Origin of the sequence: Pedobacter sp. FW305-3-2-15-E-R2A2 (assembly GCF_038446955.1) — a bacterium.
In the GTDB taxonomy this organism is placed as follows: Bacteria; Bacteroidota; Bacteroidia; order Sphingobacteriales; family Sphingobacteriaceae; genus Pedobacter.
In genome coordinates this window covers 5535690-5593360 of sequence record NZ_CP151803.1, presented here as the reverse complement: position 1 = coordinate 5593360, position 57671 = coordinate 5535690, and the positions used below count along the sequence as shown (strand labels likewise).

The following is a 57671-nucleotide window of genomic DNA, read 5'->3' as shown; positions in this document are numbered from 1 at the left end:
AGCCGGCAACCAGAAATTTAAAAGCTTTAGGAGCTGATGGAAGCTGGAAGGACATCGATTATAAAGACACCGCCATTACGAATTGGATCCCTGGCGATCACTTGTTGAAATTGCAAACGCTCATTCAGGCTTACATCACTAAAGGGAGCCGCTATTATCAGGATGATCAAATGTTTCAGGGGATTTCCAATGCTTTCAGTTATTGGTATGCTACCGATCCTAAAAGCAGCAACTGGTGGCACAATGAGATTGCGACTCCCCAGGCTTTGGGGGAGCTGCTGATTCAGATGCGTGTTGGAAAGAAACAACTGGCAAAAGCTTTGGAAGGATCGTTAATAGCGCGCATGAAACGTGGTAATCCGGAGAAAAAGACCGGAGCAAATAAAACAGACATCGCCCTGCATTATTTTTACCGTGGGTTATTAACGCGGGATCAGTCGCTGATGACATTGTCTACCAGGGAATTGTTTGAGCCAATTAGGTTTGTTCATTATAAAGAGGGGCTCCAATATGATTATTCTTACCTCCAGCATGGGCCACAGCTCCAGATTTCCAGTTATGGTGCCGTATTTATTGCCGGTGTTTTAAAACTCGCAGGATATGTAAGAAATACCCCTTATGCACTTAGCGAAGATAAACTTCAGCTGTTCTCTAAATACTATAGAGATAGCTATTTGAAAACGATTCGCGGAAGCTATATTGATTTTAATGTGGAAGGGCGTGGCGTAAGCAGGCCCGGTATTTTAAATAAAAAAGGAGAGGCTAGCCGGCTAAAAGTAGCGAAGCTGATTGATCCTAAACATCAGCAGGAATGGGAAAGTGCCATTGCGAGAACGGAGGGTACTGTTGGGCCGGAAGTTCAGATTGAACCTTTACACCAGCAGTTCTGGAATGGAGATTATACCCTTCATTTGCGTCCCGGTTATTCTTTTAATGTGCGTATGGTGAGCAACAGGACGAAGCGAAGTGAGAGTGGAAACGGAGAAAACCTGTTGGGCAGAACCCTGGCAGATGGGGCAACAAACATCCAGGTCCGAGGGCCGGAATATGACAACATCATGCCAGTTTGGGAATGGGATAAAATCCCGGGAGTGACGGCCAGAGATTATCCTGCAGATCGTCAGATGACTAAATTCTGGGGACAAGAAGGAAGTAATGCCTTTGCAGGCGGGGTTTCCGATAAAACCTATGGCGCAAGTGCCTATGCTTTGGATTACGATAACTTATCGGCAAAAAAATCATGGTTCTTTTTTGATGAGGAAGTGGTATGCCTCGGTGCGGGAATCAATAGTCCTGCTGCGGAGCCGGTAACAACCACTTTAAATCAAAGCTGGTTAAATGGCGCGGTAAAAACTTCTTCAGACCGGCTTCCACTGGGAGCAGGAAAGACCTTGAATTTAAAAGGCAAAGCTCAGGATTGGATCTGGCATGATGGCATTGCCTATGTTTTTCCTGAGGGCGGGGATTTCAGCCTGAGTACTGATCTGCAAAAGGGCAATTGGTTTCAGATCAACAACTCACATCCTAAGAAAGAATTATCTGGAAATGTATTTAAGCTGTGGATCAATCATGGAGCGAAACCTGTAAATGGTAAATATGCTTATATCGTGTTGCCTGGTGTAAAAGCGGCAGAAGATATGAAACAATACGACCCGGGCCGTGTGCAGGTGATTGCCAATACCGAACTGCTTCAGGGCGTGTATCATCAACAGCTGGACATTGCTCAGGCGGTGTTTTATGAGGCAGGAAGTATCAACTTTCCATCCTTCTCCATAAAAACAGATAAAGCATGTATCCTCATGGTTAGAAATGTAGCCGGGAAAAGGTTAGTTTATGTAACCGATCCTCTGCAGAAAGAGAAAACCATCTCGTTGAGCCTGACCGACTCAAAAACGGGAAAGGTTGTCCGTGCTGAAGTTGCTGTTCCGCAGGCTGAAATGGCTGGATCTACGGTAATGGCTGTTTTTTAACTGATTGTTACCCTTATAAAAATTAATTAGGCCCCCCTGGTTCGGATTATTGATATGCAAATTTGATATCAATAATCCATGGGAGGGTTATTAAAAACCAAATCTAAACTTACTGAGTATGAAAAAAATGTACTTTTTTATGATGTGCATGATGTGTGCCTGTGCAGGCTTTGCCCAGGACATGCGGAGGGTAGAAGGCATCGTCACTGACCGTACAGACGGACTTCCTTTAATAGGCGTAAGCGTGTTAGTGAAAGGAAATAAGGGAGGTGCCACAACGAATAAAGATGGAAAGTATGCGATCCAGGTTCCTGTAAAAGGAAGCACCACCCTGGTCTTTACATATATCGGATATTTGCAGAGAGAAATTGCGGTGGGCGATAAAGGTGTGATTAACCTGACCCTGGCCGAGGACAGCAAAGTGCTGAATGATGTCGTGGTGATTGGCTATGGTTCCGTCAGGAAAAGGGACCTGACCGGAGCAGTAGGCAGTGTGAATATGGCCGACCTTCAAAAAGCACCCGTGAAATCTTTTGACGAAGCTTTGGCAGGTCGGGTTGCAGGGGTACAGGTTGCTTCCAATGACGGGCAGCCAGGTTCTTCCTTTAACATTGTCATACGTGGCCAGAATTCCATTACCCAGGACAATTCTCCTTTATATGTGATCGATGGTTTTCCCATTGAAACGGCCAATAATAACGCCATCAATCCGGCGGATATTGAATCTATTGAAGTCTTAAAAGATGCTTCTGCAACGGCGATATATGGTGCCAGAGGCGCAAACGGAGTGATCCTGATTACCACCAAAAGCGGTAAGATCGGGGCAGCTGTGATTTCCTATACCGGGACGGTGGGTTTTCAGCAAAACATCAAAAAGCTGGAGCTGATGAATCCTTATGAGTTTGTGCGACTTCAGCAGGAGGTAGATCCGGTAAATACGCCGCTTTTGTATTTTACAGATGGCAAAACCCTTGATTCTTATAGGGGGATGACAGGAACGGACTGGCAAAGTCAGATTTATAGAACGGCACCTACACAGGAACACAACATTTCCCTGACCGGTGGAACTGATAAAACGAAATACGTGATCTCCGGATCGATCAATGATCAGGATGGCATCATCATCAATTCAGGCTTCTCCCGCTATCAGGGAAGAATGTCTTTGACACAGGAAGTCAGCCCTAAACTAAAGGTGTTTGGAAGTTTCGATTACAGCAATATCAAGACCAGCGGAACGATTCCCAGTTCAGGAACCAACTCGGCAACGAACAACCTGCTGTATAGCGTATGGGGATACCGGCCTGCTTCGGGAACCGGCGGTGGTGATTTAATCGACCAGCTTTTTGATCCGGGAGTGGATGGTTCCAATGATTACCGCGTGAATCCGGTGATCTCCACAAAAAATGAATTGAGGAATGCCACCACCAATAACTTACGTGCCAATGCTTATGCACAGTATGCGTTTACTCCGAGCCTGACTTTAAAAGTTTCCGGAGGGATTACCAATAACCTGCGCCGAAATGACGTGTTCTATAACAGCCAGACTTATTACGGCGGACCGAGAAGTTTAACCGGGGTAAATGGCTCCATGATTTATAACCAAAACAGCAGCTGGTTAAATGAGAACATTTTAACCTTTGCAAAGCGCATCAATAAGCTGCATAACCTGAACGTTTTAGGAGGCATTACTTTTCAGGGAGACCGCTTCTCCAGGTACGGATTGTCTGCTACGCAGGTGCCAAACGAAACGCTGGGACTCGATGGATTGGATGAAGGGATTCCACAGCCGGTAACGGCAGTAAGTTCCAACAGTAAACTGCTTTCCTTTTTGGGCAGGGTGACCTACGATTACCAATCAAAATACTTCCTGAGTGCCTCTTTCCGCGCCGATGGTTCTTCTAAATTTATGGCGGGCAACAGGTGGAGCTATTTTCCTTCCGGCTCTTTGGCCTGGAGAATGAGCAATGAAGATTTTCTGAAAAAGCTGACTTTTATAAATGATGCAAAGCTGAGGGTTGGCTATGGAGTGACCGGAAACAACAGGGTTGGAGATTTCTCTTACCTCTCTGTATTGGGCTTACCGATCGGCGCTTCTTACGGTTTTAACAATACCATCAATCCCGGAGCAGTACCATTGGCTTTTGGAAATCCGGACCTGAAATGGGAGAGTACTTCCCAGGCAGATATCGGTTACGACCTGAGCATGTTTAAAGACCGGATCGGACTAACGGTAGATGTTTACCGCAAAACCACTTACGACCTGTTGCTGGATGCCGATCTTCCTTATACCACAGGATACGTCAGCGCCTTTAAAAACATCGGAAAGGTGAGGAACCAGGGATTGGAGTTTACCTTGAATACCAGGAATATAGACCATAAAGATTTTAAATGGTCAACGAGTTTTAACATCAGCTTTAACCGTTCTAAGGTCCTGGCCCTGAATCAGGGACAAGATTTCAGAACCACTTCCCTGGCTTGGGAGAATTCGTACAATGGCATTCCATTGTACATCGCCAGGGTAAACCAACCTATCGGACAGTTCTATGGTTACCAGTTTGATGGTATCTATCAGTTTAGCGATTTTAACGAAGGCAGTCCGGGGGTGTATACCTTGAAAGACAATGTGCCGAATAATGGAAATGTTAGAAGTACCATCAAACCCGGTGACGTAAAGTACAAAGATCTGGATGGGAATAATGTTGTGGATACCAAAGACCAGACGGTGATTGGCAGAGGTCAGCCCTTACATGTAGGCGGTTTAACCAATAATTTCAATTATAAAAACTTTGACCTGAGTATTTTTCTGCAATGGTCTTATGGAAACGACATCTATAATGCCAACAGAATGTTGTTTGAGGGAAATATGCTCGACAAAACCAACCTGAATCAATACGCGAATTATGCGGACCGATGGACACCTGAAAATCCAAGCAATACATTGAACAGGGTAAAAGGGCAGGGGCCAAGGGTTTACTCTTCCCGTGTGGTGGAGGATGGCTCTTTTCTAAGGATAAAGACCGTTTCATTGGGCTATAATTTTGGAGCGGATGTGTTGAAAAGGCTGAATCTAAAAAGCCTGAGGGCTTCCGTTTCAGGGCAGAACCTCTATACCTTCAGCAATTATTCCGGAATGGATCCGGAGGTTTCCGTAAGGAACTCTGCACTGACACCAGGTTTCGATTATTCGGCCTATCCACGGGCAAGGGCAATTGTGTTCAGTATCAATACTTCATTTTAATTTTAAAATCTGATCAAATGAAAGCGTTAAGATATTTATTACTTCTCATTATAGTTACCGGAAGTGTTTCCTGTAAAAAGTTCCTGGATACCAAACCAACAGACACCTTATCTCCGGATTATTACTATGCAACTGAGGCGCAGATGAACAACTCGCTGACCGGCGTCTATGACATTATGGGGAGTGAGAATGTGTACGGAAATTCCATCTTTACCAGACTCACTGCGGCTACCGATGAAAGTTATTACCAAAGGAGTGCTCAGGCGACGGGTACACAGGTATTGAACTTTGATTCCTCTGATCCCGATATCCGCTTGCTTTGGCAATCGCTTTATCAGGGAATCGAGCGGGCAAACCTGGTATTGGCCAATATTAAAAAGCCGTTGATGGACGAGACAAAGCGGGGGGTGATTGAGGGGGAAGCCTTATTTTTAAGGGCATATTATCACTTTTTGCTCGTTAGCAATTGGGGAGATGTACCGTTGATCCTGAAACCTACCGTTTCTATTGTTGCGACTGATGTGGCCAGAACTCCTGCAAGGGAAGTCTACAACCAGGTTCTTACGGATATGACGAAGGCCGAAGGTCTGGTGAAATCCATTAACGAAATTGGATTTGGAGGTCGTGTGAGCAAAAGTGCCGTGCAGGGAATCCTGGCCAGGGTGAACCTGTATATGGCAGGATATCCTTTGAAAGATGTTTCCAGATATGCGGAAGCGTTGTCCTGGGCTAAAAAAGTCGTTTCAGGTCCTGCTGGTCATGCTTTGAATAACGATTACAAACAGATTTTTATCAACTATGCGCAGGATAAGTACGACACTAAGGAGAGCATCTGGGAAGTGGAGTTCTGGGGAAACCGTATCGGGAATGCCTATACCGAAGCTGGAAGAGTTGGGAACAACAATGGTATTTTATGCAGCAATGAAAAAGAAGGATACAGCTATGGATTTATAGGGGCAACGCCAGGATTGTTCAAGCTATATGAGAACGGAGACCTGCGCAGGGACTGGGCCATTGCACCATTTAAATATAGCGGCGCAACGACCACCCGGATCAACTGGACTGCTGCAGAAATCTATCAGCGAAACTCAGGTAAATTCAGAAGAGAATACGAGTTGCTGGAGAAACAGAAGAATTATACCCCTCAAAATTTCCCATTGTTAAGGTATGCAGATGTCCTGCTGATGCTTGCTGAGGCGGATAATGAAGTAAACGGGCCCGGTGCTGAAGGTATCAATGCCGTAAACTTGCTAAGGAAACGGGCTTTCGGCAAGAATCTGTCGGGCGAACAATTGAGAACCATTAACGTAACTGATGGCGGGACCGGATATCTTGCAACCAACCCTCCGGTAGTCACGATTACAGGTGGGGGGGCAAGCCGAAATGCTACTGCTACGGTGACCATTGCTGCTGGTAAAATTACAGCGGTCAACATTACCGATTTTGGTGCTTTTTACACTTCCATCCCTACAGTGACCATTTCCGGTGGCGTAGGAACAGGAGCGGCAGCCAGTGCAACAATTTCGACTCCGGGAGATGAGGCTTTAACAGCGACACAAACGGCTTCAAAAGATGCCTTTCGCATCGTAATTAAGAATGAAAGAGAGAAAGAGCTTTGCTTTGAGGCTTTGCGCAGGGCAGATCTGATCCGCTGGGAAGAGTACCTGGGTAACCTGCAGAAGACAGCTGCGGACGTCACTGCAGGAGCTCCGGCAAGTTTCAAATACATTGCGATGGGAGGAAATAATGTGGATGTCAGACATCTCCTGTTCCCGATTCCATTGTACGAAACTTCGGTGAACAAACTCTTGCTTCCAAACAATAAAGGCTGGTAACACACCATAATAACCTTATAAAACAATCAAATGAGACTAAGTAACTTAATTAAGAAAAAACAGCCGTTGTTGCTGGCTTCGGCATTGGCACTTTCTGTGTGCGCTTCTTCCTTTTTATGGTTCTCCCCTAAAACAGAACTGATTGGGAAAGACTTTGCCGTAGCAGAAAAGCAATACACGCAAATGCTGACAACGGCTAAGGATCTGAAACTTTTTCCGCGTACGACCAATCCGGACGGATCTGTGAAATATACAGATGTGCACGACTGGACCGGAGGTTTTTTTCCGGGAGGGCTATGGTATTTATATGAATATACCGGTGATGCGAAATGGAAAGCTGCGGCAGAGCAATGGACTGCGGCATTGGAAGAAGGAAAATACAATACGGTACATCATGATGTAGGTTTTGTGATGTATTGCAGTTATGGAAATGGCTTGCGTTTAACAAATAATCCTGCTTACAAGGACATCCTGATCCAGTCGGCGGAGTCGTTATGCAGCAGATATGATGCAAAAGTCGGTTCTATCAAGTCCTGGAATCCAAAGCTGTCATGGGATAAGAAAACGATGTGGAAGTATCCGGTGATCATTGACAATATGATGAACCTGGAATTGCTGTTCTATGCTTCGAAAGTAACCGGCAATCCTAAGTATAAAGACATTGCGGTTAGTCACGCTTTAAATGCGATGAGAGACCATGTGAGAAAAGATTACAGTTCTTATCATGTGATCAATTATGATGCGCAGACGGGTAAGGTTCTGAACAGCCAGACCAATCAGGGCTATTCTGATAATTCGACCTGGGCAAGGGGACAGGCCTGGGGAATTTATGGATTTACGATGGTTTACCGGGAAACCAAAGACAAGCGTTTTTTGGAGACTGCCAGGAAAATGGCTGATTTCTATTTGAAAAACAGCAACCTTCCAAAAGACAAGATTCCTTACTGGGACTTTAATGTGAACCAAAAGGGGTATCAGCCGGACTGGAACTATGATGCCACTAAGTTTGCTGTTGTTCCCCGTGATGTTTCTGCAGCATCGGTAGTGACCTCTGCGCTTTTTGAACTGAGTACCTATTTGGGGAAAGGTGGAAAACTGTACTATCAGCAGGCAGAGCAAATGATCAATTCTTTATCAAAGGCACCTTATCTCGCTGAGCCGGGTACGAATGCAGGATTTATTCTGAAGCATTCTGTGGGGAGTATTCCTCATACTTCGGAGATCGATGTTCCTTTGATCTATGCAGATTACTATTTCCTGGAGGCCTTGTTAAGGTATAAAAAACTTAAAGGTTAGACCTTAAAACAGATCAACCTCCAGATAAATGAGGTTGATCTCTCTATACATCAGCAGCTTTTCAGCAGGGAATTTTATAGATTTACCTGAAAATGCCATTAAGGATCAATTTGAGCTCAACCTATAAATTAATCGCTAACATATCGAAGCAGGTCAAACTTAGCGAAGAGGAGGTCCTGCTTTTAAATTCATTCTGGACGAAAAAGGTGCTGAATAAAAATGACTATCTGTTGAGAAACGGGGAGGTTTGCCGTACAGATAATTACATCATCTCCGGAACGCTGAAAGCATTCTATATCAACGTGGATACCGGACAAGAGGAGATTCTTTATTTTGCAACAGATGATTGGTGGGCCACAGATATCGAGAGTTTCCGCAAACAGGAACCTTCCATATACAACATTCAGGCATTGGAAAAAACCGAACTCTTGCAGATCAGTTTTGATTCTTTCCAAAGGATGCTAGCGCAAATTCCTGTTCTGGAAAGATATTTCAGAATCATTTTGGAAAGTTATCTGGGTACTTTGCAGCGGAGGATTGTAATGAATAATGTCTACAATGCGGAACACCGGTATTTAGATTTTTTACAGGGTTATCCAAAACTTGCGGCCAAAATTCCGCAATACCTCATCGCTTCCTACCTGGGAATCTCTGCTGAATTTTTAAGCAGGATCAGGCGAAGAAAGAAAAAGACATTGAACTAGGTCAATATTTTTGAGGTTCGTTATGCTGAATTTTGCTTTCCTAAAATTTAAAGCAGATGAAAAAAATACTCATTATTAATGCAAGTGTCAGAAAGGAACGATCATATAGCAGAATGTTGACGCAGTTATTTATGGACAACTGGACAAGCAGGTATCCGGAAGATCGTTTTACGCTTCGGGAGATCGGACTTGAAGTTGTACCAGCCATTGACGAAAAATGGATTGCAGGTGCCTTTTTAAAATCAGAGGACAAGAATGCTGAAAATCAGGCCGCATTGCAATTCAGCAACGAGTTGGTTCTGGAATTGAAAGCGCATGATATCTATGTCATTGGAACTCCTATGTATAACTGGTCTATCCCCAGTGGATTGAAATCCTATATTGATCAGGTGATGCGGATCAATGAAACCTGGAAGTTCCGGTCCGGTAAACCGGACGGGGATTATGTTGGCTTGCTTGAAAACAAAAAGATGTACATCCTTTCCAGCAGAGGTGATACAGGCTATGGGGAGGATGAAAAAAATGAGCATATGAATTTTCAAACCAGGTATTTGCAGTTCGTGTTCGGAATGATGGGTATAAAAGACGTCAGCACCATTTCACTGGATAATGAAGAGTTTGGAGGGGAGATATTTGAAAAATCAAAGCAGGAAATTTTTCAGGTTATAAATTCGATCGGGGGAACGGGGAGGAAATAAACAAATGGCGCTATTATTGTACCTTTAAATCTGCACACAAAGAAAACAACAGATATATCATGAAAAAGATCATTTTCCTTTGCCTGACGGCAATTATTATTCAGAGTTGTGGTATTGGCAATCAAGCCAGCCAAATAAAAGCGCTGGAAAAATGTACTTACAAAATACATTCAGCTGATCAGATTTCTCTGGCAGGTACCGATGTTAAAAAGCTGCTAAACAACCAGGACCTCAATTTAGGAAGTCTTCCGGGGTTGGCGTTGGGGTTGTTAAGGAAAGACATCCCATTAAAGGCAAGGTTAAACCTGGAAATTACCAATCCGACTTCAAATGCAGCAGCGATCAATGAGTTTGAATATAAAATCCTGATCAACAGACAGGAGCTTGTAAATGGATTCGTGAATCAGGAAGTAAACATTCAACCCGGGCAATCGACTACAGTTCCATTGGACATGATTGCGAACATTTATCCTTTTGTAACCAATAGTAAAGTGATGAGTGAAATCACTGAATTTCTACAAGGCAATAAGAATGGTGGAGAGAAAAAAGGAATTCTGACTTTAAAAATCAGACCAAGTTTCAAAGTTGGTGGAACATTGGTGAAATATCCCGGATTTATTACCATTGATAAAGAAGTAAGCAGCAAGATTCTCCTATAAGACGAGTCGTCTTTTTCAGGATTGTTACGGATATTGACGGAATTAAGTTTCAGATTGGGGATGTTTTATTTACATTCGAGCATTAAGATCTGTTTATGAAATTTCGTCAATACCTGTTTTTATTGCTCGCTGTGTTTCCTCTGTTGATCAAGGCACAGTACAGTCCAACACTCAACGCTGCGGAGATAAAGCAAGGCTTAGAAAGTTTAAATGTGAGCGGGAGCGTATTGTATATCGCTGCGCATCCCGATGATGAAAATACCCGGTTACTGGCCTACCTTGCTAAAGAAAAAAAGGTAAAGGCAGGTTATCTTTCCCTAACCAGGGGAGATGGAGGACAGAACCTGATCGGTACAGAACAGGCTGAACTCTTAGGCCTGATCCGGACACAGGAATTGCTTGCTGCCCGGAGAATGGATGGTGCGGCACAATTCTTTACCAGGGCCAACGACTTTGGTTTCTCAAAAAATCCGGAAGAAAGTTTTAAGATCTGGAATAAAACAAAAATCCTTTCCGATGTGGTTTGGGTGATCCGTAAGTTTCAACCCGATGTGATCATTACCCGTTTTCCTGAAGATGCCCGTGCCGGACATGGCCATCATTCTGGTTCTGCCATACTCGCGCGGGAAGCTTTTGCTGCCGCTGCAGACCCTAAACAATTTCCGGAGCAACTTGCTTTTGTGAAACCATGGCAGGCAAAACGCATCGTTTGGAATACCTTTAATTTTGGAGGAAACAATACTACTTCAGAAGATCAGCTGAAGATTGATGTAGGTTCGTATAATGCGCTGCTTGGCAAAGGTTATGGAGAGATCGCCGCAGAAAGCAGGTCTAACCATAAGAGCCAGGGATTTGGATCTTCCAGACAGCGGGGGTCCGCAATCGAATATTTTAGCCCTGTGGCTGGTGAAAAAGCGAAATCAGACCTCTTTGAGGGAATCGATTTTACTTTAAACAGAAACTCCGGCATGTCTGAAGTTCAGAAATTGTTAAACGATATCAATGCGACTTATCAGGTTTCAAACCCTTCCGCTTCGGTAACCAAACTTTTAAAGTTACGTGAGCTGGTTAAAGGAAAACCTTTCAAACAGGAGTTGTTGGATGATCTCATTTTGGCTTGTTCAGGAATCTGGATAGAAGTAGCGGCTTCAAATCCTGCTTATGCAGTTAATGATTCCATCACGGTGAAAATTCAGGCCATTGCAAGGGTAAAAGAAGATTTTCCATATTCCATCAATATTCAGGAAATGCAAAGTAAGGTGAAGGCCGATCTTTCTCCGAACAGGATGATGGCGATGGACCGTAAAATATTTGGCAGTACTGATCAGCTTAGTCAGCCTTACTGGTTGGCAAAAAAGCATGAACAAGGCAGTTATGAAGTGGATGAATTGTCCCTGATTGGCCTTCCTGAAAACCATGCGCTGGTCAATGGAATCTTCAAAATCAAGATCGGTGATCAGACCATAGAAAAGAAATACCCGGTGATCTATAAATTTACCGACCCGGTAAAAGGAGAAGTATACCAGCCATTGGTGATTGCTCCTCCGGTGACAGCCACCATTGGGGAGAAAGCATTTCTGTTTAATGGAAATGAAAGTAAAACCATTTCTATTGAGCTGCAAAGCTTTCGCGATCAGGTTGCCGGAACATTGATTCCTCAACTCCCTTCAGGATGGAGCATCAGTCCGGAGAAGATTGATTTTAAGCTGGGTAAAAAAGGAGAACAACAAAGCCTGTCCTTTAAGCTGAGTCCTTCTGCTAAATCAATTGGTGGAGATTTTGCCTTAAATGTAATGGTGGATGGCAAAAGCTTTCATCAGGGCTTGCGTGTATTGAGCTATGATCACATTCCGGTGCAGACCTTATTCCCTTTTTCGGAGGCAAGAATAGACCATACTGATTTGAAAATTGCAGGTAAAAGGATCGGATTTATTGCAGGAGCAGGGGATCTCGTTCCGGAGTCTTTAAAACAGATTGGTTTTGAGGTGCAGCTGCTTTCCGAGCAACAGGTGATTCATGGAGATCTTTCTGCTTTTGATGCCATCGTTACCGGGGTTCGTTTATACAACATCAATGAACAGCTCAATGCGATGCAGCCTAAGCTGATGAAATATGTGGAGAATGGCGGTGTGTTGCTCGTTCAGTACAATGTGAACTCACCATTGAAAAGGAATGATATCGGACCTTATCCTTTTAGTTTGTCCAGAGACCGGGTAACGGAGGAAGATGCGGCAGTAACTTTGCTGGCACCAAATCATCCGGTGTTGAACTATCCGAATAAAATCAGTCTTAAAGATTTTGAGGGCTGGGTGCAGGAGCGAGGCTTGTACTTTGCTGGGGATATTGATCCAAAATACACTTCGATTCTGGAGATGCACGATACCGGGGAATCAGCGAAGAACGGATCTCTGATTGTTGCTGATTATGGCAAAGGAAGGTTTGTTTATACCTCTCTTGCTTTCTTCAGACAATTGCCTGCCGGTGTGCCGGGGGCTTTCCGCCTGTTTGTTAATTTAATCTCGAACAAAAAATAATGGAGAATTACAGGGTCTTTTATCGTTTCCTGATTGGCTGGCTGATCTTCCTGATCCTGATTTTTTATGCATTTACTAAATATTTTCAATGAGTAGTGTAGATTGGGGGGTATTGATCCTCACCTTGGTCGTGATTGTCGTTTACGGAGTTTATAAGAGTCGCGGGGCTCATAATATTCAGGGATACCTGTTGGGCAATCAAAGTTTACCCTGGTACCATGTTTGCCTGTCGGTGATGGCTACGCAGGCCAGTGCCATTACTTTTCTGTCTGCACCGGGTCTTGCTTATTCCTCGGGAATGAGCTTCGTGCAGTTTTATTTCGGCTTGCCTTTAGCCATGATTGTATTGTGTATCACTTTTGTGCCGATCTATCACCGCCTGAAAGTATACACTGCCTATGAATTTCTGGAACAAAGGTTCGATTTAAATACCCGGGCATTAACGGCCTTTCTGTTTTTGATCTCCAGAGGGCTTTCTACCGGGATTACCATTTATGCCCCCTCGATTATTCTTTCTACGATTTTAGACATCAACACCACTTATACCACATTATTTATTGGAAGTTTAGTGGTCTTTTATACGGTATATGGCGGTACGAAGGCCGTATCCTATACTCAGATGCTGCAAATGAGCATCATTTTCTGCGGACTTTTTGCTGCGGGCATTATGGTGGTTCATTTATTGCCGGGAGATATCGGTTTTGGTAAAGCACTCAGTATTGCCGGAAAGATGGGGAGAACGAATGCCATTGATTTTAAGTTTGATTTCCAAAACCCTTATACGATCTGGTCTGGATTGATTGGCGGTTTCTTCTTGCAGCTTTCTTATTTTGGAACCGATCAAAGTCAGGTGGGACGTTACCTGTCTGGCGCTTCCGTCAATCAAAGCAGGTTGGGCTTGTTGATGAATGGACTCGTAAAGATCCCGATGCAGTTTCTTATTTTGTTGATTGGCGTGCTGGTTTTTACGTTTTATCAATACAACCGTCCACCTATTTTCTTCAACAGCTTTGAACTGAATAAGCTCGAGAAAAGTGAATATAATCCGGAGCTGAATAAGTTAAAAGCCGATTATGACCTGGCCTTTAAAGAAAAACAGCTGGTGGTTAATAAGATGAACCAAGCCCTGGATCAGGACAATAAAACCGAGATAGACCTTCAGCGGAAGGCTTTACAAACTGCGGATGAAAAAGGTAAAGGCATCCGGAAAGAGGTGACAGATCTGATGACCAAAAATGATAAAACCGCAGACATCAATGATAACAATTATATCTTTCTCAGTTTTGTGACGCAATACCTCCCAAAGGGATTGATCGGTTTACTCATCGCCATTATCTTTCTGGCATCCATGGGTTCTACCGCCAGCGCACTGAACTCTTTGGCTTCGACTACGGTAATCGATATTTATAAACGGCTAATCCGGAAAAAGGGGTCTGATCAGGAGTACTTGCAGGCCTCCAGATGGGCAACCGTATTCTGGGGTGTGGTCTGTATCATTATGGCATTGTATGCCAGTAAGATCGGGAACCTGCTGGAAGCAGTGAATATTCTGGGCTCCTATATTTACGGGACTATCCTGGGGGTATTCCTGGTTGCTTTCTATCTGAAGCAGGTGAATGGAAGGGCCGTATTCCTGGCTGCCATCGTAGCAGAAACAGCGGTGATCCTGATTGGCCAGCAGAAATGGGTGGCCTATTTATGGCTCAACGTGATTGGCTGTTTGCTGGTGGTGTTGGTTGCGGTTATCCTACAGCAAATCATAGGAAAAGATAAACCAAAGGTGGTCAAATAAAAAAACTGTTGTGGGTGCCAGGGCACTAAAAATACCTTCCTTTGTAATAAACACATATTTTAGGTATTTTTGAATTGCATTTTGTTGTACCGTGTTTTATGAACCCAATAGATCGTATTTCCAGAAGAATAAATACATTAATTCAGTTGCCGGAAAAGAAAGATGTAATTCTTATTACTGATCTTAGGAAGGAGTATCGTCAGGACCTGAGGAATTTTATTGTTGGGGAGACTTTAGGTGTCAGGGATGGTAAAATGGTAATTGGGAAAAATCTTTACAGAAGATGGCTTCACAAAATTAAAACCAGAGGCTTTGATTATGATGTAAAGTTTATTTAAATGGGAATAGAAGATCAATTTAAAACCATAAACAGACTTCAAAAACAAATTCTTAAGCTGGAACCTCATCCCGAGCCTTGGGATGAAGAATATTTGGATAAGGTAAAGGTTCATTTGTTTCCTTTATCAGCGAAGCCATAGCAGATGATACCTCATCCGGCTCTGCATACAAATGTTCCTTGCCATCTGATCTATACGTACGGTTTTCGAATATTTTATATTTCCCCGGATCATAATGTACATCATCTCCCCATTGGGCAACGTTTTCATTAACTCCTTATGTAGCTTTTTGATATTACCTTCAGTGATTTGCTCTGATGCATAGTTTTCGAAGACAATATCCAGAACCTTTTTATGGTTTAAAATATCTAGATAATCGGAAACTGCAGCATCCTTTGGGCTAACGAAGTCTTTTAAAATTTGTACTGTTTGTCCGTGGGATATTTTATTACCCTCAAGATTATTCGAAGCATAGGTAAAATCAAGCTTTAAAAAATGCAAATTCCAGGAGTATTGAAAGCCACCCACTGACTATAGCAACGCGGTTTCATTTTGTGTTTTTAAATCAAATACATCCTTTTGGGGATGGTAATGGCAGGATTGCGCGGATTTTTATGAATCTGATTTTGTTGCAAAATGGCTTTCCCCTATTTTTATTAACCAGGTAGATAAAAAGCAGTATTTGGAATGTTTTACACAGGAGGAGAAAAAAGAAGGTGCTATGCTTGAATTTATGGCCATTAGACTAATAGAAAGTTTAAAGTCAAAAAGAAAATATCTACTTGCAAAAAGAATATAAATATAAAAATCCCTGTCGTAAGTACAACAGGGATTCATTAAATAGCCACTTCGCTATAAAATACGGTTAAGCTTATTTCTTAGCTTCTGCCAATAATGCGCTGTTTAACCTTACATATTCTTCAATTTTAGCTTCTGTAGCCAATTTGATTCCAGCTTCTGCGGTTGCAATAGCACCAGCTTTATCACCTTTTTTCAATTGAATACGGCCTTTCCATAATTTTACCCATGGTGCTTTTCCATCTGCTGCTTCAGCTGCATTGGCCCATTCTAAGGCTTTATCCAGATCTTTACCATTTTCATAGTAATATTGTGCTGCCGCGAAATAAGGTTTTTTCTCGCCTTTCATTGCTTCATCAATACTTGCCATTACCTGTGCATCAATTTCTGTAGACAGGTCGATGTTTAACCCAGTGTTTTCCCAGGCCAGTTGTATCTGAGCAGTGGTCGGAAGAACGTTGGCAAACTGAATGGTAAAGGTTTCCACTTTTTCTTTAAGTTTCACTGGTTTAACCTTAATGCGCAATACATCTTCCGCTTCTTTGTATTCATAAGCACCCCATTGTTTGGAGTCCTTGTTGAATATTACCGTCCATTCATCTTTACCAGGAATGGTAAATAAGCCATAAGTTCCGGCAGCTAATTCCTGACCACCTACTTTTACTGCATCGCTGAAAGTGATGGAGGTTGCTCCGTTTGCTCCGGTACGCCAAACCTTATCAAAAGGTTCCATTGCTCCGAAAATTTTGCGGCCTTTTGTATTTGGACGTGAGTAAGAGAGCGTCACTTTTCCTAATCCAAAGCCTTGTGTGATGGTTTGAGCAGAACTCGCCTGTGGCAATTTAACGCCCTGGGCCTGAAGCTCCGTGTTTAATGATACTGCTAATGCAAGAATCAGTACCGTTTTTAATGATGTTTTCATCTGATTTAAGTTTTGTTGCTACTAAATTACATTAAAGAATGCTTATTTCAGTGATATCTATCCTTTGTTCTTAAACTTGACAGATAAATTAGAAAATCATTCCCTATTTTAGCCAAATGCTTAATGTACGTCATATTCTTCCGGTATTTGCTGCCGTTCTGGTTTCCTGTTCAGGAATAAAGTCTGCCTCGGTTGTCTATCCGGAAAAGGGAGTTTCCCAACAACTTGCCAACCATAGAAAGGAAGCCATCAGTAAAGTTCATTACCAGCTGGAACTGGATATTCCTGCTCAAAAGGATCAGAAAATCGGCGCTGTGGAGAAGGTTTCTTTTCAATTGAAATCAAAAAAATATTCGATAAGTCTTGATTTTAAAGAAGATCCGGCGAAGCTTAAAAGCATTGCGGTGAACGGTGTCCCGATTCAACTTTTGCATGTGAATGAGCACATCATAATCGCGGCTAAATACTTAAAGGTTGGAGAAAATGTAGTTGATTTGGAATTTACTGCAGGAGATGGTGCATTGAACCGGAATTCGGATTATTTGTATACTTTATTTGTCCCAGACCGGGCGAGAACCGTATTTCCTTGTTTTGATCAGCCGGATTTGAAAGCCGTTTATACGTTAACCTTGAAAGTTCCCGCCGACTGGAAAGCGATTGCCAATGGCGGACTAAAAGACTCAACTTTAGCAGGATCACGTAAAACATATCATTTTAAAACCTCTGATACGATCAGTACTTATCTCTTTGCTTTTGCTGCCGGTAAATTCAAATCTGCGAAAGGGGAGATGGATCACCTGAAAGCGAACTTTTTGTACCGGGAAACAGATACCGCCAAGATCAACCATAGCCTGAAGGAAGTGTTCAGTATTCATGGAAGTTCGCTGAAATTCCTGGAAGAATGGACGGGAATTCCTTATCCATTTCAAAAGTTTGACTTTGTATCTATTCCTGATTTTCAGTTTGGAGGAATGGAGCATGTAGGTGCAATTCAATATAAAGAATCTGCTTTATTTCTTGATGCAGGAGCAACAAAAGACCAATGGAATTCCAGAAATAACCTCATCGCCCATGAAACGGCGCATATGTGGTTTGGCGATCTGGTAACGATGAATTGGTTCACAGATGTTTGGATGAAGGAAGTTTTCGCCAATTTTATGGCAGATAAGAGTACGGAAGCCATCACTGGAAAGGAAGTGTTTGACCTTAAATTTTTAGTAGACCATTTCCCTGCTGCTTATGGAGTGGACCGCAGTATTGGTGCGAATCCCATCAGACAGGATTTAGATAATTTAAAAGATGCCGGAACGCTTTATGGCAATATCATTTACCATAAAGCGCCGATCATGATGCGGCAATTGGAGCGCCTGATGGGAAAAGAGAAGTTCCGGCAGGGGGTAAGGGAGTACCTGAAGAAATTTTCCAATGGCAATGCTTCCTGGCCTGACCTGATTGCCATTCTGGATAAATATGCAGATGCGGATTTACAGGAATGGAACAAGGTTTGGGTAAATGATACCGGCAGACCTATTGTAGATTATGTTCTGGAACAGAAAGACCATAAAATCAGCAGGTTTAGCATTCAGCAAAAACCGGAATACGGAAAAGATAAAATCTGGCCGCAGCTTTTTGAAGTCAGCTTGCATTATCCAGGCGCGGTGAAAGAATTTACGGTAAATCTGAATGCCGCAGAGGTGGAACTGAAAGCTGCTATCGGGATGGATGTTCCTTTATTTGTGCAGTTCAATTCTTCTGGTCAGGGCTATGGTTTATGGCCTGTGGATCCGGGAATGTTTAAACATCTTTATGCCATTAATAAACCTTTAGACCGTGCTTCAGCTTATATCTCTTTATATGAGAACATGTTGAACGGCAGGTCTGTAAAGCCTGCTGAGCTTTTGAGCCTTTTCATTGCCGGACTCGACAAAGAAAAAGAAGAGTTGAACCTCAAGCTGATCAGCGGTTATATTTCCACGATTTTCTGGGAATTTACCGATGCCGATGGAAGGTTGCAACGGGCTGCGTCGCTGGAAAAGGCGCTTTGGAAAGCAATGGGCAATCAGTCTTCAGCCAACCATAAAAAGCTGCTTTTTAAAACCTATCAGGATATCTTTTTATCTAAAGAAGCGGGGCGTCAATTGTATCAGATCTGGAAGGATCGGAAGGCGCCTGAGGGCCTGAAACTCTCCGAAGATGATTATACGGCTCTGGCATTTTCATTGGCACTCCGGGAAGAAGACAATTCAGCTATTTTGAAAGCACAATTGGGCAGGATTAGCAATGAAGACAGGAGGAGACGTTTCGAATTTATCATGCCGGCAGTGTCTTCTGTTCCTGCAGAGCGGGACGCTTTTTTTAAAAGTCTGGAGTTAAAATCAAATCGGGCAAAGGAATCTAATGTTGGCGTTGCCTTGTATTATTTACATCATCCGCTCCGACAAGCTACTTCAGTGAAGTACTTGCCTAAGAGCCTGGAGATGCTGTCAGAGATTCAAACTACCGGAGATATCTTCTTTCCGCAGAACTGGTTGTCCGCTACTTTTGGCAATTATCAGACTGAGGAGGCCGTTCAGGTGGTGACCAATTTCCTGAAGGCACATCCTGATTACAGCCCTAAACTAAAGGCCAAAATCCTGCAGTCGGTGGATTACCTGTTCAGGGCAGAACGCCTGTTGAAGAAGTAATACCCGGTTTGATTATTTTGTAAGTGATTTTCATGGTTTCTGTGCTGTTGCCCTTCTTTATGGCGATTTCTGAAGGATAGGCATTGCTGTTATAAGTATAGCTGAACGTTTTGTTTTCTGATGGGCTTTTGAGGGAAGAAGTACTTAAAGGATTGCCTTTTCCCATGCTGAGTTCAGCATATGCTTCTTCCAGAAAGAACAAATCAGCATAAGGGAGATTACTGAATATTCCGCTTTTATCGTCGTAAGTCCAGCTCCGGGATTCGCTGATGTTCTTTTTAATATTGGTCGTGGTTTCCAGGTTTCCTGCTGTCGCATAAGCCCGGGTTTCTTCTTCCAGGAGGTTCGACAGCGGATCATATTTTTTAGTACTGATGATGGACTGTTTATCGTATCCGAGGACATATTGATGCGCCAGACTTAAATTTCCATTGTCGTTATTCCACCTTTGTATTTTGCTGATCCGGAATTCGGCGTCCAATGCATAGCTGAAATACTGGAGTTGTTTATTGTTCTTATACCGTTCCAATCTCTGAGGATAACCTGTTTTCGTATAAATGATTTTCCATACCTCTCCATTAGGGTAGCTGATCTCATTCAATAAGGATTTACCTTCCTGGTACTTCAGTTCGGTGACCAGTTTTCCCGTTTCAATTTTTACGGGAACCAGAATTTCCTTCAAAGGTTCTTTCTTTTCTTCTTCTGGCAAAGAATCACCCCATGGTTTTTGTTTTTTGCAGCCATGGGCAAAAAATAGGAGAAGGAATGCCAACCCGTAAACCGGGATTTTTAAGTTGTTGCGGTTGAAATCAATTTTTAGAATCATAATTAAATGAGATTGATGAGTGGTGAATCTATGTAATGTTATTTCTAAATGGTGATGATTGTAACTAATGATTAATTTTTGTCACTTAAAGTTGACTATTCCGTCCTGGCAGACTGGAGAATATTTTTGATAAAGTCAACGTACAATTCGTATATTTACGATAATATCGTATTTATGGAAAAGTTAACTATACAGGAAGAAGAGGCCATGCAGGCCGTTTGGCAATTTGGTGCAGGCTTTATAAAGGATTTTATGGAGCTGCTGCAGGAGCCTAAACCTCCTTACACGACATTGGCTTCCACCGTTAAAAACCTGGAACGGAAAGGTTTTTTGAAGAGTGAGAAATTTGCAAATGCTTACCGTTATAGTGCTAAGGTGAAAGAAACGGAATATAAAAAGCGCTTTATGAGTGGTTTTGTGAATGATTACTTTCAGAATTCTTACAAGGAGCTCGTTGCTTTTTTTGCAAAAGACAATAAGATTAGCGCCGATGAGCTAAAGGAAATTATCAACCTCATAGAAAACCCTAAAAACTGATGTGATGCCTGAATTCTTTGTTTTTCTGTTGAAAGTAAATGCTGGATTGATCCTCTTTTGTCTGGCTTACTACCTGATTCTCCGGAAGCTTACTTTTTATACGCTTAATCGTTTCTTCCTACTGGCAGGAATCGTGTTTTCTTCTTTGTATCCATTCGTTGATCCTACGGTCTTTTTTGGTGGACAGGAGGAAGCACTGAAACCAATCGCAGCAGTTTTACCTACTTTATATATTGCGGCGGCCGACGTGGCCAGTTTTGATTATTGGTTAATTGCCAGAATCATTTTCTGGGCAGGTGTGCTGATCATGTCTGGCCGGATGCTGATCAGGTTTTACTCTCTTTATCGGGTGCATCAAAACTCTGTTCCGGGAAAGATCAGCGCATATGATGTTCGTCTTCTGGACGGAAACATCAGTACCTTTTCCTTTTGGCGGAACATCTACCTGAACCCCGAACTTCATCAGCCGACGGAACTGGATGCCGTACTGGAGCATGAACAGGTACACGTAAAAGAATGGCATACTGTAGATATTCTTCTGGCGGAGCTGACCACTGTTTTTTATTGGTTTAATCCCGGGGTATGGTACATGAGAAAAGCAATTAAGGAAAACGTAGAATTTATCACAGATCAGCAGATTTTGAAGAAAGGAATTGACCGTAAAGCGTATCAATACAGCATGATCCACACGGTGTCTGTGGGAACACCATCGGTCCTGATGAATAATTTCAATATCACAGGAATAAAAAGACGGATTATCATGATGAATTCCAAAAGATCTTCAGGCGTTCAATTGATCAGATATGTATTTTTGTTACCGGTATTGTTGGTCCTGACGACCGCATTTACCTTATTTAAAACAGAGATAAAAGCAAACCTTGGTTTTCAGGATACCCTTAAAACCAGTGCAAAATTGTCAGCTGCTCCGAAGGTTGAAAAATCAGCTGCAATACTTAACAAGCGCGTTGTTAAAGGGAAAGAGAAAAATAAAAATGCAAACTCAAAAGTTGTCCCGGAACCGCAAAAAATCAGCAATGCAGCCGAAATAGAAACGCCTGTAAGCATCGTACAAACAGATACAGGAAAACGGTTAACTACTATAAAAATCAGCCGGATTAATGCCGGAGAAACCAATGCTGATGGTACTCCGGTAATCACAAGGATGGCGGTTTTCAAAACCAGGGGGGCTGGATCGATGCATTTAACCAGTAGAGATTCGGTGAAAGTGCTCGTGCTTAAAGGAAACAGGAGCGACATAAAGCCTGCTCAGGCAACCTTTATTGGGGAAGACCCGGACATTAAAATTTATATTGACGATGTAGAGGTTTCGGCAGAAAAGATGAGGGAATTGAACCCCATTGATATTGAAAGTGTAAATGTCCAAAAGGTGGATGAATACCCAAAAACCAAAGGGGTTCGTATTTATACAAAAGTCTTTAAAAAGTTAAAGTAGCTTTAAGCATCGCTATTCTACCGGGTATTTCATAAGTACCGGAAGTAAAAGCATTGCTGGACAGGTACACTGCACGATAGGTTTTGATGTTTCCAAGGTTACTGATCCCAAACTCAAAATCGGTATTGATCTTGTTCACTTTATACCTGGCACTGAGGTCTGAGAAAAGATAACTCAGTCGGCCTTGTCCGGATTGTTTGGTATAGAGTTGCTCAGCCGATAAGTTAAGGAAAAGATCATTGAAGGGCATAAAGGACAATTCTGCCTGTTGCCTGATTTGCTGATATCTTATAGGTTCCTCTTTATTTGCTGTGCTTTTACTCTCCATCTGGTTGTAATTTATAGCATAGTTTAAATTGGTATTGTTGCTGATCTTACTTTGAAATCCTGCTTTTATGCCATTGTTGATCGCTTTGTAGGGGAGAAGTGTGTTGTTCTGAAACTGGTTATTCCTGCTTTGCGACCAGCTAAGCCCCATGCTGAAGGTCGTTCTTAGTTCAAACCAATACTTACTGACATTTCCGGCCAGATTATAGGCACTGATGTTGTTGTCGTAAGGCAATACGATTCGTTCCTGCAGGTTGTTGGTCAGGATGCTGGAAGATATGGTATTCAGGTTGATCCTGCTATAGCCTGCCTGCAGATTGAAGAAGAACATCGTAATGGCTTTTCTGTAATTGAAACTCAGTGCTGCCGAATGGTTCTTTTGTGCAGACAAAGGGGCGTTGTTGGCATACAAGCTACGGTAATTTTTCAATATCGCCCCCCGGTAGACATCATCCATGGTCCCCAGTTCATTTTTTAAAGCATAAGAAAACTGCAAATAGTTTTCTACTCCCGTCTGATATTTGAGCCTTAAGCCTGGACTTATAAAGAACTTATTCATTTTTTGATCCAGTGCATAGCCCGGATCCCGATACTGAATGTACTGATAGTTCAATGGCACATTAAGGCTGGCCTTTAGTTTTTCATCTTCTGTTTCATATTCATATAATCCTTCCGTATACAGGTTTGATCGTTTCCATTTCAGGTTGTTGAAGGCATCGATCGCGGCCGGTTGTATTTGTGAATCCTGTTGGATGGTGTTTAGTGCAGAGTTTAATTGCTGCGCCTGGAAACTAAAACCCGTTTTATAAGTCTGGATAATTCCGGAGGATACTTTTTTGAAGGAGAGGTAGGTATTGGTAAAAAAGGCAGGGGTATTGCTGGTTTGTATGATCGCTGAATAGGGAATTCCCTGGTTCAGCTGGGCCTCATTTAAGCCCGAATTAACCTGTAGTTTCTCCGGCTGGCTGCTATAACTGAGGTAGGAGTACAGGTTATAGATATGTCCATTTTTCAGTGTGTTGAGGTAACTGAATTCGTTAGAAACGTCAAAAGCCTTTTGCTGGAGTTGTTGTCCGAATGGAATACCATTGGTGTTTAAGCCCACCTGATACTTCATCGGGCTGTAATTGCTGATGAAGGTGTTGTTGAGGTAAGATTTCTCTCTGTTGATGTTGAGGCTTGCCTGTGCCCGGAACTGATTTGGTTTTGAAGTATTGGATTGTTTTTCTGTAAAACTCACGTTTCCCGAAGGCAGGTAATACTCCGTAAATTTATCATAATCTCTTTGTTGCCGGTCTAAAAGGTAGTATAGATTTGTTTTTAACTGAATGTCCTTTTTCAGGTTAAACAGGTTATTTACGTTGAGCAGGGCAGCGCGGTTAAAAAGATACCTGTTCTGGGGCAGGTCGGGTACACCGGCAGCTCCGGTAGATAGGAGTGCGCCTGGTTTATTGTTGTTCAGGCGGTCTTTGAGTTCTGAAAAGTTATGAGAAGTGAGCTCTCTGGCCGGATCATTCCCAACGTTGTTTCCTTTCAGGTAATTGATGCCTTTGTATTTCTTATTGAACATCATGCCATTGATATTTTCATCGAAACGATTGGGAAGGCCCGCCCCCAGACTGGCCTGTCCTATAAGTTTGATTTTCGCCTCGTCTTTTATAGTAATGTTTAAGGCAACATCATCGCTGTTCATCTTATTCCTGAGCATCTTGATCGGTTGATCATTTTGAATCACCTGAACCTTATCTACCGCTTCTTTGGGGATGCTTTTAGTGGCAATGTTATATTTATCATCCAGCAGGTTGTCTCCATCAATGTAAAAGTTTGAAATGTTCTTGCCATTATAAGAGATTTTACCATCTGTAGCCACCTCGATGCCAGGCATTTTTTTTAGGACATCACCCAATACCCGGTCTTGCTTATTGCTAAAATCCGATAGCTTATAATTCAGGGTATCGCCATCTACTTTTAGTCTGGGCCTGTTGTTAACGACTACCGTTGGCAGGTCGATGGCCGATTCCTTGAGCACAAAATCATAACTTTTATTCCGTTCTGCGAGGAGGAGAACTTCGCGTTTATAGCCCAGGCTACTCACTTCAAGAGAAAAACCAGCTGTCAGCACTGCTGGTGCCTTAAGCTGATACGCCCCCTGTTCATCGCTGCGGGTATAGGCAATGATCTTTCCATCCCCGCTTTTCAAGGTTACGGTGGCTGAGTTTACGGCTTTGCCTTTAGGGTCTTTAATGCGACCCTGGATCTGACTTTGCGCGATGCCCTGCTTCATCAAAAACAAAGAAAGGATCAGGAGAATGCTTAATTTCATTTTACCTCAGGTAGTTCTATAGGATTGTTAACCGTCTCTGTGATGAATTTACTTTTAGTCATTGTTCTTTGTCCGGTTACTACGCGTCCTTCCCCTGCCATTGAAGAATTGATGAAACCATCGGGATCCTTTTTCATGGCCTCGCTCAGCTTATCAAATTCTTTTTGTGTGGTTTTTATGCTGCCTTTTGGCAAATAAAACGTTGGAGAGCTCAACAGTTCGGCACTGCTCAATCCGGAGATGTTTACCTTTCCACCAATACTGACCCCGCCAATGGACGACTCCGGTTCTTCTTCTTTTACTGCAGCAGTATTGTGTACCTTCTCAAATCCCTGAAACTTGAAGACCACTTCTTTTTTTGCATCCTGGGCTTCCACTATTAATCCGGGTAAGCCATTGAGTTTCCATGGTCCGCTTTGGAAAGGGAGATCCGGACAAAACCAGGCTGTATAATCTCTGCCTTTAAAACGGGCTGTTGCTTTCTGACATTTCAGGCCGGAAATTGTACTGGTGTCTGAGCTAATGTTCCAGTTGATTTCGGGAAGTGTTTCCTCGACAAGGTAATTATTGACCAGTCTTTTTTTGATGATGATTTTCTTTTCCGCAGGATATTGGTAAAACTCATCATAAGTGAGGCTCTTCGGACTGCCTTTGATGTTAATGCTTAACTTCCCCGGAACAGAATTTTTGATCTGTTCTTCAATGTCTTTTTTACGTTGAATGTCGAACCGGATTTTATCCATGCTCAGGTAGGCGCTGGTTCTTGTGCCGAGAAGAAGGACCATTTCTTCGCTCGATGCCTTATCACGTTGTGTGGTGTCTTTAATATGCGTAAAACCGTAAATCGCTTTTGCGCGGATGCTGTCTGCTTTTTGGGCTTTAAGGGGGCCAAAAAGTAATGCGGTAAGGCCGCCTATTAACAGGATTTGTTTTTTCATGTGGTTGGTTTTTGGTTCAATAATGAGGTTTGTCTACGATAATATTGTAAACATACGAAAGTATCGTAATAATACTAATTAATCGTAGAGTTTTTTTACTTCATTATGTTTAATTAATCCCGAAATAATATGTTCTGCAGTCTTTAAGCATTAACTTTGCCCGCAGAATTTCTTTTAGCCATTACCGTTTATTAAAATCTTAATATGGACGATTTTTTAGCTGCCCGCCTTCAGATGGCCTTTTCCCTTGGCTTTCACATTGTTTTTGCTTGTATCGGAATGGTGATGCCATTTTTCATGTCTCTGGCTCACTTTTACTGGCTTAAAACCAAAAATGTAGTTTACCGGGATGTCACGAAGGCCTGGAGTAAAGGTGTGGCGATTTTCTTTGCCACCGGGGCAGTTTCAGGAACCGTATTGTCTTTTGAACTGGGCCTGCTCTGGCCCAAATTTATGGAACATGCAGGCCCCATATTCGGAATGCCTTTCTCTTTAGAGGGAACGGCATTTTTTATTGAAGCGATTGCCCTTGGCTTTTACCTGTATGGCTGGAACAGGATCAATCCCTGGTTTCATTGGGCAACAGGCGTGGTGGTTGGCATCAGCGGTCTATTGTCAGGAATTCTGGTGGTGGCCGCAAACGCCTGGATGAACAGTCCGGCAGGTTTTGATTATATAGACGGACAATACCTGAATATCGATCCGATCAAGGCCATGTTTAACGACGCCTGGTTCTCTCAGGCATTACACATGACGGTGGCTGCTTTTGTATCTACAGGTTTTGCCGTTGCCGGAGTTCATGCCTTAATGATCCTTCGGGGGAAAAATATAGCTTTCCATAGCAAGGCATTTAAGATTGCCGCGGTATTCGGAACGATTGCAGCTTGTTTACAGCCCATCAGTGGCGATATCTCTGCTAAAGATGTAGCAAAGCGTCAGCCAGCGAAACTTGCCGCCATGGAGGCCCATTTTCATACCGAAAGAAATGCCCCCCTGATTATCGGAGGGATTCCGGATACTGCCGGGAAAAAAGTGGATTATGCCATCAAAATTCCTGGATTACTCAGTTTTATGGCAACGGGTGATTTTAATGGCGAAGTAAAGGGGCTCGACAGTATACCTAAAGAAGACCAGCCGCCAATAGGCGTAACCCATTATGCCTTTCAGATCATGGTTGGACTGGGAATGGCTATGGTTGGCCTTGCAGTGTTGTATTTTATTGCCCTTTGGAAAAAGAAACAATGGCTGAGCAGCAACTGGCTGCTGAAATTATTTGTGATCGCTACTCCGATGGGCTTTATCGCGCTGGAGGCCGGCTGGACCGTTACTGAAGTCGGACGGCAACCCTGGATCATTCATGGGGTCATGAGGACTGCCGATGCCGTAACCCCAATGCCGGGAATTGCCTATTCTTTTTACCTTTTTACAGCAGTATATATTTCGCTTGCGGTAATTGTGAGTTTGTTGTTGTACCGCCAGATTACCATGGTGGGTAAGTTATACGATTCTTCCACTAAAGTTCCTAAAAGCTAATCCTATGATCTACGTTGTTATTATTTTTCTCTGGACCGCCATTTTATTATATATCCTTTTAGGGGGGGCTGATTTTGGGGCAGGAATTATCGAGCTTTTTACCTCCAAAGGAAATAAGGACCGAACCCGGAAAACCATGTATGAGGCAATAGGGCCAATCTGGGAGGCCAATCACATGTGGCTCATCATTGCTATTGTGATTCTTTTTGTAGGTTTTCCTAAAATATATACTACGGTTTCTGTTTACCTGCACATTCCGCTGGTTTGTATGTTGCTCGGCATTATTGCCCGTGGAACCGCTTTTGTTTTTAGAAATTACGATGCCGTAGAAGACGACATGCAGAAGTTGTACACGCCGATATTTGTGTATTCCAGTCTGATTACCCCCTTTTTTCTTGGAATAATCGCGGCAAGTTCAGTTTCGGGCAGGATAGACCTTTTGGCAAATGATTTTTTATCGGCCTATGTTTTTAGCTGGCTCAACTGGTTTTCTATAGCGGTCGGAATTTTTACGGTGAGCATTTGCGGATTTTTAGCCACCATCTTTATCATCGGGCAGACCGATAATGAAAGCGACCGAAAACACTTTACCAGAAAAGCACGGAGAACGATTTTTATTGTAATGGGCTGTGGAGCATTGGTCTTCCTTGCCGCTTACCTGGAACAGATTCCTTTGTTTAACTGGATCTTTGGAGATACTCCCGGTCTGATTGCCATTATCGCTGCCAGTATTTCATTGGTAGTCATGTTCTTTATTTTGGAGCGTGACAAGCCGATCATGTTAAGGCTGCTGGCTGGTTTTCAGGTTTCCATGATTTTGTTTGCTGCAACTTACAGCCATTTTCCGGATATCGTGATGTTGAAGAATGGAGCAAATCTTTCTTTGCTGACCCATCAGGGACAAGCGAAGACTATAGATTCTCTTGCCTATGCGTTGTTGATTGGAAGTATTTTTATTTTACCCGCGTTGTTTTATCTGATTTACGTTTTTACGAAACGGAAAGAGCTGCCTTCGGATCATTAGGGCTGTTTATTCCTAAGTTAGGCCTGTCCCTCTATTGAGTCACAATAATAAAAGGAACTGAATAGGACAGTTCCGATTTCTGACTGGAAACTCTCTTAATGATGTCTGCAATGGGCAGCTCAAATACTAACTTAACTTCTGGGTTGAAAAATGAAGGCCCTGATCACCAGGAAAAGTATAATTAAGCCCATCATCATGATCATTATTTCTGAAAATCCAACTTTTACTCCGTATATCATCATTTTGGCTCTTTTTTTCAAGGTATACAATAAAAACGCAAAAAAGCAGACTTTCGTTTAAAAAGTATCATAATACTTGTTCCGGACTGAGCCTTATGCGGAAAATCTATGGCTGATTGTAACAAACTAAAATACAGAAGAAAAAAATTAATTATAGCGATTAAACCTAAATCATTTTACCATGTCTTAACCACATCAACCATACAAAATACTGCCATTAATTTGACCCCGTTATGAAAGCTAAACTCTTCAAATTCACCTTCCACACCATTTTACTTGCCGGTTTCAGTTTATCAGGATATGCACAGAAATTACCAGATGTACAGACAAACGGGTTAATTGCGCCTGCCGGAATCAGGGCGGATGGTAAAAACAAAGAATGGAATGACAGTTTTCAGGCCTTGAATAAGCGGACAAATATTTATTATACCATCGCCAATGATGATGCTAATCTTTATGTAGCGATTAAATCGACAGATGGGGCAAATAACATGAAGATCATGGCCGGGGGGATTACATTTTCTGTAAACCCTGATGGCAAAAAGAAGGAAAAAGAAAGCATCACGCTAACTTATCCGTTAATAAACCGTGGCAATACGAATCGTGGAGGTGGACAGGGTGGAGGCCGCAGGATGATGATGGGAACGGTAATGGCTGGTGGTGGTGGCCAGCAGCAGAGCAAACAACAACGGGACTCTATGATGGCTGCAATGCAGAGAACACAACTTGCCCAGGTCAAAGAAATCAAAATCAGCGGATTTAAGAATACTACAGATACCTTGATATCTATATATAATGAACATGGAATTAAAGCAGTTGCATCAGTTGGTGCTGACAATGCTTTTTTCTATGAGATAGCGATTCCATTGGCCGCTTTTGGTCTTTCAAAAGACAGCAATACGGAATTTGCTTATAACATCAAATTAAACGGATTACAAATACCAGGATTAGATGGTGGTGGTTTTGGCGGTGGCGGCGGAAGAGGTGGATTTGGCGGTGGTGGATTCGGACCAAGAGGAGGAGGGAATTCCGGCTTTGATTTTCAGGCACTGGCCAGCCCTACAGATTTTTGGGGTAAATATACTTTGGCCCGGAAATAAGATAGACACACACACAAATCAACCATATAGACAACATGAACCATTCTTACAAGCTTACAGCTTTCCGGCTGCAGCAAGTCCATCGCGCCCGATACTCTGGAGCTTTGAAGAAAATAACCCTTTTATTCAGCCTTATTTTCAGTTCGGTCTTTCTTTTTGCGCAGGATCAGCCTAAAGGGCAGAATCCTCCACCTCCATTGCCAACCCGTGAAATCAGTGGGATTGTAAAAGATTCAACAGACCTGGGTGTGATTGGTGCGACGGTAAGTCTGACCTCAGATAAGGATACCCTGAAAACGAGTACAAATGCAGACGGGGTCTTTGTTTTTAAAAACGTTAAATCGGCTACTTACACTCTTTTAGTGCAGAGTATCGGCTATAAAGCATCAAAGCCAGTACGCTATAAACAAAATGATGCGGTTCCAAGGATTGTCATGGATCCCATCACCCTGAAAGAGGAAAAGAACCAACTGAATGAAGTGGTGATCAACGGAACCCCTTCGATTACTTATAAAACGGATACGGTAGAATACAAAGCAAGTGATTATATCGTCAGAAAGAATGCTACGGTTGATGAATTGCTGAAGAAGATGGAAGGGATGGAAGTCGGCACGGACGGTACCGTTACCCATCAGGGGCAAGCCTTAACAAAAGCCAAATTGAACGGAAAATTATACCTGGGTGGAGATTTGACTAATGCCATTAAAAACCTGCCTGCTGAGATTGTTGAGAAGATTCAGGTGGTCGATGATTACGGAGATCAGGCCGCAAGAACCGGAGTGAAAGACGGAGATCCGGAAAAGATCTTAAACATTACCACCCGAACGGATAAGTCTGTCGGAAATATGGCCAATGTCAACGTAGGAGCAGGAAGCAACAAGAGGTTTGAATCCGGACTTTTTGCCACAAGGGTAAATGGAAACCAGACCATTGGTGTAAACGGAAGGTTTAACAATACGGTGAACGGAGTAGCACCAACCGGCGATAATGGAGGCAATTCCGGCGGTGGTGGTGGCGGAAGAGGTGGAAGTGGCGGTGGAAATACCAACAGTGGCGCAGCAGGTGGAAGCGGGGGAACGACCCAAAACGGAAATGGTTCCTTTAGTTACCGTGATAAAGTCAGCAAAAAAGTAGAAGTCAATTTAAACTATGGTTTTAATACGACAGATGTAAACTCCATCAATAACAGTACGGCAACGCGATTTGCCGCGATAGATCCTACCACGCAAACACAACCCATCGACAATGTGACTAAAGAAATAAAACGCAGCATTGCCGATAACCTGACCAATAGCCATAACATCCGGCTGGAGGTTGAGGCTGAGCTGGATAGCAATAACTTCTTAAAGTTCATTCCTACATTCAGATACAATTCTACCCGGAACTCAAGAATCGATACTATTTTTCAGGATGGTTTTAACCACAGGGATGAATTCAGTAATAACCTGAATAAAAATACCAGACCGCAAATTGGTGCCACCCTATTTTATCAGCATTTATTTAAGAAACCAAGAAGAAATATCTCTGCTCAGGTAGAGCTGAACAGCAATAATCAGGATGCGGAACAGATTCAGGATTCCAGGTTTACTTATTACGAGAACGCGGAGGAAACTGACTTTACAAAATCAAGGATCAACAGGATCATTGCACGTAAAAATCTTCAGGACAATTACCGGGGAAGTCTGACCTATGTAGAGCCCTTAACATTGAATACGCAACTGGAATTCAATGCACAGGTGAATTATAATGGTTATGACAATACCTCAACGACCAGAAATATTGAAGCGAACGGCAATTCCGGAATAATTGATTCTTTAAGTAATATTTACGACTATTCTTTTACTCAAGGTCGTATTGCATTGAATTACCGCTATGGAATGGACCGGATGTCTAAAGTCAGGTTCTCATTGGGTTTAACAGCAGTGCCGGCAGTACTTTCGGGAACCAAACAGAGCCTGGGAACAACAACCAACAGAAATAGCTTTAACCTGATCCCGATTGCCCGCTTTGAGTACCTATGGTCCAGACAGCATAAATTACAGGTTAACTATTCCGGAAATGCGGTAGAGCCTACTTTTGATCAGCTTCAGCCGGTAAGGGACGTTTCCAGTCCGCTGAACCCAATCATCGGTAACCCTGACCTTTTGGCGAGTTTTACCCATAGCATCAATGCGAATTATAACAATTATATCGCGAATTCTAAACTGAACTATTCCCTTAACCTGAATGCGACTATGACCGATAATGCGGTGATCAGGAATGTTGTTCAGATTCCGGACCCGGATCAGCCGGCCAATAATATCAACGAAACGAGGTACCTGAATACCAATGGCATTTATAATTTAAATGCAAATTATTCCCTGAATAAACAACTTAACGACAGAAAGTATAACCTTGCTTTAAGTGGTTCCGTAAGCTATAACCATGGCGTTTCTATGACCAATGGGTTAAAAAATAACACCAATGTATTGACCATGGTAGAACGTTTCGGTCCGAGGATCAATCCGACAGAATGGTTTGAAATCAATCCAAACGTTTCTTATACCCACACCAAGTCGGTAAACACGCTGCTTGCAAACGCGAACAGGAATACCAATACGCTCGCTTTGAACCTGGATGGAAGAGTATACCTCTGGGAAACGTACCTGTTTGGCTATAGCGCGAGCAAAAACTATGTGAGGGGAATCAGTGCCAATGTATCCAGCAATCCATTGGTGATCAATATGTATGTAGAGAAAGAATTGTTCGATCGCAGAGGGAAGATTACTTTCCAGGCCTTTGACGTGCTGAATCAGAATAATTTCATTACTCAGGATTATTCCGGTAACGCGGTAGTAGATACCAAATCAAATGCGCTGAGCAGATATTTTATGGTTCGTTTGAGCATGAGGTTGCAAAAATGGACCGGTGCAAAGGGCAAAAATGGCAGAGGAATTATGCGTAGGGGGGATGGTAGTTTCATGTAGGACAAAATAAGTGATCTGCTCGAAGACTGGAATTTTTGCCCTGAAGGGGGCAAACCTTCCGAGGCCTTCTCGCAGACACTGATTTTGTTGGGGAAATTCTGGGTTAAGGTTTTTTAATTTTGATCCGGAATTTCCAATTCAACTCCGGCATTGCCTGGGGAGGGGGCAGGGGTTGAATTTAAGCAGTGTTATCTACCTTAAAATCCGTATTTTGGCTTATTAGTCATTATACGGATTTTTTTTGCGCGATCATTTATGGGAAAACCTCTACTGCTGTTTACACTTTTGTTTTTTTGTTTTATTTGGGTTGGCCGGGCTCAGGATCAGATAGCGAGCCCGCAGATTGTAAATTATAATAACGAACAATATAAGGGCGGGATTCAGAACTGGGACCTTGCTCAGGATAAAAACGGGATTTTGTATTTTGGGAATAATGAAGGTTTACTCAGCTTTAACGGATCATTCTGGAACCTCAGCAGACTTCCTAATTTTACCTCGGTACGTTCCGTAGAGATCGATTCTAAGAACCGGATCTTTGTTGGCGGACAGGATGAATTGGGATATTTTTTTCCTGATGGGCAGGGGGTATTAAAATACCATTCCATTGTTCCGATGATTCCGGAGAAGTACCGCAAATTTGCCGATGTCTGGAACTTAACGATTTTAAATGATGAAGTCGTTTTCAGAACCACGACGGCGATTATCCATTATAAAGATGGAGCGGTAAAGGTTTACAAACCGGAAATTTCCTGGGAGTTTGCCGGTCAGGCAAAAGGGCAGCTGTTTGCACATTCCAAAGGAAAAGGACTCATGGTTTATGAAGATAATGTATGGAAGCCCTATTGCACGGATCCGATACTGAACAATTCTGTGGTAACGGCAATCATGGAATATGCTCAGGACACCTTATTGGTTTCCACCTTAAAGAATGGGTTGTTCCTGATGCATGACCGAAAGCTCATTGCAAAGAAAACAATGCTTGATGGTGTTTTTTATAATGACCGGATTTATTATGCGAAGAGAATTGAGGGGGAAAAGTATCTGATAGGGACCACCTCAGGAGGGGTAATCATCATCAATAAAGCAGGGAAGCTGGTACAAAGATATACTTATAGGGATGGCCTGCAGAATAACAACGTGAGGGGCTGCATTATTGATCGGAATAAAAATCTGTGGCTGGCACTGGATGATGGCATTGATTATATCGCAATCAATAGCGCCGTCAAGAATATTTTTCCTGATAAAAGTAAACAGATCACCAGTTATGCTGTGGCCGGATTTAACAACCGACTCTATATCGGGACTTCAAATGGACTCTATGTAACACCTGTAGAACCCGGTCTTAAAGACCTCAGTCTCTCCAAAGGAAGGTTTACCGAAGTTCAAAATACCAAAGGACAGGTTTGGAGTTTGGCTGAACTGAACAATCACCTGCTGATGGGACATGAGGATGGTTTTTCGGTTATTGAAGGGGAAGTTGCCCGGCAGATTTACGCCGTGCCGGGAACCTGGTTGTTCCAGCCGGTTTCTAATGTTTTTCCATCTGCAGACATTATTGCAGGCTCTTATCTCGGACTTCAAAAAATCAGTTATCAGAACGGAAATTTTATCAATGGAAACAAGGTCGAAGGAATCACAGAATCTTTAAGGTTCATTGCTTTTGATAATGATAACCGCATTTGGGCCTCGCATCCTTATCATGGGGTCTATAAAATTGAGCTTTCTGCTGACTATAAAAAGATCATCAGGCAGGACGTATATAATGATAAACAAGGGCTCCCTTCCTTTATGTACAATTATGTGTTTAAGCTCAAAAACAGGATCGTGATCGCTACCGAAAACGGTGCGTATGAGTATGATGCAGCAAAAAATAAATTTGCACCTTTTCCTTTGCTCAATAGTGCATTTAAAGGAATGCCCATTCAATATTTAAAGGAGGATGCTAAAGGAAATGTCTGGTTTATCTCCAATAAAAAAGTGGGCGTGCTTGACTTTACACAACCTCAGGGACACCAACCCTTTTCTATTCATTATTTTCCTCAGCTAGATGGAAAGGTAGTTGGTGGTTTTGAATCCATTTATGTGATGAATTCTGAGAATGTATTTATAGGTGCAAATAAAGGCGCTTATCATCTGAATTATACCAAATACCTGGACAATATTTCCAGACCTCAGGTGGTGATTGGAAATATCCGGTTAATCGGGAAAACGGATAGTTTGATTTTTGGTGGCTATTTTATGAAGAACGGGATGATCAGCAAGTCACAAGACCTCTCCGGCAGTCTGAGGTTAGCCAATGCTTACAACTCCCTGCATTTCGAATATTCTTCCACCTTGTTTGAACACCGCAAGAACATCGAGTTTAGCTATCAGCTGGTCGGTTTCGATAAGAGCTGGTCGCCATGGATGCAAAAGACGGAAAAAGACTATACCAACCTGCCCGCCGGGAAGTACACTTTTACCGTAAAGGCAAGAAATAGTATTGGCAATGAATCTGAGCCTGTTTCTTATACTTTCGAAGTATTGCCGGCCTGGTATCAGAGTTTATGGATGTATCTTCTTTATGTGTTGATGTTTGGCCTGGTGATGTACCTTTTGTTTAAATGGCAGAAAAAGAAACACCGGATTGCGCAGGCAAAGCTCAGTTACCTGCACATGCTGGAAATGGAACGTTCAGAAAAGGAAATCGTCCGGTTGGAATATGAAAAGCTGGAAGCAGATGTGGATTATAAAAACCGGGAATTATCGACCATGACCATGCACCTTGTGCAAAGGGGAAAGGTATTGGCTAAAATTAAAGATGTGATCTCCAGCGTCATTAAAAACCATGACATCAACGATAGTTCTCCAAGTTTCCGGCACCTGATCCGCCTGATCCGTGATGTAGAAAAGAGCGATCAGGACTGGGATAATTTCTCTATGCATTTCAACTCTGTAAATGCAGACTTTTTTAATAAGCTAAAGGACCGGTATCCGGACCTTACCCCCAATGAACTTAAGCTGAGTGCTTACCTCAAAATGAATCTTTCCACTAAGGAAATTGCCCAACTGATGAACATCACGATCAAGGCAGTAGAGGTTGGCCGGTACCGTTTGAGGAAAAAACTGCGGCTGCAGCCGGAAACCAACCTGTATGATTTTCTCATTACAGTCTCCAGGTCTGATGTGATAGGTTGATTTATTTAAGTTATTGTTATTTAGGTTATTGAGTGTCTTTTGTAGTAGTAATGTAGGGCCTGTAGGAATGCTGTTTTCCTGCTTCTGAGGTCACTGTAGTGGCGGTGTAGGTCTACCCGTTTGTACAAATAATTCCCTCCTGGTATAGATTTGATTCTGCCTGTGTAAAATGCACAGGCCAGCTAACCAAATATTAACTAACCTAAATTAAATCGTATGAAAAGAAGTATTACTCTTATTTTCTTCGTGTGCTGTTTACTTATTTCCCCCTTTGCCTCCATGGCACAAGAAGTAACAGTAACGGGCAAGGTAACCGATAAAGCAGATGGGCAACCGCTGCCTGGAGTTATCGTCACAGTACAAGGGACTTCCAAAGCAACCAGCACAGATGCGGCAGGAAAGTATGCCATCACTGCAGCTTCGGGTGCAAAACTCGAATTTCGTTTGTTGGGAATGAAAACCCAGGTTGTTACCGTATCAGGAACTACCGTCGACGTATCGTTGGCAGGAGATGAAACTTCACTAAATGAAATTGTCGTGATCGGTTACGGTACACAAAAGAAAAGTGTGGTCACAGGAGCCATTTCCAGTGTAAAAGCTTCAGATCTGGAAAATATGCCGGTAACGAGAATAGAGCAGTCGCTACAAGGTAGGACCGCAGGACTCACCATTACCGGTGCCTCAGGACAACCAGGCTCAGGAGCTACCCTGAGGATCAGGGGAACCACCACCATTGGCAATAGCGATGCCCTATTTATCGTAGACGGCGTTCAGGTAGATGGTGGAATTGATTACCTGAGCCAATCAGATATTGAGTCGATAGAAGTACTTAAAGATGCGGCATCTGCCTCCATTTACGGAGCAAGAGGCGGGAACGGAGTGGTACTCGTTACGACTAAAAAAGGAAAAGATACCGATGGGAAAATCCGGGTAAATTACAATGGTTTTGTAGGAAGCCAGGCACCAGACCATAAGCTTAAACTGCTGAATGCTGCCCAGTATGCTACCCTTTATAATGAAGCCGCTGTTGCGGGTTCCAAGGCTGCAAATCCAGCAACGGCAATCAGATTCCCGGATCCTGCTGCGCTGGGCGAGGGTACAGACTGGCAATCGGAAGTCTTTAACAATAGTGCACTTTGGCACAATCAGGAATTGAGTTTTCAGGGCGGATCTGCAAGGTCTACCTATTTCAGCTCCCTGGGGTATTTTGACCAGGAAGGAATTGTAGCGAGTAAAAACTCAAGATACAAACGTTTTACCGCAAGATTTAACTCACAGCATAAAATTACCGATGCCATCACTTTTGGAAACAATATCGGTTATACCAGAATCAACAGTATTGGCGTCGCCACAAATGATGAGTATGGAAGCCCGCTGGTAAGGGCAATTAATATGGATCCGATCACGCCGGCAGTAGAGCGTGATCCGGCGAAGTTTAACGCCCCTCCATATTCTAACTTTCCGGTGGTTAGAAACAGCGAAGGCTTTCCGTATGGCATTTCCCCATATGCACAATCCGAAATTTTAAACCCTTTGGCCGCATTGGCAGTCGCCCAGGGAGACAACTGGTCTGATAAAGTCGTAGCCAATTTATTTTTGGAAGTAGAACCTTTGAAAGGCCTTAAATTGCGCTCTTCAGGTGGGGTAGACCTTGCCTTTTGGGGCGATCAGAGTTTCAGGCCTGTTTTCTACTTATCGCCAACTACAGAATCAAAACTGAATGCCTATACCCGTAACATGAACCGGGGCCTTTTCTGGACCCTGGAGAATACGGCTACCTATTCAAAAACCATCGCAGATCATCATTTCCAGGTTCTTGCCGGGATGTCCGCGCAAAAGAACAAAGGTGAAAATCTGGGCGGCCTGAAAGAAGGGATTCCGGTGAATAACCTGAAAGACGCGTCATTGCAATTTCCGGTTGCCCGTCTGGATAATAACTTTTACGGCGGCGAATACCTGAGTACACTCAGCTCATTGTTTGGTCGTGTTACCTATGATTTTAAAGAGAAGTACTTATTTACCGGAGTCATCCGGAGAGACGGTTCTTCCCGTTTTGGTCCAAACAATAAATATGGCTATTTTCCATCGGTATCCCTTGGTTGGGTAGCTTCGAAAGAAAGCTTTTTTCCTGAGAACAAAGTGATCAGCCTGTTGAAATTCAGAGGTTCTTATGGCGTAACCGGGAACGACAGGATCGGTGATTTCAGGTACTTGTCTACGGTAAGCGGAGGCAGAAATTACAGTGTTGGTACTGGTCTGCTTCCTGTTCTGGTAAATGGAGTGAGTCCTAATGCCTTGTCAAATCCTGACCTTAAATGGGAGGAAACCACCTCTACAAATATTGGATTGGATGCCGTTTTGTTTAATACATTTACTTTCACTGCAGACGTATTTACAAAAAAGACGACAGATATGCTGTTGGACGTAAGGGTACCACTGTATGTGGGGAATAACGGACCAATAGGAAATATCGCAACCCTGACCAATAAAGGGATTGAGTTTGAACTGGGCTATTCCAAAACGATAGGAGAGGTGAGTTTCAAAGCCAATGCCAATGCTACATTTATAAAAAACAGGATTGATTTTCTGGGTGAAGACAAAGAATTTCTTTCCGGTGCAAGGATCACTCCTCAACAATTGGAGCTGACAAGAACCGCAGTTGGACATGCCATCGGATCTTTTTACGGATACCGTTCTGAAGGCTTATTCCAGAATGCCTCAGAGGTGGCAAACTATAAGAATGCAGCAGGAAATCCGATTCAGCCGGATGCAAAACCCGGTGATATCCGTTTTGCAGACCTCAACGGAGATGGAAAAATCAACGATGCGGATAGAGAGTTTATCGGAGATCCAACCCCCGACTTTAGTTATGGTTTAACGCTATCTGCTGCCTGGAGAGGGTTTGACTTTCTGATCTTCGGACAAGGCGTTGCCGGAAATCAGATTTTTAATGGCTTGCGCCGATTTGACCTTCCTTCTTCAAATTATACTACCGAAGCTTTGGGAAGGTGGACCGGTGAAGGATCTACCAATTCTTTTCCCAGGTTAACCACCGATGATGCCAACCAAAATTTCGGCAGGGTGTCTAAAATGTTTATAGAAAATGGCGATTATTTCAGGATCAAAACCGTACAGCTTGGCTATACGCTTTCCAAATCGATCAGTAAAAAAGCTGGCCTGGATAAAGTCAGGATCTATGCGATGGCAAATAACCTGTTAACGTTAACCAGGTACAATGGTTACGATCCGGAGATCGGTGGAGGCAGTTTTGGTATTGATCGCGGTTATTACCCTCAGGCAAGAACTTTTTTCATTGGCTTAAACTTAGGTTTCTAACTTAAAAAGAGAAATTATGACATTCAATAAAATAAAATATGCGATCGCTATTCTAGTGATCATGCAAGCGGGAACGTCCTGCAAGAAAGACTTTTTGGAAGTGGCACCCCGAGGGACCGCTTTGGAAGGGAATTTTTATAAAACCGATGGAGAAGTATATCAGGGATTGATTGCCACTTATGATGTGATGCAATGGGGAAACTCAGGAGGATATACGATGAAAATGCCCCTGCTGAGCGCAGCTTCCGATGATTGCTATGCCGGTGGAAGTAGTCCTTCTGATCAGCCAAACTGGGTCGCTTTTGATAATTTTAAAATGGACTCCAGGGTGGGGCCGCAGGTAGGCTTATGGAGTAAAAACTTTACCGGGGTTTACCGGGCGAATATATTGCTGGCCAAGATGGAGCTGAATACCTCTTTAACTCCTGCTTTCAAAACCCGCGTTGCCGCAGAAGCGAAATTCCTGAGGGCTTATTTTTACTTCGACCTGGTTCGGTTTTTTGGACGGGTTCCACTGATCACCAAGATGTTGGAGACCAGCGAGCTTTACACGCAGAAACAGGTTGATCCCGCATTGGTTTATGCGCAGATCGAAAAAGACCTGAGGGAAGCATTTCCTGGTTTACCAGCTTCTGTAGCGGCCACAGAAAAAGGCAGGATCTCCCAGGGAGCTGCAAAAGCCTTACTGGGAAAAGTTTTATTGTATTCCAATGAAAATGCTAAAATGGCTGAAGCAGCAAGCTTATTGAAAGATGTGAATACCAATTATGGGTACCAGCTGCTTCCAAATTTCGGGGATATATTTGATCCGAAAAATAAGTTCAGCGCAGAGTCTATTCTCGAAATTCCACATTCTAATAATGCAGCATGGGGAGATTGGGGCTTTATAAACGGGGGGGAAGGCAATGTTGCACCTCAGTTTATTGGAGCGGACAGCTATAGCGGGCCATTGTATTCCAATGGCTGGGGCTTTTGTCCGGTGACAGAAAGTCTGGTAGATTTCATGAAGAACGATCCCCGCTTTGCCTTTACCATTATTGATGGGAAGGACTTAAAATCACAGGGAGCAACCTATACGGCAAGGTATCAGAACACCGATTATTTCATCAAAAAATATGCCCCTCTGGCGGCTGTAAGGGCAACCAGTGGTACTGCTGAGCTAAATTGGCCGATCAATGAAATAGAAATCAGACTTGCTGATACCTATCTCATGGAAGCTGAGGCTTTGGTTCGTGCCGGTGGCGATCAGGGAAGGGCACAGACCTTACTTGACCTGGTTAGGGCAAGGGTTGGTCTGGCAAGTATCCCAGCTACAATTGACAATATCTACAACGAGCGAAGACTGGAACTGGCTACTGAGGGACATCGTTTCTTTGACCTGGTGCGCACGAAGAAAGCAGCCGCTGCTTTGACTGGATTTGCAGTTGGAAAAAGCGAACACCTGCCTATTCCCCAAGACGAAATCGACCTTACTAAAGGCGGAATTACACAGAATCCTGGATATAATTAATTAATAAGAAGATGAAAACTCCATATAATTGCCTTAAATCCTGGACTTGCCTGCTGGCGGGACTGATTTTAATGACGGCATCCTGTAAACGGACAGATTTTCCGGTAGATAAGAACTCCGTACCCGGGGCTGCAAAATTCAGTGCAAGCCCGAAGGCTTCCAATGCAAATATCATAGATTTTAAAAATGAATCCGGTGGCTTTAAGGTCATCTGGGACCTTGGAAATGGCACCTCCGGAGAAGGAAATACCATCAGTGGTTCCTATCCTGAAGCGGGAACTTATACCGTAAAACTCACCGTTTTCACGAAAGAAGGATTTGCCTCTGTGACCAAACAGGTGGTGATTGCTCAAACCAATACCGACATGCTCAGGGGACCTGAGTACGATGCCTTGACAGGTACTGCGGCGAATGTAAATGGAAAGACCTGGGTGATAGAAAAGGGAACGGTAGGACATCTTGGATTAGGTCCGATAACCGGTACCACCGATGAATGGTTTAAAGCAGGTCCTGAAGAAAAGAAGGCTTTCGGTATTTACGATGATGAGATGACTTTCAATCTAAACGGCTGGAAGTATAGTTATGTGAATAACGGAACAACTTATGCCAATAAAGACAATGCGAAAGACCTTGGTGCAAGTGGTGCTACGGAAGATGTGATGGTCAACTATACCCCGCCTGGCAATATGACCTGGAAACTCGTTTTCAGTGGGGGTAAAAAGTTTATTAATCTTTCGGATAATGGCTTTATCGCTTATTATACCGGCTCCTCTCAATATGAGATCCTGTCCATTACGGATGATCAGATGTACCTGAGGACCACCAGTAAAGCGGTAGCCGATCAGGCCTGGTACCTGCGCTTGTCGAGAAAGGGTTTTACGCCTAAACCTCCTGTTGTAGTGGAGAAACCTCTCAAAGCAGCAAATCTGAGCGATGATTTTGATGCTGCAGGAAACATCACCTGGCTGGCGGAAAACATCACTTATAAAAAGGCTTATGATAATCCGGCGCCCCTGCCTGTGAATACCTCTGCCAAGGTTGGCTTTTACGCAAAAAAAGATGGTGTTGATGCTCAGTACGGAAATCTGCAGGCTACATTGCCATACAGGTTAGACCTGAGCACTAAAAATAAGGTGAAGATGAAGGTCTTCCTGCCTTCTTATAATGATTTTTCCAAAGTTAATCCGAAGGTGGTGGTTAAACTCCAGAATTCTTTACTCGGAGGCAATGCATGGACCACACAAAGAGAGGTGGCAAAAGTGCTGAATGTCTTTAACAGCTGGATCGAGCTTGAATTTGATTTCTCTACCTTCTCTGCAGATACGGTATACGATAGAATTGTAGTCCAGTTGGGAGGAGAAGGACATCCAAATCCTGGAATTTTCTACATTGACGATTTTGAATTTAAATAAGAAATCCAGTAGGCAAGTCTGAATCGTTCGCATTCAGGCTTGCCTGCTTTTTTCTAAAAACAGCTTTGTATGCTTATAAACAATAGAACAGCGATGATGACCATCTTTACTGCCCCAATTATAGCTTTGTTTTCCCTAATCTCCTGTTCCACGTCCAAGGACGATGGACCTATTATCACCCCTCCGGTTCCAAATGTTCCTGTCGACAAAAACTGGACCTTTGAAGCTACTCCATTCTGGTATGATGAATTTGATTATACCGGGGCTGCCTCTTCTTCAAAATGGGATTATGATCTCGGTGGAAGCGGATGGGGAAATAATGAAAAACAGAATTATACCAATAATCTGGAGAACAGCAGGGTCGGTGATGGCCTGCTTACCATTACCGCAAAAAAAGAAAACAGCGGCGGAATGGCCTATTCTTCAGCAAGGTTGGTGACCCGTAATAAACTCGATGTACTTTACGGGCGGATTGAAGTAAAGGCAAAATTACCATCGGGTAAAGGCACCTGGCCGGCAATATGGATGTTGCCTACAGAACGGGCCTATGGAGACTGGCCGAAATCAGGAGAAATAGACATCATGGAGCATGTTGGATACGATCAGGATAACGTCCATTTCACTACCCATACCGAAGCCTATTATTTCAAAATCAATACGCAGAAATCAAGTACAGTGAAGATTCCGGGAGCAAGTTCTGCTTTCCATTTGTACCGGGTAGACTGGACGCCTTATGCGATCAGAGGGTATTTTGACAACCAGAAAGTTTTTGAGTTTGTGAATGAAGGAACAGGTTATAAAGTATGGCCATTTGATAAGAAATTCCACTTATTGTTAAACATTGCAGTAGGCGGTGATTGGGGTGGTGCACAAGGGATCGATGATGCCGTTTTTCCGCAAAAACTTGAACTGGATTATGTCAGGTACTATAAGATGATTGATAAATAGAAAGCGGAAATGAAGAATATGAAGATAAGACAAACAATTCCGTTAAGCGTACTGTGCGGTGTAATTATGCTTTTTTTCGGTCTGAAAAAGGCAGGCGCCCAAGGCTTTCTAAAGACAGAAGGCAAGGAAATCAGGAATGAAAAAGGAGAGAATGTGCTGTTGAGAGGAATGGGTTTTGGAGGATGGATGGTTCAGGAAGGATACATGTTGGGCCTGAATAATGAAGGGCAGCAGTTTAAAATCCGGGAAAGGATCAAGAACCTGATTGGGGAAGATAAAACCAAAGTGTTTTATCAGGCATGGCGCACCAATCATACACGTAAAGCAGATATTAAAGCGATGAAAGATTGGGGATTTAATTCTGTCCGCCTTCCAATGCATTTTAACTTGTATACTTTGCCTGTAGATCAGGAGCCTGTGCCGGGACAGCATACCTGGCTTGAGCAGGGATTTGCGATGACAGATAGTCTGCTGGCCTGGTGTAAGGAATATCAGCTCTACCTCATTCTGGACCTGCATGCTGCACCCGGCGGACAAGGAAACGATTTGAACATTTCAGACCGTGATCCGACAATGCCCTCTTTATGGGATAGTGAGGCCAACCAGCAAAAGACGGTGGCACTCTGGCGTAAGCTGGCAGAGCGATATGCCAATGAACCCTGGGTTGGCGCCTATGATATTATCAATGAACCCAACTGGGGATTTGAAGACCGCGAAAATGATAAAAACGGATTAAAAGAACAGAAAAATGTGGGGTTGAGAAAGCTGATGGTAGAGATTACTCAAGCCATCAGGGAGGTCGATCAAAAGCACATGCTGATCATCGAAGGGAATGGCTGGGGAAATAACTATAACGGAATTTTCCCCCTTTGGGATCAGAATATGGTCCTCAGCTTTCATAAATACTGGGCTTTTAATGATCAGGCTTCTGTAGGAGGGATGGAAAAGGCAAGGAATGAGCAGAATGTACCGGTCTGGCTGGGAGAAACGGGAGAAAATTCCAACGTTTGGTTCACAGAAGCGATTCGTCTTTTTGAAAAGAACAATATCGGCTGGGCCTGGTGGCCATTGAAAAAATTGGGACACAATAATCCATTGCAGGTAAAAAGCAATCCGGAATACGATGCGGTTTTGAAGTATTGGAATGGACAAGGGCCAAAACCTTCGGCTGCTATTGCGGAAAAAGGTTTGATGCAATTGGCTGAGGATTTGAAAATAGAGCACAATATCTTTCATGCTGATGTGGTAGATGCCATGTTTCGACAGCCCTTCTCTTCCGAAACGAAACCGTTTAAAGCGAATGTGATTAAAGCCGGAGTTAGCCTTGCCGCGGTAGATTATGATTTGGGGATCAACGGGCAAGCTTATTTTGATCAGGATACTGCAGATTATCATGTTTCCACGCAAAAGACGACAATTGGAAACCGGGGCAGGACCTATCGGAATGATGGAGTGGATATCAGAAAACATACCGCTCCCAAAGCAGGATACTTTGTAAGTGATACAGAAGCCGGAGAATGGTTACAGTATACGATCAATGTACAGGATGCAGGAAGTTATCATTTGACACTGAATGTCGCTGCAAAGGATAGCAAGGGGAACATTTCTGTACTCCTGAATGGAAAAACAGTTGTTGCCGATAAAAGCATTCCGCAGACAGGTGGTCGGGAGAGCTTTAAGCCAATGATCCTGAAGGGGATTCGGCTAACGAAAGGAATCCAGAAATTAAAAGTTTATATAAATACCGGAGGCTTCAATTTTAGCAGCATCCGCTTTGAAAAGTAAATGCTCTCGTGTTTAATTGTAAATTGATAAGATGGTCTGGAGAGGCCATCTTTTTTTTGCCTAAGTTTAAATGGTTAGTTTATGGAATCTTCCGGTTATTGGCGTCATTACGACATGAAGCTTAACATTTTATACCTGATCCTGATTACACTTACCTTAAGCTGTAACAGTCGCCACACGGAAGTGCATGCATATACTGCCACTGAAAATACACTTTCGAAGAAGATATTTGAAACTGAAGAACTATTTGGAATTTCAAATGAACCTGAAGATTATGTCTTGATGCCCCATGCAGATAGCGTTGGATTGTGGGTGGGAAACATCATCCATTTTGTTGACAAGGAACACTTCGTGAGTAGTTACGTTGCCTGGTGTGGAAATGACTGCTTTACATCTGCGTTTGGAAGGTATTATTTTGAGGATAGTTCGAAAGTGGTTTTCTTCACCGACAGCATCAAATTTTCAGGGGAATGTCGTGACAGGCCAAAACAAACAAAGACAGGTCCTCCTGTAGTTTTTTATCTGGAAGATGCTTCTTCAGGTCCCTTGAAATTGACCCGAAACAGGAATAAGGCTGAGCCAGGCAGCTAATGAAGCCTTTTTTATGTTGAATTTTTGAGGGATCATTGGAGGTTGTTTTTTACAATGCCAATGGTTTCAAAATAATTATTTAACATTACGGTACGTATTTCAGGTCTTTAAAAAGGCATTTCAGGATATGTAGGGGGAAATTAAGGGTATGACATTAAAACAAATTTTTAATGAACGGCTGTTGTTGAAGCAAATTTCGGAGGGGGATGAACAGGCATTTGGTGTTTTGTTCTATCATTATCTCCCTGTATTACAAGCTTTCGCTTTGCGCTTTACAAAATCGACAGCTGCAACTGAGGAAATTATTCAGGATACTTTTTTGCGGGTTTGGTTAAACAGGGATAAGCTGGACGAGGTAGAGAATGTAAAAGCATGGTTGTACAAGTATGCTTCAAACGAATGTCTTGGTCACCTTAGAAAGGTACTGAAGCAAGCCAGAGCCATTGATAACCTCAGGCAAGAGCAGCCCAATGAAAGCAATACGACGATTGATACGATTCAGCTCAATGAAATCAATCAATTGATTACCGATGCCGTTGACCGGTTACCGGCACAAAGAAAAAAGATTTATCTGATGAGCAGAGGGCAGGGATTAAATATTCCTGAAATTGCAGATTCGCTCCATCTTTCTCCAAATACCGTAAAAAATGCATTGGTGGTCTCTCTGAAGTCCATCCGGGAACATTTACGTCATCATGGTGTGACGCTCAGTATATTGGCTTATCTCGCCTTATTGAAATAATAATATTTTTTTTAATTCCCGATAGTCCTTAATTGCTTTTCCAGCTTCTTAGTATCAGAAGCTATGAAGGAACAGGTAAAACAGCTATTGGGAAAATTTGAAAAAGAAACACTCAGCGCAGCCGAAAGGCGGCAGTTGCTGGAATTGACTGGGATGGAAGCGGAAGCTGTTTTGGAAGGAATTTCGGACATGCTGCTGGAGGAGGAAGAATCTTCCTCGAAAATGACGGAGGATTTGGTTTGGTCCGGGATGCTGACAAAAATTGTTGGAATTGATAAGCCTGCGGTCATCACAAGAAAGCCGATTCTTGTGCGGTTCCGATGGCTTGCTGCTGCGGTGGTATTGTTAACGCTCTCTGTAGGCCTGTATTTTTACAGACAGGTTGTTCCGGAACCGGCAAAGGTTTTTCCCGAACACGTTAGGGCAGACATCGCTCCCGGAGGGAATAAAGCCATCCTGATCCTTGCCGACGGATCAGAGATCTCATTGACCGATGCCGAAAATGGTGCCCTTGCCAGGCAGGGGGGGATGACCATCCGAAAGACTGCCGAGGGGCAGGTGATTTATGATGCCGGCGCTGCCAGCGGATCGGAAAATGAAGTTTCGAACGGGCAGCCAAAATACAATACGATAGCTACCCCACGTGGCGGACAATATCAGGTCAATTTGCCTGATGGAACGAAGGTTTGGCTCAATGCTGCTTCCGCTCTGACCTTTCCGCAGTCTTTCCGTAAACTCAAAGAGCGCCATGTTGTACTCAATGGGGAAGCCTATTTTGAAGTCGCAAAGAACAAGCATCAGCCATTTAAGGTCATGACTAAAGTCCGCCCGGACCAGGAAGGCAGGGAACAAGTCATAGAGGTATTGGGTACACATTTTAACGTCAACGCTTATCAGGATGAAGAAAGCATCGTAACGACTTTACTGGAGGGAAGCATCCGGCTGAACAACAAGCTAACCCTAAAACCGAATCAGCAATCCATCTTTGCCTATGACCATTTTCATGTGATTCCGGCTGATACAGAAGAAGCAGTAGCCTGGAAAAATGGCTATTTCATGTTTGCAAACGAGGATCTCCGCAGCATCATGAGGAAGATTTCCAGGTGGTATAATGTAGAGATCGTTTATCAGGGAAAAACAACAGATAATACTTTTATAGGGACGGTATCACGATTTAAAGAGGTATCTGAAGTATTGAATATTTTAGAATTAACAAAAACGGTACACTTTAAAATCGAAGGGAGGAAAATTACAGTTATGCCATAAATCTACTTACACCTACGGTAAGCTTCATGGTTCGAATAAACATGCCAGACCCGACTGCCATCGTGGTCTGACACTGGCCTGGCTTACCCGATATTTTGCAGAAAACAATCAATCAACAAACCAAACCACCCAAATGTAATGAATATTTACGATCTCCTGAGGTCTAAGCGGCCTGCTTATGCCCAAAATAAAATACTGCGAATCATGAAGTTAACCATCCTTCTAATGACGACCATTTTCTTCCAGATCGCCGCAAAAAGTGTTGCCCAGAACATTACCATCTCTGAGCAAAACGCTTCTCTGGATAAAATTTTTAAAGAACTGCGGATCCAAAGTGGCTACAACTTTGTGTATACCGCTCAAACGCTGGAAGGCGTAAAAAAAGTAAATGTTAAACTCAGGAATGTATCCTTAAAAGAGGCATTGGAGGTCTGTTTTGAGGATCAGCCCATCACTTATGTCATCCAGCAAAATACGGTCGTCGTGCAGCGGAAACCACAGGTTCAAAAGCCATTGTATATCGAAGTAAAGGGAAAGGTGACCGATGAGAATGGCCTTCCTTTACCCGGAATCAGTGTTCGCCTCAAAAACAGTAAGCTAGGGGTAGCCACAGATCAGTCCGGCGCTTTTGCCATCAGTGTTCCAAACGGAGATGCTGTGCTGCTGTTTTCATGTGTCGGTTACATCAGCAAAGAAGAACCTTTGAAAGGCAGAAATCAGCTTCTGATTAAGCTTAAAGCCGATATGTCGGACCTTTCCGAAGTTGTGGTGAGCGGGTATCAGAAAATCGAAAGACGCAGATTGACCTCTTCCATTACGACCGTGGATATGAATGTATTGAAAACCATCAATCAGCCTAATATCGATAAACTGTTACAGGGGCAGGTTCCCGGATTAACGATTGTCAGCACTTCCGGAGCACCGGGAGCCATCCCTCAGATCAGAATTCGGGGGACTTCTACCATCAGTGGGAATGTTCAGCCACTTTGGGTGGTCGATGGAATTATCCTGGACGATCCATTGAATGTATCTGTAGATGACATTATGAACAACAGAAACCTGATTGCTTCAGGAATCGGGGGGATCAATGTGGACGATATCGAGTCGATCAATGTGTTAAAAGATGCCGCAGCAACCGCCATTTACGGAACAAAAGCTGCAAACGGCGTAATTGTCATCACCTCTAAAAAAGGAGTTTCCGGGAAGACCAGGATTAGTTATTCCAGTCATCTTTCTGTGAACATGCGCCCTCAGATGTCTGATGCCTATATGATGAACTCAAAAGAACGGACAAATGTAAACCTGGAAATGATTTCCAGGGGGATCCTGAACACGAGTACGACCAAACCAGGCGAGTATGGAACGGTATCTGATTTTGAACGCTATTTTATAGATGTACATGATAGGAAGCTGACCTGGGCGCAATTTGATGATAAAGTAAAACAGCTGGAAACCGTAAATACAGATTGGTTTAAACATTTATTCAGGAATGCTTTTACCCATAAACACAGTCTGAACTTTTCCGGGGGAACAGAACAAACCACTTTTTATTTGTCGGGCAGCATGATGGATGATCAGGCTACCGCAAAAAAAGTCGGACAGAAAACTTATACCGGATCGGTTAAAGTCTATACGAAACTAAGGGACAACATCCGGATCGGGGGAATGCTGGACATTAATGCAAGAGAAAACAATAGTTTCTTTGCCACCGATTCCCGTGAAAACCCTTACGAATGGGCAATATATAGCACTCCGGCACAAAATGTATTTGATGAAAATGGAGGATATAACCATTTGTACTACAACAGTCTTAAATACAACTTTCTGGAAAACAGGGAGCAAGGCTGGAGAACTTCCAAAAACTTTGGGATGCGGGGGACGGTAGATCTCGAATGGAGATTAATCCCGGATCTGATTTTTACCAGTTTATTCTCTTTTTCAAAGCAAAACACCGTAGATGAGGATGTTGCTACCGAGGATAGCTATTTTGTCCGTGCGCGAAAAAGAGACATGTTTAAAACCGTCGATTATATTGGCGTTCCAATATGGTTTGACGGAGGTTTCAGGCAGGACAGGTCAAATAACAACAACTCCCTGACTTTTAGAAATCAGCTTTCCTTTATGCCTGTCATAGGGCAAGACCATCGCTTTGATGTGATGGCTGGTCAGGAGATCAGAACTTCTAAATATAAAGAGGTAAGTACAGATATCTATGGATATGTACACAACCGGGGTCATCAGCAGGTTCCTCAATTTGAGCTCATGGAGACCATGGGAATTCCATATTGGACCGAGAACCTGAACGAGACCGCTGCGGTATCCTATTTTGGGGTAGCAGGCTATACCTATAAAAACCGGTATACGATGAGCTTGAATGCCCGTACGGACGGATCAAACCGTTTTGGGATAAAGACAAATAAGCTTTTTCAGCCATTGTGGGCATTGGGATTAAACTACCAGATGAAAGAAGAGAATTTCCTAAAGGATCAGGATTGGCTCACCTATCTGACCTTAAAAGGCTCTTATGGTAGTCAGGGGAATGTGGCCTCACAGGCTTATTCTGATTTGGTAGCGAGGATAGGGACTACGGATGTGATCAATAAAGAAGGCTACCTCGTGATTTCTGCGCCTAAAAATCCAAACCTGAAATGGGAGATGAACTACACCACGAACCTGGCCCTGGAGTTTGGTTTATGGAAGCGCAGATTGAGTGGTACCATCGAATATTACCACAAAAGGGGGACTGATCTTTTAGGAACCAAGCAGGTATCACAGGTTTCCGGATTCAACTCTATCCAGGTGAATTGGGCGTCGATGAGGAATAAGGGCTTTGAGCTGTCTTTAAATTCCATTAATATCGATGGAAAAGATTTCCGATGGTCTACCAATGTGAACCTGGGCTACAATGAAAACAAAGTACTGGAAGTATATTCTGTACCTACAGTAGGCAGCCTGACCAGTGCACAACGAACCAATTTTGCGGCTTCAGCAGTGGTGGGGAAACCCATAAACGGGCTTTGGTCTTATCGTTATGCTGGCCTTAATGCCGATGGAAGGGCATCATTCTATACCACTAAAGAAGGAGAAAAGGTTTTATATGGAATGAACAAGGTTGATGGGCTGACCTATTCCGGGACCACCATGCCGATGATCCAGGGAGGTTTAACCAATACTTTTTCCTATAAGAAATTTACCCTTTCTGCCTTATTGATTGGGAATTTCGGGAATGTTATCCGTTTGCGTAACCTTTCTCAGGGATATGCATTGGGCTTTCCTGATGCGACGCAGAACATGTCAAAAGAATGGGCGCAAAGGTGGAGACAACCGGGGGATGAATTGCATACCAATGTTCCAAAGCTCGAGTCGGATCCATGGGACCTTGCCGTAACCGGAACAAGCCCTTATAATGGAAATATGTATGACAATAGTGACTTGAGGACTGTTAAAGGTGATTTCGTCCGTTTACAAAACCTCTCGCTGAGTTATGACCTTTTTACACCCGCACTCCGGGCGAAGGGGATTCAGAACATCCGTTTGATGCTTCAGGGAAATAACCTTCATGTATGGAAAAATAAGGCGCTAAAAGGGCAGGACCCTGAATCTACCGGCTCGTTGATGAACTATAATGATACCCGAACCGCAAATGTTTCCTTTGGAAATACCTTCCTGCCATTGCCCCGTTCTTACTCTGTTTCTTTATCTGTACAGTTTTAAAGCTTGAAATTATGAAAAAGATATTTTATTTGAATTTTATAGGTATGCTGATCCTGTTGTCTTCCAGCTGCCAGAAAATGCTCGACATCAAGCCGGTCAACAGCATGATGCCGGTAACGATTGCCGACTATGAATCTGTATTACTTGGAGGATATCCGAAACAGGATTTCTATTTTAAAACAGAACTCATGACGGATAATGCTTTTGTCAACCTGCAAACAAGTTCTACGCTGGACCGTGCTAATGAACCCTGGTTTGTCTGGGCATCAACTCATCAGCTGGAAGGAGTGGCTGATGATCCCTATTGGGGACAGTTGTACAAATCCGTGTACTATGCAAATACGGTGTTGGATGAATTTTCCAAACGCAGTCCTTCTGCTTCGGAAAAGGTGCTTTTTGAAACAGTAAAAGGAGAAGCATATGCATTGAGGGCATTCAGTTATTTCTATCTTCTGAATTTATATGCGGATGTTTATGCGCCGGAAACACTGTCGGAGCCTGGGGTACCTATGCCGTTAACAGCTGTAGACATTCATCAAAATACACAGAACAATGTCAGGGTATCCATTGAGAAAGTATGGAACCAGATACAGATGGATATCGATCAGGCTTCGGCACTGCTGATGGGAAAACCACTGAAAAGTAAATTCCGGTTCAATTACAATTCTCTTCAGTTGTTTAAGGCGAGGGTAAATCTTTTCATGGGAGATTACGAAGGTGCCATCGCAGCATCAACTATTGTGATGAATACCAGGAGTTTGTTTAATATGAATGAGACTCAGGCACATATTGATGGGAAGGATAGGGAAAGTGAAGCCTTTATGAGCAATTACGGAATGATTGATTCTGATTACAAGAACGAGGTTTTGTTCTTTATGGCCGGAAAAGCAAATAACAATATCTTTTACCATGGGATGGCCGCGTGCAAGCCATCGGTTGAACTACTGGATCTATGTCGCCGGAACGGTGTTAAGGATTACAGAAGGTACATTTTCGATTCTTTTGCTGACCTGACTACTGCGGATGGCATTCAGACCGGCCCTACCATTTATAACATGTTTGCCAAGCAGGAAAATGGCAGTTATCATATTGGACTTAAGGTGAGTGAGGCCTATGTAATGCGTGCTGAAGCGTATGCAAAATTGGGCCGTTTGGAACCGGCGATTACAGATTTGAATAACCTGCTGGTCAACAGGATTAAGAAAGAGGAATTTGTACCATTGAAATTGGCCGACTTCTCGGATCAGAATCAGCTTCTGAAGCGCATTTATGAAGAACGTCGGATTGAAATGGCATTTGAAGGAGGGTTGCGTTGGTTTGACCTGAGGAGATTGGGTAAGCCTTCCATAACGCATACCTATAAAAACGGACAGGTATATACTTTAAAAGAGAAAGATCCACGCTATGTCCTTCAGATCCCTTTGTCCGAACAAATCAATAGCCCGGAAATGCCATTAAACAAGAGATAAGCTTAGCCTAAATTTAAAAAATATGAACTTAAAAAATAGATACTTTATAGCCTTTAGTCTGGCAGTTCTGTTGTGGTCCTGCAAAAAGGAAGAAGCGATCCGTCCTACGGAAGATTTAAAATTTGAGCATACCTTTTCGCCTCCGGCGGATGCAGATCCTGCGGTGAAGGAATTATATCAGAGTTATAATATCTGGATGCGGATGGACTTTAAAGATTGGAAAGAAGTGACGAATGCGATTCTTGATAACGATCCTTTCAATCGTTTTGGCGTAGAGAAAATCGCCGATCAGGAACGGCAGAGTGCGATCCTTTACACGAAGGCATTGATGTCTGGTGTCGCTCCGAAATATGCAAAAGCATTTTTTCCACTGGAATTATTCTTTGTGAAGAGTTATGGAAGGGGATATTCTGCCGAGAATATCAAAAAGATAGGCAGGAGCAGGCTTGTGATCTGTTGGCCAAATCAAATGACCAATGCTTTGCCTGTAGGGAATCCCGAGCGACACTATTATCAGGATTCCGTGCTGAGCAACGCCATATGGTCACAGCTCTCTTCTATGATTACGCTTCGTATTCCTGAACCGGTAAAAGCATTTGCAGATGCAGGAAAGGCCTATGATAGTGGTGCTGCTGTGGATAAGATCAGAAAAGAGTATGATAAAGATAAAGACGCTGAAAAAAGAGATGCCGCGTATGAGTTGCTTGCCATGACGGGAGGATTTATTGAAGCTTCAGGCTCCAGTTCTTTTGAGAACGATTTCTCTTCCTGGATGAAGTTACTGGCATTGGAATCAAAAGAAAACATCAAAAGAAAATACCTCGATGATAGTCCGGCCAGGGCTAAAAAGTATGCAGCCTTTGTCGCCTATCTTCAGTCGGAGGGCTGGGACATTCAGGCGATGGGGAATACCTACAGAGAGAAGTTTGACGCTTACAAATAAGAAATTTAACAATTAATAATTCAACCAAATCAATCAACAAAACCATCATGATCTTACAGATCACATAAAGAGATGTATATCAAGATCATGATAGCTTCATAACCGCTAAAAAAACAAATATATAATGATGAAAATGAAAAAGTTAGTTTTAACACTAATATGTGCCGTTCCTGTATTGGCCAATGCGCAAAATGCAGCATTTAATTTAAAAGGAGCAGTAGCAAAGGCCGCTGCTGGCTCAAAAGCTTACCTGAGCTATCGTCAGGATGGGGCAATGGTTAAAGATTCCGCTATCCTTAAAAACGGAACTTTTAACTTCAAAGGACAAGTCGCCGGACCGACCTCTGCTAAAATTACGCTTAATCATCAGGGAACAAATGCGGCTTCAAAAAATCCGGATATCCTTTCCTTTTACCTGGATAAAGGGGAGATTGCTTTAAAAGCCAAAGATTCTGTAAAAAATGCGCTGATCACGGGATCTCCGATCAATGCGGAGCATGTGGTATATCTGAAAGCAGTTGCAGCTCCTGAAAAGGTCATTAACGGACTGAATGCGGAATGGGCGGCGGCGAGTAATGAACAAAAGCAAAAAGAAGAATTTGTAAAGAGCTTACAAAGCAGACATAAGCCAGCGGCGGATGAAAAGTTGAAAATTCAGGAAGGCTTTATCGCGCAGCATCCTGATTCTTATTTTAGTCTGGTGGCTTTAAAGGAATCTTCGGAGTACGATATGGAGGTGGCTAAAGTAGAGCCTAAATTTTTGGCGCTGAGCAAACGTCTGAGAGAAAGTAAGGCCGGGTTAGATTTTGCTAAACAGATAGAGATTGCCAAGTCTACCGCAATTGGTGCTGTTGCGCCTGATTTCACGCAGAATGATGTGAATGATAAGCCGGTTAAGCTTTCTGAGTTTCGTGGAAAGTATGTGTTGCTGGATTTCTGGGCTTCCTGGTGCGGACCTTGTCGCGCGGAAAATCCAAATGTAGTGGCTGCCTATAACAAGTATAAAGAGAAGAACTTTACGGTTCTTGGTGTTTCCCTGGATCAGCCGGGTAAGAAAGACAACTGGTTAAATGCGATTAAAACAGATGGCCTGACCTGGACTCAACTGAGTGATCTTCAGGGCTGGAACAATGCGGCGTCAAAGCTATATGGTGTAAAAGGAATTCCACAGAATTACCTGATTGACCCTGCGGGGAAAATTGTTGCGGCCAACCTTAGAGGAGAGGAACTGCATAAAAAGCTGGAAGAGCTGATGAAATAAGTCATAACAGCATGGCAAAGAACTCCCATATTGGTCATCCGGTATGGGAGTTCTTTTTTTGAATAAGCCCATAATTACTATATTCGCCCTGGGGAGATTACAAAATGCTTAATTATCAGGCGATATCGGACAACGAACTGGCCGGATTATTAAAGTCGGGGGATAGAAAAGCCTACACAGAAATTTACAACAGGTATATATGGCTGTTGCACATCCATGCGTATAAGTGGATGCAGGATCGTGAGGAGGCGAAGGACATTGTTCATGAGCTTTTTGCCAGCTTGTGGACCAAACGTGAAAGTTTGTCTTTCCCTGAAAATCTCTCTGCTTACCTGTATACTGCAGTTCGAAACCGCGTCTTCAATGCGATTTCCCATCGGAAGATCGCTTCCCAATACCTGAGTTCTCTGCAAGCTTTTATCGATGAAGGGATATGTGTGACGGACCATTTGGTCAGGGAAAAACAAATGACGGTTTTGATAGAAAAGGAAATCTCTGCTTTACCTCCTAAGATGAAGGAAGTTTTTGAGCTCAGCAGAAAATCCCAGTTGAGTCATAAGGAAATTGCAGAACAGCTGGATCTTTCTGAGCAAACGGTAAGGAAACACGTGCAGCATGCCTTGAAAATACTGAGAATTAAGCTGGGCTTGATGGTATTCCTGTTTTTAATTTCTCATTATTGAGTCTAAGTGAATCCTCTGTTAGGTCTAAGTGAGCCCTCCCTAAATCTTTTTTCATTTTTATTTACCCCCTCCGGCTGACTTACCTGTCTGTTGTTTTTATAAGGGCAAACATGACCCTTTCTGACTATGGAAAAACCAGATGCAAAAGAACTATTAGACAGGTACCTATCCGGTAATTGTACTGAAGAGGAGCAGGCTTTAATGGAAAGCTGGCATCTGAGCAGAACGGCCAGTTTAAATTCGGATTTAAGCATGGACGAACGCAGTCATGACCTGGACGAGGTCTGGGAAAGGTTACAGCTTCCGGAAGAACGTCCCCGCCGCATTTCTTTATGGCCAAAGATTGCTGCTGCTGCGGTGCTGTTGCTTAGTCTCTCTGCTGGAATCTTTTTTTATGTGTCCAGGGCACCCAAAAATAACGCTGCAGAACAGATGGCCATTGCCAAAACAATAGTTCCTGGTGGAAACAGGGCAATCCTGACCCTTGACAATGGAACGGAGATTTCATTGTCGGATGCGAAGAACGGATCCCTTGCGAGCCAGTCGGGGGTAGACATTTCCAAGTCCAAAGATGGCCAGTTGGTCTATCACCTTTCCAATGTAAATAAACCCAATTCCTATAATACCATTACGACACCACATGGTGGCCAATATCAGGTTGTATTGCCGGATGGCACCCAGGTCTGGTTAAACGCAGGATCTTCCTTGAGATTTCCCCTGACCTTTGACCACCTCAATGAGCGAAAAGTAGAACTAAAAGGAGAGGCTTATTTTGAAGTCGCCAAACAGCTAAAAGAAGAAAAAGGAAAACAGGAGCGTGTTCCTTTCATTGTCATGACGTCTAAACAGGAAGTTGAAGTGCTGGGTACACATTTTAACATCAACGCTTATGCCGATGAACCCGCCGTCAGGACTACTTTGCTGGAAGGTCGTGTGAAAGTTATTACACCGGCAAACGCAAAAGATGGGGTGTTGCTCAAACCCGGAGAGCAGGCGGTTTTAAAAGACCGGCTGTCTGTAACCAAAGTAGACACGGAAGAAGTGATGAGCTGGAAAAATGGGTTGTTTCTTTTTAATGCTACCGATTTGAAGAGCGTCATGCGCCAGGCTTCCAGGTGGTACAATGTAGACGTGGTCTACGAAGGAAATATTCCGCCAATCTCATTTACCGGGGAGGTCCGGAGGAGCGTCAATGCTGCTGCTTTCCTGGAGATGCTGAGGTATCTGAACGTGAAATTTAAAATAGAAAAGCAAACCAATACCAGGAATAAAATTGTGGTATCGCTTTAATCAACAGATCATAAACCATAAACAAAAAAAGATGAATAGAAATTTACCAGTCAGAGAGTAGGAATCTTGAAATGTTAATCCATAAATAACCGGGAAAGTGTTGAAGCACTTCCCCGGTCGAAATCCTGTTGATACCAGGATCAATGTTGGGTTAACCATTTCTTCCATTTGTTCCGATAAATCGGGATGAAAAACATGTAGCAATAGACCTTACTTATTTAACCCAACCTTACAAATGTATGTATTTATTTAATACTTCAACAGGTATGGACAGGCCATGCCTTGCGCCATATTTTAAACCATTTCAGGCCATTTATACCTGGATTCCAGGTATAAATTCCTCAACCAGGAGACAAATTATTATGCGGATTAATTTGATAGCAATATTGATCACCATATCGCTGCTGCAGGCTGCGGCCAGTAGCTTTGGACAGCGTGTGACGCTGCATGAAAACAATGCGAGTTTGCAACAGGTATTGTTGTCGATCAAGAAACAGACAAAATTCACTTTTCTGTACAACAGTGATTTGATTAAAGCCGCAAAAAAAGTAAACCTGAATCTGGAAAACGTCAAACTGGAACACGCTTTGGAAGCTTGTTTTCAGGACCAGGACCTCAGCTTTAAGATCATTGAAAATACGGTCGTGATCAAGAAAAAGGATTTCTCTGTATTGGAGCAGATGAAAAATTACATCAGTTTTATCGAGTTAAAGGGAAAGGTGCTTGATGAGAACGGAGGTCCTTTGCCGGGTGCGACCGTGCAGGTAAAGAATACGAAGAAGACCGCGATTACCAATACGGACGGGGCAT

37 protein-coding genes (2 of these 37 cut by a window edge) are annotated in these 57671 nt (G+C 43.1%); 33 read left to right on the top strand and 4 right to left on the bottom strand.

Annotation, left to right across the window (positions count from 1 at the left end; genetic code table 11):
- The 10 genes from cslA to AAFF35_RS22600 all read left to right on the top strand — a co-directional run.
- A protein-coding gene (gene cslA, locus AAFF35_RS22645; RefSeq protein WP_342328824.1) for a chondroitinase-AC crosses the window boundary here: on the top strand, positions 1–1970 show its 3' portion. Its footprint begins 142 nt before the window's first position; only the last 1970 of its 2112 coding nucleotides appear in the window; the start codon falls outside the window, past its left edge; it ends in the stop codon at positions 1968–1970.
- A 118-nt stretch (positions 1971–2088) separates the two neighbouring features.
- Positions 2089–5208, top strand: coding sequence for a TonB-dependent receptor (locus tag AAFF35_RS22640; protein WP_342328823.1), 3120 nt, complete (start codon positions 2089–2091; stop codon positions 5206–5208).
- A 17-nt stretch (positions 5209–5225) separates the two neighbouring features.
- Positions 5226–7043 carry a RagB/SusD family nutrient uptake outer membrane protein gene (locus AAFF35_RS22635; protein WP_342328822.1) on the top strand — a complete coding sequence of 606 codons (1818 nt, stop codon included), beginning with the start codon at positions 5226–5228 and terminating at the stop codon, positions 7041–7043.
- A 30-nt stretch (positions 7044–7073) separates the two neighbouring features.
- Entirely contained in the window at positions 7074–8339 is a 1266-nt protein-coding gene (locus tag AAFF35_RS22630) for a glycoside hydrolase family 88 protein (protein WP_342328821.1), read from the top strand.
- A gap of 92 nt (positions 8340–8431) precedes the next feature.
- The gene (locus AAFF35_RS22625; protein WP_342328820.1) at positions 8432–9043 is read left to right on the top strand and encodes a Crp/Fnr family transcriptional regulator; all 612 of its coding nucleotides are present in this window, start codon (positions 8432–8434) and stop codon (positions 9041–9043) included.
- Positions 9044–9099: 56 nt separating this feature from the next.
- On the top strand, positions 9100–9741 hold the full coding sequence (locus AAFF35_RS22620; RefSeq protein ID WP_342328819.1) for an NAD(P)H-dependent oxidoreductase: 642 nt from the start codon (positions 9100–9102) through the stop codon (positions 9739–9741).
- A gap of 59 nt (positions 9742–9800) precedes the next feature.
- Complete coding sequence (locus AAFF35_RS22615; protein WP_342328817.1) at positions 9801–10400, top strand: hypothetical protein; 600 nt, start codon at positions 9801–9803, stop codon at positions 10398–10400.
- A 95-nt stretch (positions 10401–10495) separates the two neighbouring features.
- Positions 10496–12934 carry a PIG-L family deacetylase gene (locus AAFF35_RS22610; RefSeq protein ID WP_342328816.1) on the top strand — a complete coding sequence of 813 codons (2439 nt, stop codon included), beginning with the start codon at positions 10496–10498 and terminating at the stop codon, positions 12932–12934.
- An 88-nt stretch (positions 12935–13022) separates the two neighbouring features.
- Positions 13023–14726 carry a sodium:solute symporter gene (locus AAFF35_RS22605; protein WP_342328815.1) on the top strand — a complete coding sequence of 568 codons (1704 nt, stop codon included), beginning with the start codon at positions 13023–13025 and terminating at the stop codon, positions 14724–14726.
- 98 nt (positions 14727–14824) lie between these two features.
- Positions 14825–15064 carry a hypothetical protein gene (locus AAFF35_RS22600; RefSeq protein WP_342328814.1) on the top strand — a complete coding sequence of 80 codons (240 nt, stop codon included), beginning with the start codon at positions 14825–14827 and terminating at the stop codon, positions 15062–15064.
- Between the two features lie 871 nt (positions 15065–15935).
- On the opposite strand, the gene AAFF35_RS22595 is transcribed toward AAFF35_RS22600, so the two are convergent.
- Positions 15936–16784, bottom strand: coding sequence for a DUF2911 domain-containing protein (locus tag AAFF35_RS22595; protein WP_342328813.1), 849 nt, complete (start codon positions 16782–16784; stop codon positions 15936–15938).
- 116 nt (positions 16785–16900) lie between these two features.
- Between AAFF35_RS22595 and AAFF35_RS22590 the strand changes: the two genes are divergently transcribed.
- Positions 16901–19468: a M1 family aminopeptidase gene (locus tag AAFF35_RS22590; RefSeq protein ID WP_342328812.1), complete on the top strand. Its 2568-nt coding sequence runs from the start codon at positions 16901–16903 to the stop codon at positions 19466–19468.
- Here the strand turns inward: AAFF35_RS22590 and AAFF35_RS22585 are convergent.
- Positions 19440–20294: a hypothetical protein gene (locus tag AAFF35_RS22585; RefSeq protein WP_342328811.1), complete on the bottom strand. Its 855-nt coding sequence runs from the start codon at positions 20292–20294 to the stop codon at positions 19440–19442. The genes AAFF35_RS22590 and AAFF35_RS22585 overlap by 29 nt on opposite strands.
- 174 nt (positions 20295–20468) lie before the next feature.
- On the opposite strand from AAFF35_RS22585, the gene AAFF35_RS22580 reads away from it, so the two are divergent.
- Entirely contained in the window at positions 20469–20831 is a 363-nt protein-coding gene (locus AAFF35_RS22580) for a BlaI/MecI/CopY family transcriptional regulator (RefSeq protein WP_073233275.1), read from the top strand.
- 4 nt (positions 20832–20835) lie between these two features.
- Positions 20836–22284 (top strand): M56 family metallopeptidase, encoded by a 1449-nt coding sequence (locus tag AAFF35_RS22575; RefSeq protein ID WP_342328810.1) that lies wholly within the window; start codon positions 20836–20838, stop codon positions 22282–22284.
- Here the strand turns inward: AAFF35_RS22575 and AAFF35_RS22570 are convergent.
- Both AAFF35_RS22570 and AAFF35_RS22565 read right to left on the bottom strand, forming a co-directional pair.
- Positions 22268–24934 carry a carboxypeptidase regulatory-like domain-containing protein gene (locus AAFF35_RS22570; protein ID WP_342328809.1) on the bottom strand — a complete coding sequence of 889 codons (2667 nt, stop codon included), beginning with the start codon at positions 24932–24934 and terminating at the stop codon, positions 22268–22270. The two genes, AAFF35_RS22575 and AAFF35_RS22570, sit on opposite strands and share 17 nt — an antisense overlap.
- A complete protein-coding gene (locus AAFF35_RS22565; protein ID WP_342328808.1) occupies positions 24931–25872 on the bottom strand; it encodes a GLPGLI family protein in 942 nt (313 codons plus the stop codon). The genes AAFF35_RS22570 and AAFF35_RS22565 overlap by 4 nt, the downstream gene beginning before the upstream one ends.
- A gap of 204 nt (positions 25873–26076) precedes the next feature.
- On the opposite strand from AAFF35_RS22565, the gene AAFF35_RS22560 reads away from it, so the two are divergent.
- The 20 genes from AAFF35_RS22560 to AAFF35_RS22465 all read left to right on the top strand — a co-directional run.
- Positions 26077–27405: a cytochrome ubiquinol oxidase subunit I gene (locus AAFF35_RS22560; RefSeq protein WP_342328807.1), complete on the top strand. Its 1329-nt coding sequence runs from the start codon at positions 26077–26079 to the stop codon at positions 27403–27405.
- A gap of 4 nt (positions 27406–27409) precedes the next feature.
- The gene (locus AAFF35_RS22555) at positions 27410–28429 is read left to right on the top strand and encodes a cytochrome d ubiquinol oxidase subunit II (RefSeq protein ID WP_342328806.1); all 1020 of its coding nucleotides are present in this window, start codon (positions 27410–27412) and stop codon (positions 28427–28429) included.
- A 472-nt stretch (positions 28430–28901) separates the two neighbouring features.
- A complete protein-coding gene (locus AAFF35_RS22550) occupies positions 28902–29768 on the top strand; it encodes a hypothetical protein (RefSeq protein WP_342328805.1) in 867 nt (288 codons plus the stop codon).
- A gap of 104 nt (positions 29769–29872) precedes the next feature.
- Positions 29873–32734 (top strand): outer membrane beta-barrel protein, encoded by a 2862-nt coding sequence (locus AAFF35_RS22545; RefSeq protein ID WP_342328804.1) that lies wholly within the window; start codon positions 29873–29875, stop codon positions 32732–32734.
- A gap of 255 nt (positions 32735–32989) precedes the next feature.
- Positions 32990–35911, top strand: a complete 2922-nt coding sequence (locus AAFF35_RS22540) for a triple tyrosine motif-containing protein (RefSeq protein ID WP_342328802.1) — start codon at positions 32990–32992, stop codon at positions 35909–35911.
- Between the two features lie 279 nt (positions 35912–36190).
- Positions 36191–39247, top strand: a complete 3057-nt coding sequence (locus tag AAFF35_RS22535) for a TonB-dependent receptor (RefSeq protein ID WP_342328801.1) — start codon at positions 36191–36193, stop codon at positions 39245–39247.
- 16 nt (positions 39248–39263) lie between these two features.
- Positions 39264–40757 carry a RagB/SusD family nutrient uptake outer membrane protein gene (locus AAFF35_RS22530; protein ID WP_342328800.1) on the top strand — a complete coding sequence of 498 codons (1494 nt, stop codon included), beginning with the start codon at positions 39264–39266 and terminating at the stop codon, positions 40755–40757.
- An 11-nt stretch (positions 40758–40768) separates the two neighbouring features.
- The gene (locus AAFF35_RS22525; protein ID WP_342328799.1) at positions 40769–42169 is read left to right on the top strand and encodes a PKD domain-containing protein; all 1401 of its coding nucleotides are present in this window, start codon (positions 40769–40771) and stop codon (positions 42167–42169) included.
- Positions 42170–42238: 69 nt separating this feature from the next.
- Positions 42239–43117 (top strand): glycoside hydrolase family 16 protein, encoded by an 879-nt coding sequence (locus AAFF35_RS22520; protein ID WP_342328798.1) that lies wholly within the window; start codon positions 42239–42241, stop codon positions 43115–43117.
- A gap of 9 nt (positions 43118–43126) precedes the next feature.
- A complete protein-coding gene (locus tag AAFF35_RS22515) occupies positions 43127–44902 on the top strand; it encodes a cellulase family glycosylhydrolase (protein ID WP_342328797.1) in 1776 nt (591 codons plus the stop codon).
- Between the two features lie 81 nt (positions 44903–44983).
- A complete protein-coding gene (locus AAFF35_RS22510; protein WP_342328796.1) occupies positions 44984–45493 on the top strand; it encodes a hypothetical protein in 510 nt (169 codons plus the stop codon).
- 148 nt (positions 45494–45641) lie between these two features.
- On the top strand, positions 45642–46235 hold the full coding sequence (locus AAFF35_RS22505) for an RNA polymerase sigma-70 factor (RefSeq protein ID WP_342328795.1): 594 nt from the start codon (positions 45642–45644) through the stop codon (positions 46233–46235).
- A gap of 63 nt (positions 46236–46298) precedes the next feature.
- On the top strand, positions 46299–47501 hold the full coding sequence (locus tag AAFF35_RS22500) for a FecR domain-containing protein (protein ID WP_342328794.1): 1203 nt from the start codon (positions 46299–46301) through the stop codon (positions 47499–47501).
- Positions 47502–47705: 204 nt separating this feature from the next.
- Positions 47706–51215: a SusC/RagA family TonB-linked outer membrane protein gene (locus AAFF35_RS22495; protein WP_342328793.1), complete on the top strand. Its 3510-nt coding sequence runs from the start codon at positions 47706–47708 to the stop codon at positions 51213–51215.
- An 11-nt stretch (positions 51216–51226) separates the two neighbouring features.
- Positions 51227–52684: a RagB/SusD family nutrient uptake outer membrane protein gene (locus AAFF35_RS22490; protein WP_342328792.1), complete on the top strand. Its 1458-nt coding sequence runs from the start codon at positions 51227–51229 to the stop codon at positions 52682–52684.
- Positions 52685–52706: 22 nt separating this feature from the next.
- Complete coding sequence (locus tag AAFF35_RS22485) at positions 52707–53627, top strand: hypothetical protein (RefSeq protein ID WP_342328791.1); 921 nt, start codon at positions 52707–52709, stop codon at positions 53625–53627.
- A gap of 133 nt (positions 53628–53760) precedes the next feature.
- On the top strand, positions 53761–54888 hold the full coding sequence (locus tag AAFF35_RS22480; RefSeq protein ID WP_342328789.1) for a TlpA disulfide reductase family protein: 1128 nt from the start codon (positions 53761–53763) through the stop codon (positions 54886–54888).
- A 104-nt stretch (positions 54889–54992) separates the two neighbouring features.
- On the top strand, positions 54993–55571 hold the full coding sequence (locus tag AAFF35_RS22475) for an RNA polymerase sigma-70 factor (RefSeq protein ID WP_342328788.1): 579 nt from the start codon (positions 54993–54995) through the stop codon (positions 55569–55571).
- 126 nt (positions 55572–55697) lie between these two features.
- The gene (locus AAFF35_RS22470) at positions 55698–56861 is read left to right on the top strand and encodes a FecR domain-containing protein (protein ID WP_342328787.1); all 1164 of its coding nucleotides are present in this window, start codon (positions 55698–55700) and stop codon (positions 56859–56861) included.
- Positions 56862–57100: 239 nt separating this feature from the next.
- Positions 57101–57671: the 5' end (the start) of a SusC/RagA family TonB-linked outer membrane protein gene (locus AAFF35_RS22465; RefSeq protein ID WP_342328786.1), read on the top strand. It continues 3050 nt past the right edge of the window; only the first 571 of its 3621 coding nucleotides appear in the window; the start codon lies at positions 57101–57103; the stop codon falls past the right edge of the window.

What these genes read in the sequence shown, in the direction of transcription:
- AAFF35_RS22580 (WP_073233275.1), top strand. Translation starts at nt 20,469, where the DNA reads ATGGAAAAGTTAACTATACAGGAAGAAGAGGCCATGCAGGCCGTTTGG.
- AAFF35_RS22535 (WP_342328801.1), top strand. Translation starts at nt 36,191, where the DNA reads ATGGCACAAGAAGTAACAGTAACGGGCAAGGTAACCGATAAAGCAGAT.
- AAFF35_RS22530 (WP_342328800.1), top strand. Translation starts at nt 39,264, where the DNA reads ATGACATTCAATAAAATAAAATATGCGATCGCTATTCTAGTGATCATG.
- AAFF35_RS22610 (WP_342328816.1), top strand. Translation starts at nt 10,496, where the DNA reads ATGAAATTTCGTCAATACCTGTTTTTATTGCTCGCTGTGTTTCCTCTG.
- AAFF35_RS22495 (WP_342328793.1), top strand. Translation starts at nt 47,706, where the DNA reads ATGAAGTTAACCATCCTTCTAATGACGACCATTTTCTTCCAGATCGCC.
- AAFF35_RS22620 (WP_342328819.1), top strand. Translation starts at nt 9,100, where the DNA reads ATGAAAAAAATACTCATTATTAATGCAAGTGTCAGAAAGGAACGATCA.
- AAFF35_RS22510 (WP_342328796.1), top strand. Translation starts at nt 44,984, where the DNA reads ATGGAATCTTCCGGTTATTGGCGTCATTACGACATGAAGCTTAACATT.
- AAFF35_RS22505 (WP_342328795.1), top strand. Translation starts at nt 45,642, where the DNA reads ATGACATTAAAACAAATTTTTAATGAACGGCTGTTGTTGAAGCAAATT.
- AAFF35_RS22540 (WP_342328802.1), top strand. Translation starts at nt 32,990, where the DNA reads ATGGGAAAACCTCTACTGCTGTTTACACTTTTGTTTTTTTGTTTTATT.
- AAFF35_RS22480 (WP_342328789.1), top strand. Translation starts at nt 53,761, where the DNA reads ATGAAAAAGTTAGTTTTAACACTAATATGTGCCGTTCCTGTATTGGCC.
- AAFF35_RS22475 (WP_342328788.1), top strand. Translation starts at nt 54,993, where the DNA reads ATGCTTAATTATCAGGCGATATCGGACAACGAACTGGCCGGATTATTA.
- AAFF35_RS22515 (WP_342328797.1), top strand. Translation starts at nt 43,127, where the DNA reads ATGAAGAATATGAAGATAAGACAAACAATTCCGTTAAGCGTACTGTGC.
- AAFF35_RS22615 (WP_342328817.1), top strand. Translation starts at nt 9,801, where the DNA reads ATGAAAAAGATCATTTTCCTTTGCCTGACGGCAATTATTATTCAGAGT.
- AAFF35_RS22630 (WP_342328821.1), top strand. Translation starts at nt 7,074, where the DNA reads ATGAGACTAAGTAACTTAATTAAGAAAAAACAGCCGTTGTTGCTGGCT.
- AAFF35_RS22625 (WP_342328820.1), top strand. Translation starts at nt 8,432, where the DNA reads ATGCCATTAAGGATCAATTTGAGCTCAACCTATAAATTAATCGCTAAC.
- AAFF35_RS22525 (WP_342328799.1), top strand. Translation starts at nt 40,769, where the DNA reads ATGAAAACTCCATATAATTGCCTTAAATCCTGGACTTGCCTGCTGGCG.
- AAFF35_RS22520 (WP_342328798.1), top strand. Translation starts at nt 42,239, where the DNA reads ATGCTTATAAACAATAGAACAGCGATGATGACCATCTTTACTGCCCCA.
- AAFF35_RS22640 (WP_342328823.1), top strand. Translation starts at nt 2,089, where the DNA reads ATGAAAAAAATGTACTTTTTTATGATGTGCATGATGTGTGCCTGTGCA.
- AAFF35_RS22635 (WP_342328822.1), top strand. Translation starts at nt 5,226, where the DNA reads ATGAAAGCGTTAAGATATTTATTACTTCTCATTATAGTTACCGGAAGT.
- AAFF35_RS22595 (WP_342328813.1), bottom strand. Translation starts at nt 16,784, where the DNA reads ATGAAAACATCATTAAAAACGGTACTGATTCTTGCATTAGCAGTATCA.
- AAFF35_RS22590 (WP_342328812.1), top strand. Translation starts at nt 16,901, where the DNA reads ATGCTTAATGTACGTCATATTCTTCCGGTATTTGCTGCCGTTCTGGTT.
- AAFF35_RS22585 (WP_342328811.1), bottom strand. Translation starts at nt 20,294, where the DNA reads ATGATTCTAAAAATTGATTTCAACCGCAACAACTTAAAAATCCCGGTT.
- AAFF35_RS22560 (WP_342328807.1), top strand. Translation starts at nt 26,077, where the DNA reads ATGGACGATTTTTTAGCTGCCCGCCTTCAGATGGCCTTTTCCCTTGGC.
- AAFF35_RS22500 (WP_342328794.1), top strand. Translation starts at nt 46,299, where the DNA reads ATGAAGGAACAGGTAAAACAGCTATTGGGAAAATTTGAAAAAGAAACA.
- AAFF35_RS22555 (WP_342328806.1), top strand. Translation starts at nt 27,410, where the DNA reads ATGATCTACGTTGTTATTATTTTTCTCTGGACCGCCATTTTATTATAT.
- AAFF35_RS22605 (WP_342328815.1), top strand. Translation starts at nt 13,023, where the DNA reads ATGAGTAGTGTAGATTGGGGGGTATTGATCCTCACCTTGGTCGTGATT.
- AAFF35_RS22485 (WP_342328791.1), top strand. Translation starts at nt 52,707, where the DNA reads ATGAACTTAAAAAATAGATACTTTATAGCCTTTAGTCTGGCAGTTCTG.
- AAFF35_RS22575 (WP_342328810.1), top strand. Translation starts at nt 20,836, where the DNA reads ATGCCTGAATTCTTTGTTTTTCTGTTGAAAGTAAATGCTGGATTGATC.
- AAFF35_RS22470 (WP_342328787.1), top strand. Translation starts at nt 55,698, where the DNA reads ATGGAAAAACCAGATGCAAAAGAACTATTAGACAGGTACCTATCCGGT.
- AAFF35_RS22565 (WP_342328808.1), bottom strand. Translation starts at nt 25,872, where the DNA reads ATGAAAAAACAAATCCTGTTAATAGGCGGCCTTACCGCATTACTTTTT.
- AAFF35_RS22550 (WP_342328805.1), top strand. Translation starts at nt 28,902, where the DNA reads ATGAAAGCTAAACTCTTCAAATTCACCTTCCACACCATTTTACTTGCC.
- AAFF35_RS22490 (WP_342328792.1), top strand. Translation starts at nt 51,227, where the DNA reads ATGAAAAAGATATTTTATTTGAATTTTATAGGTATGCTGATCCTGTTG.
- AAFF35_RS22570 (WP_342328809.1), bottom strand. Translation starts at nt 24,934, where the DNA reads ATGAAATTAAGCATTCTCCTGATCCTTTCTTTGTTTTTGATGAAGCAG.
- AAFF35_RS22600 (WP_342328814.1), top strand. Translation starts at nt 14,825, where the DNA reads ATGAACCCAATAGATCGTATTTCCAGAAGAATAAATACATTAATTCAG.